At 62.3% G+C, this 56,822-nt stretch carries 53 protein-coding genes, 1 tRNA gene and 1 pseudogene; 41 read left to right on the forward strand and 14 right to left on the reverse strand.

Annotation, left to right across the window (positions count from 1 at the left end; translation table 11 throughout):
• From glyA to ACBR42_RS06600, 4 genes and pseudogenes are all read right to left on the reverse strand, one after another.
• Nucleotides 1–172, reverse strand: a pseudogene (gene glyA / locus ACBR42_RS06585) (serine hydroxymethyltransferase); the annotation flags it as partial.
• 219 nt (nucleotides 173–391) lie between these two features.
• The gene (locus ACBR42_RS06590; protein WP_110548289.1) at nucleotides 392–1,591 is read right to left on the reverse strand and encodes a glycine betaine/L-proline ABC transporter ATP-binding protein; all 1,200 of its coding nucleotides are present in this window, start codon (nucleotides 1,589–1,591) and stop codon (nucleotides 392–394) included.
• On the reverse strand, nucleotides 1,591–2,439 hold the full coding sequence (gene choW, locus ACBR42_RS06595; RefSeq protein ID WP_371207535.1) for a choline ABC transporter permease subunit: 849 nt from the start codon (nucleotides 2,437–2,439) through the stop codon (nucleotides 1,591–1,593). Before choW ends, ACBR42_RS06590 begins: the two co-directional genes overlap by 1 nt.
• 15 nt (nucleotides 2,440–2,454) lie before the next feature.
• Nucleotides 2,455–3,384, reverse strand: a complete 930-nt coding sequence (locus tag ACBR42_RS06600; protein WP_371207536.1) for a glycine betaine ABC transporter substrate-binding protein — start codon at nucleotides 3,382–3,384, stop codon at nucleotides 2,455–2,457.
• 734 nt (nucleotides 3,385–4,118) lie between these two features.
• Between ACBR42_RS06600 and ACBR42_RS06605 the strand changes: the two genes are divergently transcribed.
• The 21 genes from ACBR42_RS06605 to ACBR42_RS06705 all read left to right on the forward strand — a co-directional run bounded on the left by ACBR42_RS06605 (nucleotide 4,119) and on the right by ACBR42_RS06705 (nucleotide 28,381).
• The gene (locus ACBR42_RS06605) at nucleotides 4,119–5,372 is read left to right on the forward strand and encodes a sarcosine oxidase subunit beta family protein (protein ID WP_102324261.1); all 1,254 of its coding nucleotides are present in this window, start codon (nucleotides 4,119–4,121) and stop codon (nucleotides 5,370–5,372) included.
• Nucleotides 5,373–5,382: 10 nt separating this feature from the next.
• A complete protein-coding gene (locus ACBR42_RS06610; RefSeq protein WP_102323940.1) occupies nucleotides 5,383–5,688 on the forward strand; it encodes a sarcosine oxidase subunit delta in 306 nt (101 codons plus the stop codon).
• Nucleotides 5,685–8,690 carry a sarcosine oxidase subunit alpha family protein gene (locus ACBR42_RS06615; RefSeq protein ID WP_110548290.1) on the forward strand — a complete coding sequence of 1,002 codons (3,006 nt, stop codon included), beginning with the start codon at nucleotides 5,685–5,687 and terminating at the stop codon, nucleotides 8,688–8,690. Before ACBR42_RS06610 ends, ACBR42_RS06615 begins: the two co-directional genes overlap by 4 nt.
• Nucleotides 8,691–8,694: 4 nt before the next feature.
• Nucleotides 8,695–9,216, forward strand: a complete 522-nt coding sequence (locus tag ACBR42_RS06620; protein ID WP_371207537.1) for a sarcosine oxidase subunit gamma — start codon at nucleotides 8,695–8,697, stop codon at nucleotides 9,214–9,216.
• Nucleotides 9,217–9,246: 30 nt separating this feature from the next.
• Nucleotides 9,247–10,605 carry an L-serine ammonia-lyase gene (locus ACBR42_RS06625; RefSeq protein ID WP_110548291.1) on the forward strand — a complete coding sequence of 453 codons (1,359 nt, stop codon included), beginning with the start codon at nucleotides 9,247–9,249 and terminating at the stop codon, nucleotides 10,603–10,605.
• A gap of 123 nt (nucleotides 10,606–10,728) precedes the next feature.
• A complete protein-coding gene (locus ACBR42_RS06630; protein ID WP_110548292.1) occupies nucleotides 10,729–11,985 on the forward strand; it encodes an SRPBCC family protein in 1,257 nt (418 codons plus the stop codon).
• Between the two features lie 17 nt (nucleotides 11,986–12,002).
• Nucleotides 12,003–13,094: an FAD-binding oxidoreductase gene (locus tag ACBR42_RS06635; protein ID WP_371207538.1), complete on the forward strand. Its 1,092-nt coding sequence runs from the start codon at nucleotides 12,003–12,005 to the stop codon at nucleotides 13,092–13,094.
• A gap of 2 nt (nucleotides 13,095–13,096) precedes the next feature.
• Complete coding sequence (locus ACBR42_RS06640) at nucleotides 13,097–14,116, forward strand: GlxA family transcriptional regulator (RefSeq protein WP_102324260.1); 1,020 nt, start codon at nucleotides 13,097–13,099, stop codon at nucleotides 14,114–14,116.
• Nucleotides 14,113–16,158 (forward strand): FAD-dependent oxidoreductase, encoded by a 2,046-nt coding sequence (locus tag ACBR42_RS06645; RefSeq protein ID WP_371207539.1) that lies wholly within the window; start codon nucleotides 14,113–14,115, stop codon nucleotides 16,156–16,158. Before ACBR42_RS06640 ends, ACBR42_RS06645 begins: the two co-directional genes overlap by 4 nt.
• A gap of 5 nt (nucleotides 16,159–16,163) precedes the next feature.
• Nucleotides 16,164–18,053, forward strand: a complete 1,890-nt coding sequence (locus ACBR42_RS06650; protein ID WP_371207540.1) for a DUF3483 domain-containing protein — start codon at nucleotides 16,164–16,166, stop codon at nucleotides 18,051–18,053.
• Nucleotides 18,050–19,285 carry an electron transfer flavoprotein subunit alpha/FixB family protein gene (locus ACBR42_RS06655; protein WP_371207541.1) on the forward strand — a complete coding sequence of 412 codons (1,236 nt, stop codon included), beginning with the start codon at nucleotides 18,050–18,052 and terminating at the stop codon, nucleotides 19,283–19,285. The genes ACBR42_RS06650 and ACBR42_RS06655 overlap by 4 nt, the downstream gene beginning before the upstream one ends.
• A gap of 1 nt (nucleotide 19,286) precedes the next feature.
• Nucleotides 19,287–20,030, forward strand: a complete 744-nt coding sequence (locus ACBR42_RS06660; RefSeq protein ID WP_371207542.1) for an electron transfer flavoprotein subunit beta — start codon at nucleotides 19,287–19,289, stop codon at nucleotides 20,028–20,030.
• A 47-nt stretch (nucleotides 20,031–20,077) separates the two neighbouring features.
• Nucleotides 20,078–21,193, forward strand: coding sequence for an S-(hydroxymethyl)glutathione dehydrogenase/class III alcohol dehydrogenase (locus ACBR42_RS06665; RefSeq protein ID WP_102323930.1), 1,116 nt, complete (start codon nucleotides 20,078–20,080; stop codon nucleotides 21,191–21,193).
• Nucleotides 21,194–21,199: 6 nt separating this feature from the next.
• On the forward strand, nucleotides 21,200–21,703 hold the full coding sequence (locus tag ACBR42_RS06670; RefSeq protein ID WP_110547902.1) for a prolyl-tRNA synthetase associated domain-containing protein: 504 nt from the start codon (nucleotides 21,200–21,202) through the stop codon (nucleotides 21,701–21,703).
• 258 nt (nucleotides 21,704–21,961) lie between these two features.
• Nucleotides 21,962–23,050: a GlxA family transcriptional regulator gene (locus tag ACBR42_RS06675; protein ID WP_102323928.1), complete on the forward strand. Its 1,089-nt coding sequence runs from the start codon at nucleotides 21,962–21,964 to the stop codon at nucleotides 23,048–23,050.
• 3 nt (nucleotides 23,051–23,053) lie between these two features.
• Nucleotides 23,054–23,926: a formyltetrahydrofolate deformylase gene (gene purU, locus ACBR42_RS06680; protein WP_371207543.1), complete on the forward strand. Its 873-nt coding sequence runs from the start codon at nucleotides 23,054–23,056 to the stop codon at nucleotides 23,924–23,926.
• A gap of 99 nt (nucleotides 23,927–24,025) precedes the next feature.
• Nucleotides 24,026–25,789, forward strand: coding sequence for an aconitase X (locus ACBR42_RS06685; protein ID WP_371207544.1), 1,764 nt, complete (start codon nucleotides 24,026–24,028; stop codon nucleotides 25,787–25,789).
• 250 nt (nucleotides 25,790–26,039) lie between these two features.
• Nucleotides 26,040–26,828: an SDR family NAD(P)-dependent oxidoreductase gene (locus tag ACBR42_RS06690; RefSeq protein WP_102323926.1), complete on the forward strand. Its 789-nt coding sequence runs from the start codon at nucleotides 26,040–26,042 to the stop codon at nucleotides 26,826–26,828.
• A 106-nt stretch (nucleotides 26,829–26,934) separates the two neighbouring features.
• The gene (locus ACBR42_RS06695; RefSeq protein WP_371207545.1) at nucleotides 26,935–27,750 is read left to right on the forward strand and encodes a universal stress protein; all 816 of its coding nucleotides are present in this window, start codon (nucleotides 26,935–26,937) and stop codon (nucleotides 27,748–27,750) included.
• A 38-nt stretch (nucleotides 27,751–27,788) separates the two neighbouring features.
• Nucleotides 27,789–28,196: a fluoride efflux transporter CrcB gene (gene crcB / locus ACBR42_RS06700; protein WP_102324258.1), complete on the forward strand. Its 408-nt coding sequence runs from the start codon at nucleotides 27,789–27,791 to the stop codon at nucleotides 28,194–28,196.
• A gap of 11 nt (nucleotides 28,197–28,207) precedes the next feature.
• Nucleotides 28,208–28,381, forward strand: a complete 174-nt coding sequence (locus tag ACBR42_RS06705; RefSeq protein WP_371207546.1) for a hypothetical protein — start codon at nucleotides 28,208–28,210, stop codon at nucleotides 28,379–28,381.
• 583 nt (nucleotides 28,382–28,964) lie between these two features.
• On the opposite strand, the gene ACBR42_RS06710 is transcribed toward ACBR42_RS06705, so the two are convergent.
• Complete coding sequence (locus ACBR42_RS06710; RefSeq protein ID WP_371207547.1) at nucleotides 28,965–29,423, reverse strand: Rrf2 family transcriptional regulator; 459 nt, start codon at nucleotides 29,421–29,423, stop codon at nucleotides 28,965–28,967.
• 79 nt (nucleotides 29,424–29,502) lie between these two features.
• Between ACBR42_RS06710 and hmpA the strand changes: the two genes are divergently transcribed.
• A complete protein-coding gene (gene hmpA, locus ACBR42_RS06715; RefSeq protein ID WP_371207548.1) occupies nucleotides 29,503–30,708 on the forward strand; it encodes an NO-inducible flavohemoprotein in 1,206 nt (401 codons plus the stop codon).
• Between the two features lie 51 nt (nucleotides 30,709–30,759).
• Here hmpA and ACBR42_RS06720 read toward each other — a convergent pair whose 3' ends face one another.
• The 3 genes from ACBR42_RS06720 to ACBR42_RS06730 form a co-directional block, all read right to left on the reverse strand.
• On the reverse strand, nucleotides 30,760–30,921 hold the full coding sequence (locus tag ACBR42_RS06720; RefSeq protein WP_162900494.1) for a hypothetical protein: 162 nt from the start codon (nucleotides 30,919–30,921) through the stop codon (nucleotides 30,760–30,762).
• Between the two features lie 69 nt (nucleotides 30,922–30,990).
• Nucleotides 30,991–32,166 (reverse strand): transglycosylase SLT domain-containing protein, encoded by a 1,176-nt coding sequence (locus ACBR42_RS06725; protein ID WP_371207549.1) that lies wholly within the window; start codon nucleotides 32,164–32,166, stop codon nucleotides 30,991–30,993.
• A gap of 102 nt (nucleotides 32,167–32,268) precedes the next feature.
• Complete coding sequence (locus ACBR42_RS06730) at nucleotides 32,269–32,613, reverse strand: hypothetical protein (protein ID WP_102323920.1); 345 nt, start codon at nucleotides 32,611–32,613, stop codon at nucleotides 32,269–32,271.
• A 264-nt stretch (nucleotides 32,614–32,877) separates the two neighbouring features.
• Between ACBR42_RS06730 and ACBR42_RS06735 the strand changes: the two genes are divergently transcribed.
• From ACBR42_RS06735 to ACBR42_RS06750, 4 genes are read left to right on the forward strand one after another with little or no spacing between them, the layout of a single operon-like run.
• Nucleotides 32,878–34,515: an MFS transporter gene (locus tag ACBR42_RS06735; protein ID WP_102323919.1), complete on the forward strand. Its 1,638-nt coding sequence runs from the start codon at nucleotides 32,878–32,880 to the stop codon at nucleotides 34,513–34,515.
• A 16-nt stretch (nucleotides 34,516–34,531) separates the two neighbouring features.
• On the forward strand, nucleotides 34,532–35,608 hold the full coding sequence (locus ACBR42_RS06740) for an HlyD family secretion protein (RefSeq protein ID WP_371207550.1): 1,077 nt from the start codon (nucleotides 34,532–34,534) through the stop codon (nucleotides 35,606–35,608).
• Nucleotides 35,609–35,612: 4 nt separating this feature from the next.
• Nucleotides 35,613–37,136: an efflux transporter outer membrane subunit gene (locus tag ACBR42_RS06745; protein ID WP_102324257.1), complete on the forward strand. Its 1,524-nt coding sequence runs from the start codon at nucleotides 35,613–35,615 to the stop codon at nucleotides 37,134–37,136.
• A 10-nt stretch (nucleotides 37,137–37,146) separates the two neighbouring features.
• Entirely contained in the window at nucleotides 37,147–37,878 is a 732-nt protein-coding gene (locus ACBR42_RS06750) for a hypothetical protein (protein ID WP_371207551.1), read from the forward strand.
• A gap of 43 nt (nucleotides 37,879–37,921) precedes the next feature.
• Here ACBR42_RS06750 and ACBR42_RS06755 read toward each other — a convergent pair whose 3' ends face one another.
• Nucleotides 37,922–38,107 carry a hypothetical protein gene (locus ACBR42_RS06755; protein ID WP_102323916.1) on the reverse strand — a complete coding sequence of 62 codons (186 nt, stop codon included), beginning with the start codon at nucleotides 38,105–38,107 and terminating at the stop codon, nucleotides 37,922–37,924.
• Nucleotides 38,108–38,357: 250 nt separating this feature from the next.
• On the opposite strand from ACBR42_RS06755, the gene ACBR42_RS06760 reads away from it, so the two are divergent.
• From ACBR42_RS06760 to ACBR42_RS06815, 12 genes are read left to right on the forward strand one after another with little or no spacing between them, the layout of a single operon-like run.
• On the forward strand, nucleotides 38,358–39,011 hold the full coding sequence (locus ACBR42_RS06760) for a cytochrome c3 family protein (RefSeq protein ID WP_371207552.1): 654 nt from the start codon (nucleotides 38,358–38,360) through the stop codon (nucleotides 39,009–39,011).
• Nucleotides 38,999–41,890, forward strand: coding sequence for a 4Fe-4S dicluster domain-containing protein (locus tag ACBR42_RS06765; protein ID WP_371207553.1), 2,892 nt, complete (start codon nucleotides 38,999–39,001; stop codon nucleotides 41,888–41,890). The genes ACBR42_RS06760 and ACBR42_RS06765 overlap by 13 nt, the downstream gene beginning before the upstream one ends.
• Nucleotides 41,887–43,230 (forward strand): NrfD/PsrC family molybdoenzyme membrane anchor subunit, encoded by a 1,344-nt coding sequence (nrfD, locus tag ACBR42_RS06770; RefSeq protein ID WP_371207554.1) that lies wholly within the window; start codon nucleotides 41,887–41,889, stop codon nucleotides 43,228–43,230. Before ACBR42_RS06765 ends, nrfD begins: the two co-directional genes overlap by 4 nt.
• Nucleotides 43,231–43,232: 2 nt before the next feature.
• Complete coding sequence (locus ACBR42_RS06775) at nucleotides 43,233–43,715, forward strand: DUF3341 domain-containing protein (protein ID WP_371207656.1); 483 nt, start codon at nucleotides 43,233–43,235, stop codon at nucleotides 43,713–43,715.
• Nucleotides 43,712–44,215, forward strand: coding sequence for a cytochrome c (locus ACBR42_RS06780; RefSeq protein WP_371207555.1), 504 nt, complete (start codon nucleotides 43,712–43,714; stop codon nucleotides 44,213–44,215). The genes ACBR42_RS06775 and ACBR42_RS06780 overlap by 4 nt, the downstream gene beginning before the upstream one ends.
• Nucleotides 44,212–45,261: a hypothetical protein gene (locus ACBR42_RS06785; RefSeq protein ID WP_371207556.1), complete on the forward strand. Its 1,050-nt coding sequence runs from the start codon at nucleotides 44,212–44,214 to the stop codon at nucleotides 45,259–45,261. The genes ACBR42_RS06780 and ACBR42_RS06785 overlap by 4 nt, the downstream gene beginning before the upstream one ends.
• On the forward strand, nucleotides 45,254–45,622 hold the full coding sequence (locus ACBR42_RS06790) for a hypothetical protein (protein ID WP_371207557.1): 369 nt from the start codon (nucleotides 45,254–45,256) through the stop codon (nucleotides 45,620–45,622). Before ACBR42_RS06785 ends, ACBR42_RS06790 begins: the two co-directional genes overlap by 8 nt.
• Nucleotides 45,619–46,434 (forward strand): SCO family protein, encoded by an 816-nt coding sequence (locus ACBR42_RS06795; RefSeq protein ID WP_371207558.1) that lies wholly within the window; start codon nucleotides 45,619–45,621, stop codon nucleotides 46,432–46,434. The genes ACBR42_RS06790 and ACBR42_RS06795 overlap by 4 nt, the downstream gene beginning before the upstream one ends.
• On the forward strand, nucleotides 46,431–47,429 hold the full coding sequence (coxB, locus tag ACBR42_RS06800) for a cytochrome c oxidase subunit II (RefSeq protein WP_118963376.1): 999 nt from the start codon (nucleotides 46,431–46,433) through the stop codon (nucleotides 47,427–47,429). The genes ACBR42_RS06795 and coxB overlap by 4 nt, the downstream gene beginning before the upstream one ends.
• A 6-nt stretch (nucleotides 47,430–47,435) precedes the next feature.
• Nucleotides 47,436–49,076, forward strand: a complete 1,641-nt coding sequence (locus tag ACBR42_RS06805) for a cbb3-type cytochrome c oxidase subunit I (RefSeq protein WP_371207559.1) — start codon at nucleotides 47,436–47,438, stop codon at nucleotides 49,074–49,076.
• A complete protein-coding gene (locus tag ACBR42_RS06810; protein WP_371207560.1) occupies nucleotides 49,069–49,701 on the forward strand; it encodes a heme-copper oxidase subunit III in 633 nt (210 codons plus the stop codon). Before ACBR42_RS06805 ends, ACBR42_RS06810 begins: the two co-directional genes overlap by 8 nt.
• On the forward strand, nucleotides 49,701–50,015 hold the full coding sequence (locus tag ACBR42_RS06815) for a hypothetical protein (RefSeq protein WP_257997547.1): 315 nt from the start codon (nucleotides 49,701–49,703) through the stop codon (nucleotides 50,013–50,015). The genes ACBR42_RS06810 and ACBR42_RS06815 overlap by 1 nt, the downstream gene beginning before the upstream one ends.
• Nucleotides 50,016–50,232: 217 nt before the next feature.
• Here ACBR42_RS06815 and sodC read toward each other — a convergent pair whose 3' ends face one another.
• Nucleotides 50,233–50,763: a superoxide dismutase[Cu-Zn] gene (sodC, locus tag ACBR42_RS06820; RefSeq protein WP_102323907.1), complete on the reverse strand. Its 531-nt coding sequence runs from the start codon at nucleotides 50,761–50,763 to the stop codon at nucleotides 50,233–50,235.
• A 255-nt stretch (nucleotides 50,764–51,018) separates the two neighbouring features.
• On the opposite strand from sodC, the gene ACBR42_RS06825 reads away from it, so the two are divergent.
• Complete coding sequence (locus tag ACBR42_RS06825) at nucleotides 51,019–51,270, forward strand: hypothetical protein (protein ID WP_371207561.1); 252 nt, start codon at nucleotides 51,019–51,021, stop codon at nucleotides 51,268–51,270.
• Between the two features lie 383 nt (nucleotides 51,271–51,653).
• Here the strand turns inward: ACBR42_RS06825 and ACBR42_RS06830 are convergent.
• Nucleotides 51,654–51,728 (reverse strand) — tRNA-Val (locus tag ACBR42_RS06830).
• A 178-nt stretch (nucleotides 51,729–51,906) separates the two neighbouring features.
• On the opposite strand from ACBR42_RS06830, the gene ACBR42_RS06835 reads away from it, so the two are divergent.
• The gene (locus ACBR42_RS06835) at nucleotides 51,907–52,770 is read left to right on the forward strand and encodes an N-formylglutamate amidohydrolase (RefSeq protein WP_371207562.1); all 864 of its coding nucleotides are present in this window, start codon (nucleotides 51,907–51,909) and stop codon (nucleotides 52,768–52,770) included.
• Between the two features lie 35 nt (nucleotides 52,771–52,805).
• On the opposite strand, the gene ACBR42_RS06840 is transcribed toward ACBR42_RS06835, so the two are convergent.
• From ACBR42_RS06840 to ACBR42_RS06850, 3 genes are all read right to left on the reverse strand, one after another.
• Nucleotides 52,806–53,168 (reverse strand): YidB family protein, encoded by a 363-nt coding sequence (locus ACBR42_RS06840; protein WP_102323837.1) that lies wholly within the window; start codon nucleotides 53,166–53,168, stop codon nucleotides 52,806–52,808.
• A gap of 214 nt (nucleotides 53,169–53,382) precedes the next feature.
• Nucleotides 53,383–54,072, reverse strand: coding sequence for an NUDIX domain-containing protein (locus ACBR42_RS06845; RefSeq protein ID WP_371207563.1), 690 nt, complete (start codon nucleotides 54,070–54,072; stop codon nucleotides 53,383–53,385).
• Nucleotides 54,073–54,475: 403 nt separating this feature from the next.
• Nucleotides 54,476–55,063: an HAD family hydrolase gene (locus ACBR42_RS06850; protein WP_371207564.1), complete on the reverse strand. Its 588-nt coding sequence runs from the start codon at nucleotides 55,061–55,063 to the stop codon at nucleotides 54,476–54,478.
• Between the two features lie 273 nt (nucleotides 55,064–55,336).
• On the opposite strand from ACBR42_RS06850, the gene ACBR42_RS06855 reads away from it, so the two are divergent.
• Nucleotides 55,337–56,797, forward strand: coding sequence for an FAD-dependent monooxygenase (locus ACBR42_RS06855; protein WP_371207565.1), 1,461 nt, complete (start codon nucleotides 55,337–55,339; stop codon nucleotides 56,795–56,797).
• The last annotated feature ends 25 nt before the right edge of the window (nucleotides 56,798–56,822 follow it).

Raw genomic sequence — 56,822 nt, forward strand, 5'->3', positions numbered from 1 at the left:
CCTGCGCCGCCATCACCGCGGCCGACACCATGTTCTCGCTCGCAATCAGTTCAATACCGTCGCGCTGGCGTTCCAGTTCCGCGCCAATGATCGCAGCAACATCCGGGTCCGCTTCCGTCAGCGGGGCATGGAAGTACTGGCGCAGACCTGCCTGATCAATAGTGTCCAACATGATCGAATCTCCAGAAAATGCAGAACCGCCATAAATAGTGTAAAATGGCATGAGGGCGGACGGCTCCGCGTTATAAGGTGCTTATACAGGGGAAGGGGTATCCCCGGACAGTGCTTTTGGAAAGTGGCGTCATTTTATTTTCAGATTACGACAGATACCTGCGTAATATAAAATAAAACACGCCTTACATTCTTTTCTTACGCTTGTACGGGCGTTCTGTCAGCCACCCATTATTTGCGTCATGCCCCGAATGATATCGCCATGGTCGCACAGGCCAACAACTTCGCCTTCCCGGTGGATCAGGACCGGCATGTTGCTGCGCTGGCGCAACAGGGCAACGGCATGCAGCGATGTTCCCGTGGGTACGCACTGCACCAGACCCGGCCCGATTTCACAGGTATGGGTATCGGGCACGGTCATGTGGCGCTGGATGGCATGCACCCTGCCACCGATATGCCTGACCTGATCGGCGACAAAATCGAACCTGTACAGGCCCGCTTCGTCAATGGGGGTAAACCCGTCATCCGTTTTGCCCGGCAGATCAAGCCCGCGCATGACCGATGCCGCGTCCAGAACCGGCAGCGGATTCATATGGCGTACGAATTCGCCCACGTAATCATTGACCGGGCGGAACAGGATGTCATGCGGCGTGCCGGTCTGGATAATGCGGCCTTCGCGCATGATCGTAATCTGGTTGCCGATCTTCAGCGCCTCGTCGATGTCGTGGCTGACGAAGATGATGGTTTTCTTCAACTGCTTCTGGATGTGAAGCAGTTCATCCTGAAGCTTGCGCCGGATGAGGGGATCAAGCGCGGAAAAAGGTTCATCCATAAGCAGGATATCGGCATCCGTGGCGAAGGCGCGGGCCAGGCCGACGCGCTGCTGCATGCCGCCCGACAGTTCGCTTATGCGCGAATTGGCCCAGCGTGAAAGCCCGACCAGTTCCAGCTTTTCGTCCACCATCTTGCGGCGCATGGACGGGGTGATGCCACGCAGTTCCAGTCCTAACCCGGCATTGTCACGCACGGTGCGCCATGGCAGCAGGCCAAAATTCTGGAACACCATGGCAATGCGGGTCTTGCGGATTTCACGCAGCGTATCGTCATCGCAGTTGGACAGATCGACATAGGCCACGCCATTACCGATCTGCACTTCCCCCCGCACCGCCTTGTTCAGACCATTCGCGGCCCGCAGCAACGTGGATTTTCCGGAGCCGGACAGCCCCATCAATATGCTGATCTCGCCACGTTCAATGGCAAGGTTCGCATCCGCTACGCCCACGGTAACCTGTGTTGTGCGGGCGATTTCTTCGCGCGTTCCACCTTCATCCAGCATGGCCAGCGCGCGGTTGATGGCGGCCTTGCTGTTCTGGCGGTGGAAGAGGATGTCAACGTGGCTGAAGGCAAGGGCGGTAGTCATCAGGACGTTCCTTTTGCGCGACACAGGCGATCGAGCATGATGGCGAGCAGAACAATCGCAAAGCCGGATTCAAAGCCCGTATCGACCTGCACGGTATTGAGCGCGCGCACAACCGGCACCCCCAACCCCCCGGCACCGACCAGTGCGGCGATCACGACCATGGACAGGCTGAGCATGATGCACTGTGTAAGCCCCGCGCGGATCATGGGCAGTGCGGCGGGAATCTCGATCTTCCACAGAAGCTGCCGTGGCGTGCTGCCAAAGGATTCTCCCGCTTCCAGCAGGGTGCGCGGGACCGAGGCAATGCCCATTTCCGTCATCCGGATCGGGGCGGGAATGGCGAAAACGATGGTGGAGATCATGCCCGGAACCGTACCCAGACCGAACAGGATAAGGGTGGGGATCAGATAGACAAAGGTGGGCAGCGTCTGCATGAGATCGAGCACGGGATGCAGAAGGCGGCCCAGCCAGAGGCGATGGGCTGCGGCAATACCCAGCGGGACGCCGACCAGCAGGCAGATGATGGTGGAAAAGAGCACAAGCGACAGCGTGCCCATCGTTTCCTGCCAGTAGCCCTGATTGATGATGAACAGCAGCCCCAGCCCGACCAGTGCCGTAAGCCATCCCGACCGCCGGGCGACGTACGATCCCACCGTAAAGACAACCAGCAGCAGCAGGGGCGGGAAGCCAAGCAGGAAATCCGTCAGCCCATCGGCAAGGGAGCCGACCACGTCGCTTACGCCGTTAAAGAAAAACATGAAGTGCTTGCGCACGAAATCGACAAGCTGCGCCATGACGGCGCCCACCGGCAGCTTGTGCGATGTGATCCAGGTTTCCATATGTTTCATGATGACAGGTCGTCCTTAATGAATGCCCAGATAGGTGCGGGCCGCGGCCAGTCCCGGCTGTCCGTCAAAAGTGGTCACATCTGTCAGCCATGTGGCCAGAACATCCGGATTGGCGCGCAGCCACTGCCGGGCTTCCTCCCGCGGGGGGACGTGATCGTCCTGGATCGCCTTCATCATGATGTTTTCACCCGGCACCGAAAACCGGATCTGTTTCAGCAGCCGGTAGGCATTGGGGCATGCGGCCTCATAGCCGGTGCGGACAACGGTATTGACATGGGCACCCGCGCCAAAGACCTTTTCCCCACCGGTCAGGTAGGTAATCCTGAAGTCCATGTTCATCGGGTGCGGTTCCCATGCCAGAAAGACGATGGGGCGATGGCTTTCGACCGATCGCGCAACCTGGCTGAGCATGCCCTGTTCGCTGCTTTCAACCAGCCGGAAATGCTGCAGTCCGAACATGTTTTCATTGATCATGCGCAGGACATGATCATTCGTGTCATTGCCTGATTCCAGCCCGTAGATGACATGGTGCAGCCTGGCGCCCCATGCCGCGATGTCCTTGAAGTCCCGCAACCCTTCGGCCGCGACATAATCGGGTACCGCAAGGCCCAGATGGCCATTGGGCAGGTTGACCGCGATCTGCTGCACGCTGCCGTTTTTCAGGTATGGCGCGATCACGGATACGCCCGTGGGGTCCCAGTTGCTCAGAAACCCGTCGATATGACCGTCCTGCATGCTGAGATAGGCGAGGCTGAGCGTAACCATGGGGGTGGATGCAGTGTAACCGAGCGCATCGAATACCTCCGCCCCTACGGCGGTAACGGCGGATGCATCGGTCCAGCCGACATCGGCCAGCCTGACCGCGCGGCACGAAGCGGGGTCCGCCGCATGGGCAAGGACGGGCGCTCCCAATGCAAGGAATAGAAAAGGAGACAGGCGATGCATGACGGGCGGAATATCCTTTGTGGAAAAACCGGACGGTAATTCATTCTGCATAAGAACCGATTGCAGATGCAAGGCCGAAAAACGGACTGAAATCATATAATTCAAAATATTGAATATGTGACCTGTTTTAGAACTACATGGCTTTAACATGCATGAAAATGTCGGAAACGAACAAACGGGCGTAACGGTTTTGGTGTCAGATAGCTGGTTTCCTGAAAAAACAGTTTAATCAGCCATCCATTGTCATGAAGAAACGACATGCGGTGTCGCGTGGAGGCAGTCGAGGCGGGCGGAACTTTACGCGGTTTTGACTGCGCATCTTCCTGTTGCGATGGTAACGGATACGTCTGCCGGACAGGATGCTGATTTTCCCTGGCTGACAATCTTTAGAAAACAGCCCGCCGTAACGCCTGATCCATAACGCGCCGCAGGGTTTGTATGGATGCGGCGTGGCCTGAACATTTATGCACAGGATCATTTAGGTCGATACGACATGCGTGATGGTGCGCCGTGTCGTAAGGGCTACAGTCGTGCATCGTGGGATATTTCATAACCAACTGAATTAAATAAAAATTATGCGCAGTCGTGCATGCTGTGACGGGTTTTCAGATTCGTTTCGATAAAAAAACCAGCATGTCGCTATTATTCAAGTTTTCCGTCTTATCCATACCAGCGGGAAACAGGCGGCGGGTGCATGCTCGGCGTCATATCGTCTCGCAGCATGTAGGATGAACATGCAGAAATTTTCGGCACTTTCACTAGCGCGCCAGGCAATTGGCGGTCATCTTGGCTGGAAGCCCCAGTGGCGGTCGGTTGCGCCCAAACCGGCCTACGATATCGTTATCGTAGGCGGTGGCGGCCACGGTCTGGGCACGGCCTATTACCTGGCCAGGCAGCACGGACTGCGTAATATCGCCGTGATCGAACGGGGATGGCTCGCGGGGGGGAACACCGCACGTAATACGACCATCATCCGGTCGAATTACCTGTTTGATGAAAGTTCTTCCTATTACGAACATTCGCTTAAACTGTGGGAAAACCTCTCGCAGGAGCTTAATTACAACGTCATGTTCAGTCAGCGCGGCTGTCTTATGGTCGCGCATACGGTCCATGATGTGCAGAGCTTCAAGCGCCATGTTCATGCCAATCGCCTGAACGGGATCGACAATGAATGGCTGACGGCGGAAGAAGCCAAGGAATTCTGCCCGCCGCTGAATATTTCCCCCAATATCCGCTACCCTGTTCTTGGCGCGTCATTGCAGCGCCGCGCAGGCACCGCGCGTCATGACGCGGTCGCGTGGGGCTTTGCCCGCGCGGCAAGCGACCTTGGTGTCGATATCATCGAAAACTGTGAGGTGACGGGCATCATGCGCGCACCCACGGGTGAAGTGACCGGCATAAACACCACGCGCGGCGATATCCGCACGGGCAAGATCGGCGTATCGGTTGCGGGTCACAGCTCGGTCGTGCTGGGCATGGCGGGAATACGCCTGCCATTGCAGAGCAACCCGCTGCAGGCGCTGGTGTCCGAACCGGTCAAGCCCGCGTTTCCCACCATCGTAATGTCCAACACCATCCATGCCTATATCAGCCAGTCGGACAAGGGTGAGATGGTGATCGGGGCAGGGACGGATTCCTACGTATCCTATACCCAGCGCGGCGGGCTGCACATTCCCGCCCATACGCTGGAAGCCATCTGCGAACTGTTCCCCATGTTCCGCCGCCTGCGCATGCTGCGGTCATGGGGCGGCATTACCGATAATACGCCCGACCGTTCGCCCATTACGGCCAAGACATCGATCCCTGGCCTGTATGTCAATTGCGGCTGGGGTACGGGTGGGTTCAAGGCCACGCCGGGGGCCGCCAACCTGTTTGCCTGGACAATTGCCAGGAATGAACCGCACCCGATCAATGCGCCTTTCACGATAGAGCGTTTCCGTGACGGGGTCATGATCGACGAGGCCGCGGCAGCGGCCGTCGCCCACTAAGGAGGTCAGCATGCTTCTGATCCGTTGTCCCTATTGCGGTGATCGTGCCGAAATCGAATATGCCAATGCTGGCGAAGCCCATATCGTCCGCCCTGCCGACCCGATGGCGGTCAGTGATGAGGAATGGGCCCAGTACCTCTACATGCGTGACAATCCCAAGGGACTGATTGCCGAACGGTGGCGTCATTCCCATGGATGCGGACGGTTTTTCAATGCCATCCGTGATACCCGAACGGATCGTTTTGTGATGACTTACGAAATGGGCCAGCCACGCCCCACCATCGACAGCGAAGCGGCGGCGGAGGCGGCACGATGACAAAGCAGTACCGTATTCCCGGCCGTGGCCGCGTCAATACTGCGCGGCGCGTGACCTTTACTTTCGACGGCCGTGAATTCCAGGGTTACGAAGGTGATACGCTGGCATCGGCGCTGCTGGCCAACGGGCAGCACCTGATGGGGCGTTCGTTCAAGTACCATCGCCCGCGCGGCGTGGTTTCCGCCGGGTCGGATGAACCCAATGCGTTGGTCGCCGTAGGCTCCGGCCCTGCGCTGCAGACCCCCAACCTGCGCGCAACACAGGTCGAGATCCATGACGGCCTTGTCGCCATCAGCCAGAACCGCTTTCCGTGCCTGAAATTCGATCTGGGCGCGGTCAACACGCTGGCTGCCCCGCTGCTGCCTGCCGGCTTCTACTACAAGACCTTCATGTGGCCGCGCAGCTTCTGGGACAAGGTGTACGAGCCGATCATCCGTGCCTCAGCCGGGCTGGGTGTAGCACCCACCGCGCCGGACCCGGACCAGTATGCTTTCCGTTATGAACACTGCGATGTGCTGGTGGTGGGCGCCGGGCCTGCCGGTCTTGCCGCGGCACTGGCGGCGGGCCGGGCTGGCGCGCGTGTCATCGTGGCTGATGAAACGGCGGAAGCCGGTGGCTGGCTGCTGTCGGACACGACATCGCGCATTGATGGCAAGACGGGCGCCGCCTGGGCGCGTGAAGTCGTTGATGAACTGAACGCCATGCCCAATGTGCGGCTTCTGACCCGTTGCACGGCGTTCAATTACGGCCCGCATAACATGGTCGCGCTGAATGAGCGCCTGACCGATCATCTGGCGCATCCGGCCGTCGGCCAGCCAAAAGAACGGCTGTGGCAGGTCCGGGCGAAGGAAGTCGTGCTGGCGGCGGGCGCGCTGGAACGCCCGCTGGTATTCGATGGCAATGACCGTCCCGGTGTCATGCTGGCGACTGCCGCGCGTACCTATCTGAACCGCTACGGCGTGGCCTGCGGCAGGCGGGCGATCGTGGTCACGGCGGATGACGCCGCCTACCGCGTGGCGCTGGACCTGAAGGACGCGGGTGTAACGGTCGCGGCCATTGCCGACCTGCGGCCCGCGCCGGATGGCGCGCTGGTGGCGGCTGCCATCCGTGCGGGCATTACCGTGCTTCCCAACACCACCATCCAGCGCGCGCATGGTCTCAACCGTGTGTGCAGCGTGGAACTGGCGCAACTGCTTCCCGATGGTTCGGTGGGCAAGGGGCACCAGTGGCGGGCCGATCTGGTGCTGATGTCGGGCGGATTTACGCCCAGCGTCCACATGTTCTCCCAGTCGCGTGGCAAGCTGGTGTTTGATGAGGAACTGGGCGTTTACGTGCCCGGCCAGTCGGCTGAACGCGAACGTTCCGCCGGTGCGTGCCGTGGCGTCTATCGTCTGGACAGGGTGCTGGAAGACGGCGCGCGGGCAGGGGCCGAAGCCGCTGCCGCCACCGGGTTCGACGGATCGGCCCCGCAATGGCAGACGGGCGATCTGGACGAACCGGGCCGGGGTGGTTTCGCTGGTGCGCTGCCGCGACGCGGCAAGGGCCTGCGTGCCATGGCTTTCGTCGATTACCAGAACGACGTGACGGCCAAGGACGTAAAGCTTGCCGTGCGCGAGGGCTTCCGCTCCATCGAACATATCAAGCGTTACACCACGACCGGCATGGCGACCGATCAGGGCAAGTCATCCAATGTGAATGCGCTGGGCATTGCATCCGAAGCGTTGGGCCGCCCGGTGGAAAAGGTTGGCCTGACCACCTTCCGCCCGCCGTTTACGCCGGTCACGTTTGGCGCTTTTGCCGGTCATGCGCGCGAATTCCTGTTCGATCCGGTGCGGCGCACGGCAGCGGATGGCTGGGCGCGGGATCGTGGCGCGGTGTTCGAGGATGTCGGCCTGTGGCAGCGCGCGCGGTATTTCCCGATCAACGGGGAAGACATGGAAGCGGCTGTCCGGCGCGAATGTCTGGCCACGCGCAGTGCGGTGGGCATTTTCGATGCCTCCACGCTGGGCAAGATCGAGGTGGTCGGCCCCGATGCCGCCACGTTCATGAACCGCATGTATGTCAATGGCTGGACCAAGCTTGCGGTCGGCCGGTGCCGGTATGGCCTGCTGTGCCGTGAAAACGGGTTCGTGTATGACGATGGCGTTGTGGGCCGGGTTGCCGCGGACCGCTTCCACGTCACCACCACCACGGGTGGGGCCGCCGGCGTTCTGAACATGATGGAGGACTATCTCCAGACCGAATGGCCGGATCTGGATGTGTGGCTGACCTCGACTTCGGAAGAATGGTCGGTCATTGCGGTACAGGGGCCGCTGGCGCGCAAGGTGCTGGCGCCGCTGGTCGATGGTCTGGACATCTCCGCCGAGGCCCTGCCGCATATGAGCATGGCCGAAGGCAGCATCTGCGGTGTGCCGATGCGACTGTTCCGCGTCAGCTTCACCGGTGAACTCGGCTTCGAGGTCAACGTGCCCAGCAGGCATGGTCGCAGGATCTGGGATGCGATCTGGGCCGCGGGCGAGCCGCACGGCATGACGCCGTATGGCACCGAAACGATGCACGTGCTGCGTGCGGAAAAGGGCTACATCGTCGTCGGTCAGGAAACCGATGGCACGGCAACGCCTGATGATGTCGGATGTGGCTGGGCGGTCAGCAAGGTCAAGAAGGACTTTGTCGGCAAGCGGTCGCTGGCGCTGCCCGCGCTCAAGGCCCCTGACCGGCTGCAGCTTGTCGGCCTGCTGACGCTGGACCCGTCCGAGGTGCTGGAAGAAGGCACGCAGCTTGTGGCCCGTCCCGATGAGGCCGTGCCCATGCACAAGCTGGGTCATGTCACGTCATCCTATTTCAGTGCGACGCTGGGTCATTCCATCGCGCTGGCGATGGTGGCCGGTGGCCGCGCCCGTATGGGCGAGACGCTGTATGTGCCTGTGGAAGGCCGGTCGATCCCGGTCAAGGTTACCAATCCCGTGTTTTATGATGTCGAGGGAGCCCGCCTGAATGTCTGATGTCATGACAGCGTCTCAAGCCCGTTTTGATGTGGCGGCGGGACCGGATCTGCGCCGCTGGGTGCTGCAGGGGCGCGATGCCGGACTTGCGGCGGGGGCTGCGGCGTTTGGCCTGTCCGGTGTGCCGGACATGCTCCGTACGGCGCAGGTGGCTGGCGGTACTGCCGCCCGCCTCGGCCCGCACGAACTGGTCTTTTTTGCCGAGCCGGACGGGGCGGACGCCATTTACTCCGCCCTGCAGGCCGGGTTGAAGGACATCCCTTCCAGCCTTGTTGAAATCAGCGACCGGCAGGTTGCCATCGATATCAGCGGGCCGGACGTGGAACTGGTTCTGTCCAGCCTCTCCCCGATGGATTTCAACATCCGCGCCTTTCCCGTCGGCATGGCTACGCGCACGCTGCTGGCCAAGGCGGATGGCATGGTCTGGCGCACGGGGCCGCAATCGTTCCGGCTGGAGGTGTGGCGTTCGTTCGTCCCCTACATGACGGAATATCTGCAGAAAGTAGCCTGCGATGTCAGGTTCTGACGACGCAGCGAGCAGCGAAACAGGGACGGCATGATCAGCCTTTTTGAGTTGTTCAAGATCGGTATCGGCCCATCGTCCTCCCACACGGTCGGGCCGATGCGCGCGGCGCATGACTTCGCGGTCGCGCTGCGCGCCTGTCCCGATGTGGCGCGGATAGAGGTCACCCTGCTGGGATCACTGGCCTGGACCGGCGTGGGACATGCGACGGACAAGGCCGTCATTCTGGGGTTGATGGGGTATCTGCCCGATACCGTCGATCCAGACATGGCCGATGAACTGGTCGCCCATGTCAGGGCGGCCCACAGGCTGTCGCTGCCGGATCGGACCCTGTCCTTCGATCCGGCCGGTGACATCATATTCGACCGCGTGACGGTGCCACCCGTCCATCCCAATACGGTGCAGTTCATCGCCTATGATGCGGCCGGCGAACAGGTTGCGTGCCAGCGGATCTGTTCGATCGGTGGTGGCTTTATCGTGGCCGAGGCCCATGCCCATGATGCGGTGGTGGCCACGGCGGACGTGCCTTTCGAGATTACATCGGCGCGTGACCTGCTGGAGATCACGCGCCGTACCGGCCTGACGATTGCCGAAATCGTGCTGGCCAATGAACGCGCCCTGCGCCCGGAACATGAAATCACCGCCGGGATTGATCGGATCATTGCAACCATGATGGGTTGCGTTGACCGGGGCATGCACCAGCAGGGGGTCCTGCCGGGGCGTCTGGCGGTGCGACGGCGGGCGGCGGCCATTTATGACCGGCTGAAAGGGGACCGTTTCCGCAACGTGCGCGCGGCGCACGAAGTCATGGACTGGGTCAGCCTTTACGCCATTGCCGTGAATGAGGAAAACGCGGCAGGGGGCCGTATCGTAACCGCGCCTACGAACGGGGCGGCGGGCGTGGTGCCCGCCGTGCTGCGGTATTACCGTGACTTCTGCCCCGGCGCCACGCCGGAGCGGGAATATGACTTCCTGCTGACCGCAACGGCGGTTGGTGGCCTGTTCAAACGCAACGCCTCCATTTCCGGCGCGGAAGTTGGTTGCCAGGGGGAAGTCGGGGTTGCGTGTTCCATGGCCGCGGCGGGCCTTGCGGCGGCTCTGGGTGGCAATGTCCAGCAGATCGAAAACGCCGCCGAAATCGGCATGGAACATCATCTGGGCATGACATGCGACCCGGTTGGCGGCCTGGTGCAGATACCCTGTATCGAACGCAACGCCTTTGGCGCGGTCAAGGCGATCAATGCGGCGTCGCTTGCCATGCGGGGGGACGGCACGCATTTCGTGTCGCTCGATCAGGTGATCGTCACCATGCGCGAGACGGGTGCGGATATGAGCAGCCGCTACAAGGAAACCTCGCAGGGGGGGCTGGCTGTCGGATTTCCTGAATGTTAGCGCCGTATACAAGAAAGTCGTTCTGATATAATAATATGTCGCATATACGCATAAGATGTTATTGTGTTGGAACGATACTGGTAATCGCATAACGCGTATTTCTAAGGAAAGGTCCACCGTGCGATGGCCAAGGATAGCGTGGTTTCAGTCAGCGAACTGATCGCCCGGCGCAAGCCGGGGTTTTCGCTGGAAGCGCCGTTTTATACCAGTCCCGAAATCTTCCGGATGGATATGGAGGCGATTTTCGGCCGTCACTGGATCTATGTCGGTGTTGAACCCGACGTAGCCGAGGAAGGTGACGCGATGGTGGTCAATATCGGCAATTCCTCCGTCATCATCGTGCGTGATGATGAAGGCGCCGTCAGGGCCTACCACAATGTCTGCCGCCATCGCGGCGCGCGCATGATCCCTGAAGGCAAGACAATCATCGGCAATATTGTCTGCCCCTACCATTCATGGACCTACGGGCTGGACGGCGGGCTGAAATTCGCGGAACACATGACCCCCGATTTCGACCGGGGCTGCCACGGGCTGAAGCCGGTCCACCTGCGTTCGGTGGGGGGGCTGCTGTTCATCTGTCTGGCCGAAGATGCGCCCGACGATATCGACGCGATGGCCGAAATCATGGAGCCGTATCTGGCCCCCCATGACATCCGCAACACCCGCGTTGCCCATCAGGCTGACCTGATTGAAAACGGCAACTGGAAGCTGGTGATGGAAAACAACCGCGAGTGCTATCACTGCGGCCCGAACCATCCCGAACTGACCATCCCGCTGTTTGCCTACGGTTTCGGTTTCGCGCCGGAATCCCTTGATGAGGAAGGGCGCAGGGAAGCCGAACGCTATAACCAGCTTAGTGAATCGTCGCGCGCGAAATGGGAAGCTGCGGGCCTGCCATCGCGTGAGGTCGAGCATCTGAGCGACCGGGTCACCGGCTTTCGTACCGAACGCCTGCCGATCGACCGCGCGGGCGAAAGCCAGACGATGGACACCCGCGCCGCGTGCCGCATCCCGCTGGGGACGATAGGCGACATGGCGGCTGGTGGCCTGTCGTTCTGGACACAGCCCAATTCCTGGCATCACTTCATGGGCGATCATATCGTCACCTTCTCCGCCATTCCCATTGACGAGGGCCATACGCTGGTCCGTACGCGCTGGCTGGTGAACAAGGATGCGGTGGAAGGCGTCGATTACGACCTGACCCGCCTGACCGAAGTGTGGAACGCCACCAACCAGCAGGACGCTGACCTTGTCGCCATCGGCCAGCAGGGAGCTATGGACCCGGCCTATGAACCCGGTCCCTATTCGCCCCATACCGAAGGTCTGGTTGAGAAATTCGTGAACTGGTACCTCGACCGCCTCTCCCATAACGTGAAATGAACGGAGGCCGCGCATCCATGTCGGCTATTGTGACACATCCACCAGCCCAGGGGGTCCCGTTCTGGGATCCTGAACGTGATGAGGTTCTGGTCTGCCGTCAGGTACGCGATGAAACGCACGATGTCCGGACATTCGTGTTTACCGCCCCGCAGGCACGGCTGTTTTCCTACGCGCCCGGACAGTTCATGACGCTTACGGTCATGATCGACGGGCAGGAAATCAACCGCTGCTACACGATTTCCTCCAGCCCCACGCGGCCCAACACGCTGGAAATCACCATCAAGCGCGTGCCCGGTGGCGTGGTGTCGAACTGGCTGCATGACAACCTGCATCCGGGCATGGAAGTGCGCGCCCTTGGCCCGATGGGTGATTTCACCTGTGCGGGGTCCAGGGCGCGGAAAATGCTGTTCCTGTCCGGTGGCAGCGGCATTACGCCCATGATGTCCATGTCGCGTGCGTTAAGCGACATGGCGGCTGATGTGGATATCATGTTTGTCCATGCGGCCCGTAGCCCGCGCGACCGCATCTTCCGCCACGAACTGGCGGCACTGGAACAGGCGAACGCGCATCTGCGCACGGTGACGCTGTGCGAACATGATACGCCTGCCGACCGGTGGGATGGCTATCGTGGCAGGCTGTCGGCCAGCGCGCTGGAACTCGCCGTGCCCGACTGGCGTGAGCGTGAGGTATTCGTATGCGGTCCCGCGCCCTTTATGGATGCGGTCCGGAACATGCTGGGGCAGGGCGGTTTCGACATGGCCCGCCACCATGAGGAAAGCTTCGATTTCGGTACGCTGGTTGCCGACGAACCCGAAATCATCGAAGCCATCGAGGAACTGGAAGCGGCCCAGTTCAGCATTTCATTCACCAAAAGCCAGCGCGATATCCAGTGCGGTGCGGATACGCCGGTACTGTCCGCCGCGCGGGCGGCGGGCATGCGTCTGCCCGCATCGTGCGCCAAGGGCATGTGCGGGACGTGTAAATGCCGTCTGGTATCCGGCACGGTGGAAATGAAGCACGATGGCGGCATTCGCCAGCGTGAGATCGACCGCGGCATGATCCTGCTGTGCTGCGCGAAACCGACCAGCGATCTGGTTATCGAACGCTGATCATGAATCGTAAGCTGGATCTCGCCGGGCTGAGCCGTTTTGGTTTCCTGACACTCAACAGCTATTCGATGATCGCGGTCAGCAATGCGATCGAAGTCCTGCGCATGGCCAACCGCGTAACGCAGCAGGATGTCTATGAATGGGACATCCTGACCCAGAGCGGGGAGGCCGCGACCGCCAGCAACGGCCTCATGCTGCATCCCACCGTCGCGCCCGAGCGTACGCGGCCATATGATGTCATATTCGTGTGCGGCGGCATCAATGTCCGTGCGGCCAGTTCGGCATCGCTGCGTAACTTCCTGCGTGTGCAGGCCCGGGCGCATGTGGTGCTGGGGGCGTTGTGCACGGGCACCTTCACACTGGCGGAAGCGGGGCTGCTGCGCGGCTACAAATGCGCCATCCATTGGGAAAACCTGTCCGCGATCCGGGAGGAATTTCCGGAAATCGACATTACGGACGAAATGTTCGTAATCGACCGTGACCGTTTGACCTGCGCGGGCGGTTCCGTGCCGCTGGACATGATGCTGCGCATTGTTGAAGCCCGTTTCGGGCGTGAGCGGATGCAGGCGGTTGCCGCGCAGTTCATCCTTGATCGCAGCCGCACGGGAAACGAGGCCCAGCCCGTTTCCACGCTGGCGGATGCGCCGCCCGCCCTCATGCGGGCGATGCGCCTGATCGAACGCGATATTGACCGCCCCCTGCGGATCAGCGGCATCGCCGCCGATGTCGGGCTGTCCGTCCGCCAGCTTGAACGCCTTTTCCGTCGTCATGCCGACTGCACGCCTGCGGTGTATATCGTGGGTGTGCGCCTTGAGCGCGCGCGGCGGCTGCTACAGCAGACGGGCATGTCGATCACCAATGTCAGTCTGGCCTGCGGTTTCGTATCGCCAGCGCATTTCAGTACGGCCTATCGCAGCCGTTTCGGCTGCGCACCGCGTGATGAACGGCGGCTCCGTCCGTCCATGTCGCGCCTGAACGATTATCTTTCCCGACAACCAAGCAATGCTGGATTCCCTGAATGAACGCCAATGCAGAGGTGCTGTTCAAGCCACTACGCATCAAGGGCCTTGTAATTCGCAATCGCATCATGAGCACAAGCCACGCGCCGGGCTATGCCCGCGATGGCAGGCCGCAGGAGCGTTATCAGCTTTATCATGCCGAAAAGGCGAAGGGCGGCATTGGCCTGACCATGTTTGGCGGCTCGTCCTCGGTTGACTGCGACAGCCCGGCAACGCCGTGGAATCAGGTTGCGGTGGCGGATGACGGGATCATTCCGTATTTCCAGCAGTTCGCGGACCGTGTGCACCAGCATGGCGCGGCACTGATGATCCAGCTTACGCATATGGGCCGTCGCACGCGATGGGATACGGATGCGTGGCTGCCGGTCATCGCCCCGTCCGTCGTGCGCGAACCCGCATCGCGCTCGGTGCCCAAGGATATGGAAGTGGAGGATATCCGCCGCGTTATCCGCTCCTTCGCCGATGCCGCGCGGCGGTGCCGGCAGGGGGGGCTGGACGGGTTCGAGATTTCGGGTGCGCATGGGCATCTGCTGGACCAGTTCTGGTCGCCCGGGGTCAACCGCCGTACGGACGCCTATGGCGGATCGCTGGAAAACCGCATGCGCTTTGGCATCGAAATCCTGACCGCCATGCGTGAAGCCGTGGGTGATGATTACATCATGGGCATGCGCATGAGCGGCGACGAACTGCTGAAGGACGGCGTGTCGCACGAAGATGCGATCGCCATCGCCACCGAATATGCCCGCCGTGGCCTGATCGATTTCGTCAATGTCCTTGGCGGTCAGGCGCGCGATGACATGTCGCATGCCGTCAGCCTGCCGAACATGGCCTTTCCCGTGGCGCCCTTCCTGCATCTGGCCAGCGGCATCAAGCGTGAGGTCGACATCCCGGTTTTCCACGCCCAGCGCATTACCGATGTCGCAACCGCCGCGCGTGCGGTGGCCGAAGGGCATATCGACATGGTGGCGATGACGCGCGCCCATATTGCCGACCCGCATCTGGTCAACAAGCTGGCGCAGGGGCGTGAGGACGATATCCGCCAGTGCGTGGGGGCGGGGTACTGCATCGACCGCATTTACGTCGGCGGCGATGCCCTGTGCCTGCAGAATGCCGCCACGGGGCGCGAAGCGACCATGCCCCACGACATTCCCCGCGCGGACATCAGCCGCCGGGTGGTAATCGTGGGCGGCGGGGTGGCGGGGCTTGAGGCCGCGCGCGTCTGTGCGCTGCGCGGGCATCATGTCGTATTGTTCGAGCAGGAAGCCCAGACGGGCGGGCAGGTAACCATCGCCGCGCGGGCGGGCTGGCGTGAAGCGCTTTCGGGCATCGTGCGCTGGCTGGACGCGCAGGTGCGCAAGCTGGGGGTTGACCTGCGGCTGGGCACCCGCGCCACGCCCGAACTGATCGCGGCGGAAAAGCCGGACGTGGTGATCGTGGCCACCGGCGGCCACGCCTCGGTCGGGGACTGTCCGGGTTCCGATCTGGTGCATGATGCGCGCGCCGTGCTGGAAGGCACGGTGGAACCCACGGGCAGCGTGCTGCTGTATGATGACATGGGCCAGCATAACGCGGCATCCGTGGCGGAAGTTCTGGCCACGCGCGGCTGTCTGGTGGAAATGGCGACAGGCGACCGCCTGATCGCGCAGGAAGTGGGAACGACCAACCAGCCGGTGCATCTGCGTGAACTCTACCGCCTTGGCGTGGTGCTTTCGCCCAACATGGAACTGACGGAAGTTTACCGCGAGGATTCCCGTCTGGTCGCCGTGCTGCGCAACACCATGACGGATGTGGAGGAAGAGCGCGTCGTCGATCATGTGATTGTCGAATATGGCAACCTGCCGCGTGAGGATCTGTATTTCGCGCTCAAGGAAAATGCCGCAAATCGCGGCCAGACCGACCTGCCCGCCCTGCTGGAAGGCAGGCCCCAGCCCGTTTTTGCCGAAGGACAGGATGGTTACGCGCTGTTCCGTATCGGCGATGCGGTGGCCGGGCGCAATATCCATGCCGCCCTGTATGATGCGCTGCGCCTGTGCAAGGATCTGTAACACCCATGGCATGGCTTATGATCGGGCTGGTCTGGCTGCTGGCCATCGCGGTTGCGGTCGGGGCTGCGGGTTTCGTGCGCCTGTGGCGACGCGGCGCTCCCGCGCGGGTGGACTGGGTCGGTGGCCTGCTGGCGCTGCCCCGGCGGTATCTGGTGGATGTGCACCATGTGGTCGAACGTCGCCCCGGTGCCGGGCGCATGCATGTCCTTGCCGCCGGTGGCCTGCTGGGCAGTCTTGTGCTTGTGATGCTGGCCATGTTGCCACCGCTGGGATCAAGCCGGATTTACTGGGGGCTGGTTCTGGCATGTGCGCTGGCGGGCATGGCCGGGTCGGCGCTGGTGCGGGCGCGGCGGGTGCCGGTGCGGCCGTCCTTCCTGTCCGGCGGTCTGTTCAACTGGCTTGCCCCTGTCCTTGCCGCCATGACCGGGGCGATCGCCGTGCTTGCGGCCTGTCAGGTTGTCCTTGCCTACACGCCCGCGCGGCAGGGGGTAATGGCGTTCGCCACCATGCTGCTGGCGGTGGGTGGTTTCGGCCTGCTGGGCCTGTTCCTGTATGGCCCGATGCGCCATGCCTTCGCGGGTTCCACATGGCTGGTGGCCCATTCCCGTCCCGGCCGGTTCGGTGGCGGGCGCGATACCGCGCTGCAACCGCTCGATCTGACCCGGCCGGTGCTGGGGGCGGTGACGCCGGGCGATTTTGCCTGGAATATGCTGTCCAGCTTTGATGCCTGCATCCAGTGCGGGCGGTGCGAGCAGGCCTGTCCCGCCTTCGCCGCCGGGCAGAGGCTGAACCCCAAGGCGCTGATACAGGGCATGGTCAGCGCCATGCGTGACGATGGCGGCGCGTCCTATACCGGCAGTCCGGCCCCCAACGCCCCACCCGTGGCAGGGAATGGTGGCATGGACCATCCGGTTGTCGGAACGGACGCCATGATACACCCCGACACGTTATGGGCATGCACGACCTGCCGTGCCTGTGTCGAGGAATGCCCGATGATGATCGAACATGTCGATACGGTCATCGCCCTGCGGCGCGGTCAGACCCTTATGCATGGCGATGTCCGCCCCGGCGCGGCACAGGTGTTGCGGCGCATGCGTGACAGCGCCGAACCGGGTGGCCGCCCCCTGTCCGAACGTGCGGACATGCTGGCGATGGATATTCCCGTCCTGAAGGAAGGGGAGGAAACCGACATCCTGCTCTGGCTGGGGGAAGGGGCGTATGACCGGCGGTATGCCCGCACCCTGCAGGCACTGGTCCGGTTGATGCAGCAGGCGGGCCTGCGCTTTGCGATACTGGGTGAAGCCGAGAGCGATTGCGGCGATCTGGCCCGCAGGCTGGGCGATGAAGCGACATTCCAGATGCTGGCGGCGGACGTCATCACGACGCTGGGGCGGCGTAAATTCAGCACCATCGTCACCGCCGATCCGCATTGCTATAATATGCTGCGTAACGAATATCCGGCGCTTGGGGGCATATGGCGCGTCCGGCATCATACGGCCCTGCTGGATGATCTGGTCACACAGGGCAGGCTGGTGCTGGCGGCGCGCGACCTGCCGCCGGTCGCATGGCATGATCCATGTTATCTGGCGCGCTACAATGGGGAAACACAGGCCCCGCGCCGCCTGCTGCAGGCCGCCTGCACCCGGACCGTGGAAATGGAACGCCATGGCATGCAGGCCATGTGCTGCGGTGGTGGTGGGGGTAATCCGGTCAGCGATGTTGACGCGCAGGTGCGTATACCCGACCTGCGCATGGGGCAGGCGCGTGATGCGGGGGCGCGTATCGTTGCCGTTGGCTGTCCCGGCTGCACCGCCATGCTGGAAGGTGTGACGGGCGACCGGCCGGACGTGCGCGATATAGCCGAACTGGTTCTTGACGCCGTGGTGCGGGCATGACCCGGCTGCGGCCTGATCCCCGGGCATTGCGCCTGCGCCGGATGACGGCGGGGCAGGCCGGGCGCGTGCGCCTTGTCCCGGCAGCACTTGCAGACAGGGCTGGGCAGGTCTCGCCGTCCGGTCGCCTGCGTCGGGACCCTCGCGCGGAACGTCAGCGCCTGCTGGTGCCCGGTCTGGCCCGTGCGCGCCTTGTTCGTGACGGGCGGGCAGGCATGGGTGGCAACGCCACCCCCGTTCAGGAAGCACGTAGTCAGGTCATCCGCATTGATGACCCGCAATGTCTGGTCATGGTGGTGCCTGACCTGCCCGATGGCCGCCCTGGCCGTCTTGACCGGCAGGTGATGGGCGCGGCCCGCCTGTTGGCTGATGCGTGGAAGGGGGCTGTTGTCCTGTGCTGTCCTGCCAGTCTGGACAGTGCAGCCTATACTGATTTTGCTCAGGCAGGCGCGGACCGGGTGCTGCCGTTGCCGCTGGACCCCACCGACCCCGAACGCAGCGTCGCGGCAATCGGTGACGCAGTGGCCCGGTTTACGCCCCGGACGGTGCTGTTTGGCGAAAGCACCGATGGCGGCGACATGGCCCGGCGCGTGGCGGTTGCGACCGGACGCAGTTTCATGGGTGATGTGGAGGTTCTCAATCCCCGCAACGCCATCCGTCCCGCCATGGCCCGCCGGTCGGAACAGGTTGCATCCACCCTGCCGGGCATCATGGCCCTGTCGCCCGATCGGGTGGCGCCCTATGGCGGGAATGCGCACGAAGCCCGCGTGACGGGGATGGATGGTGATGACCGTCAGTCCCCGGTCCATGGCGGGGGGCGCATACGTGTCGCCCCGCCCCAGCCGGGCGATCCGGCGACGATGGCGCTGGCGGAAGCGCCCTTTGTTGTCTCCGCCGGGAATGGCGTAACGGATTTCGACATGTTCCGGCAGATGGTGAGCGCGCTGCATGCCTCCCCCGGTGGCAGTCGCATGGTCTGTGATGCAGGGCTCCTGCCACGGGAGATGCAGGTGGGCGCATCGGGCACGGTGCTGGATGCCATATGCTATGTCGCCATGGGCATATCCGGCGCGCCGCAGCACCTGCAGGGGCTGGGACGGGTCGAGCATGTCGTGGCGGTGAATACGGACCTGCACGCGGCCATGGTTGAACGCGCGGGGCTGGCGATCATCGCGGATGCCCAGCTTGTCATGCCAGCCCTGCTGGACGTGTTGCGCAACGGGACGGAAGAATAGGATGCGCACGATCATACTGCTGTCAGCGGGATACGATACGGTATCGGGCAGGCCCGCACCCGTTGCGGGGGAAATCGGCGCGATTGGCATGGCGCTGGCGTTAGGTGGCGAAGTGCTGGGCGTGCATGTCGGTCCTGCTGGCCCCACGATGCGTGAATATGCAGGCTACGGGCTGGAACGCATTGTCGCCCTTGGGGCAGGGCAGGCGGGAGTGGTGGAAGCCCTTGCGGCCTATATCCGTTCCGGCGCAGCGTTTGACGGCGCGCCGGTCGATCTTGTGCTGACCGGGCGACGCGGTTCGGGCGGCGAGGATAGCGGGCTGTTTCCCTACGCGCTGGCGCATGCGCTGGACTGGCCCATCATGCGCGATATCGTTGCCATTCAGGCGACACAGGGCGTGGTCGAGGTTGAACAGGCCCTGCCACGCGGGGTGCGGCGCAGGGCGCATGTAAAAGGTCCGTGCGTGTTGGGCGTGCATGAAATGGCGCCCTTCACCCCTGCATTTTCCTTCGCCGCCATGCGGCGGGGCGAGGTGCTGACATATGGCGAGACAGCCGACAGCTCCCCTGCCGACATGGCAGGGGCAGACATGCAGATCCGGCCCTACCGCGCCCGGCCACGCCTGATACAGGCTCAGGCATCGGGCACGGGGGGACGGGTCATGATTGATCCCACGCCGCAGGCAGCGGCGCAGGCGATCAGGGACCATCTGGTCATGCTGGGTGTCCTGCAAACCGATAGGTAGGCAGGTCGTGGCATGAATTTTTCATAAAAGACCGGGAGTTTAAGGTTATGGACGTAAGGGCAGCCGTTGCATTTGAAGCGGGCAAACCGCTGGAAATCGAGACCGTACAGCTTGAAGGCCCGCGCGAGGGCGAGGTTCTGGTGGAAATCAAGGCCACCGGGCTGTGCCATACGGACAAGTTCACCCTGTCCGGCGCGGACCCCGAAGGGCTGTTCCCGGCCATTCTGGGCCATGAGGGCGCAGGCGTGGTGGTGGAAGTTGGCGCGGGCGTGAAGCACCTGCGGCCCGGCGATCATGTCATCCCGCTCTACACCCCGGAATGCCGGGAGTGTAAGTCGTGCCTGTCGCGTAAGACCAACCTGTGCACGGCCATCCGCAGCACGCAGGGCAAGGGCCTGATGCCCGATGGCACGTCGCGCTTTTCGTTCAGGGGGCAGCCGATCCATCACTACATGGGCTGCTCGACCTTTGCGAACTACACGGTCCTGCCGGAAATCGCGCTGGCCAAAATCCGTCCCGACGCGCCGTTCGACAAGGTCTGCTACATCGGCTGCGGCGTCACCACGGGTATTGGCGCGGTGCTGTTCACGGCCAAGGTGGAAGCCGGTGCGTCCGTTGTGGTGTTCGGGCTGGGTGGTATCGGCCTCAACGTGATCCAGGGTGCGAAGATGGTCGGTGCTGACAGGATCATCGGCGTGGACATCAACCCCGCACGCGAAGCGATGGCGCGCAAGTTCGGCATGACCGATTTCGTCAACCCGAACGATCTGGGGCCGGATGGCGATATCGTGGGCCATCTGGTGGAACTGACCGGTGGCGGGGCGGACTACTCGTTCGAATGTGTGGGTAATCCGACCCTCATGCGGCAGGCGCTGGAATGCGCGCATCGGGGCTGGGGCGTGTCCACCATCATCGGTGTTGCGGGTGCGGGGCAGGAAATCAGCACGCGCCCCTTCCAGCTCGTGACCGGACGGCGGTGGATCGGATCGGCCTTCGGTGGCGCGCGCGGGCGTACGGACGTGCCCAGGATCGTTGACTGGTATATGGAAAACCGCATCAACATCGACGACCTGATTACCCACACCCTGCCACTGGAGCGCATCAACGAAGGCTTCGACATGATGGCCCGTGGCGAGAGCATCCGTACCGTCGTGGAGTTCTGAGCCGTGATGGAAACCGGCCAACGGCTGCTTGACCTGCTGGCCGAACTCGACATCCAGCCCGAAATCCTGTCCCATCCGCCGGTGCGCACCGTTGAGGACGCGGAGGCCTACTGGGGGGATATACGTGGCCAGCACACCAAGAACCTGTTCCTGAAGGATGCAAAGGGGGCGATGTTCCTGCTGACGGTCCCGGCGGACAGGAAGGTTGATCTCAAGAAGCTGCCGCAACTGCTGGACTGCAAGCGGCTGTCCTTTGGCAGTGCGGAGCGGATGATGGAAAGGCTGCAGACCATACCGGGGTCACTCGGCCCGCTCAGCATGATTGCGGATACGGATCATCAGGTGCGTTTCGCCATTGATGCCGCACTTCTGCAGGGTGATTACATCACCATGCACCCGATGGATAATACGCAGACATTTTCCATCAGTCCTGATGACCTGCGTAAATTTCTCCACGCCCTCGGGGTGGAACCGCTGGTCGTCACCTTTACCGATGCGGAGACGGTCTGACCGTCTCCCCTGTAACATGGCGCAGGCTGTCCACATGGATGGTCCGGAAAGGGGGACAGGACCATCCTGTCCCCCTGTGTGCATCTGGCGTGGATGCGCATGGCCACACGCCGGACAGATTATATTTAATGCCGTAATGAAATAAATTTCTGTCGCATAAGGAAAAGTCCGGGGCGATACTGTCTCATACTCTCATGAATACGCCATCGGGGTAATCGGTCGGTCATTGCCGTGCGGCCAAGCTGTGCAGGGGTAAGCATGATGCGTTTTCAGTCCGATAGTGCCAGGCCAACCCCACGTCTGCGGGTCGGCATCATACTGGCCGAAAATTTCACGCTTTCCGCTTTTTCGCTGTTTGTCGATTACCTGCGTCTTGCAGGGGACAAGGACGATAACAGCCGTCCCATCCTGTGTAACTGGACGATCATGAACAGTCGCCCCGATCCGGTGCGTTCAAGCTGCGACATCCCGATCAGCCGCCATAGCGAGTTCCGCGATCCTTCCGAATTCGACTGTATCGCGGTTGTCGGCGGCCTGCTGCATGGCAGGCGGCAGGTGGATGACAGCACGCTGCAGTACCTGCGCCGCGCCGCCAGCGCGGGTGTCACGCTGATCGGGCTATGCACCGGCGTTTTTGTCCTGTGCCGTGCGCGAGTGATGGAAGGCCGTGCATGCTGCCTGAGCTGGTATCACCGGCAGGACTTCATGGAGGAGTTTCCCGAACATGAAGTCGTCAGTGACCGGATGTACCTGGTCGAAGGCGATCGCATTACCTGTTCGGGCGGCGGCGGGACCGCGGACATGGTGCTGTACCTGATCGAACAGTATCTGGGCCGTCAGGTCGCCAAGAAGGCAAGTCATATCCTGCTTCTGGACCGTCCGACGCGAAGCAATGCGCCATTACTGCAACCCTATCCCCCCATTATTGATGAAATAAATCATATTACTGATTCCCGTATCCGTCGCGCGGTGCTGGAAATGGAACAGAATATGAATGAACCGGTTTCGATCAGTCGGCTGGCATCCTATCTGGGCATATCCTCGCGCCAGCTTGAACGCCTGTTCCAGACGACGCTGGGCATGAAACCGACGGATTTCTACCGCCTGATCCGCCTGCGTTACGCGCGCTCCCTGCTGCAGCAGGGGGAACTGTCGGTCACGGAAATCGCGGTCGAGACGGGGTTTTCAGACTGTGCGCATTTTTCCCGGCATTTCAAGTCCATGTTCGGCCAGAGCCCGAGCGAGGTCAGGGGCGCGAAGCGTCTGGTGCCCGACGGTGGCATATCCTTCATGCCCGAACGTTCGCTGACGGAACGTGTCGGCGTGCGTCTGTTTGAGGAGTTGTAACGGGTGTCTCCATCACAGGAAACGACTGCGTGGGTCCTGATTGTCACCTGCGACAGTGTTCCCGGCATTGTTGCTGCATTTTCCCGCACGCTGTTTGAAACCGGCGGCAATATCATTGAAATGAATCAGTACAATGACGTTGCCAATGGCCAGTTTTTCATGCGCATCTATTTCACCCATCCCGGTGGGATGCCCGATGATGGACTGCATGCTGAACTGGCGGCGGTTGCGGGTCGTTTCAGGGCCATGTGGTCGCTGCGTAATACGGCGGTACGGCAGAAAGTGCTGATCATGGTCTCCCGCTTCGATCACTGTCTGGCGGACCTGCTTTATCGCTGGCGTATTGGCGAACTGCATATGGACCCCGTCGCCATCGTATCGAACCACCCGGTCGAGGCCTGCGGGCAGGTGGATATGGGCACCATCCCCTTCCATCATCTGTCGATTACGCCACAGACCAAGGCCATGCAGGAAGACTGCCTGCGCGAACTGATCGGGCAGACCGGCGCGGAACTGGTCGTTCTTGCACGGTATATGCAGATACTGTCTGATGAGCTTTCGCGTGAACTTGCGGGGCGCTGCATCAATATCCATCATTCTTTCCTGCCCGGCTTCAAGGGCGCGCGGCCCTATCATCAGGCGCATCGGCGGGGGGTAAAGCTGATTGGCGCGACCGCTCATTACGTTACGGCCGATCTGGATGAAGGGCCGATCATCGAACAGTCCGTGGAACGCATCAGCCATTCGGATACGGCGGAAGACCTGATCCGCAAGGGGCGTGATATCGAAAGCCGCGCCCTGTCGCGTGCCGTGCATTACCATCTGGACGGGCGGGTCATCATGCACGGCATGCGCACGGTGGTATTTGGCGATTAGGGGCGCGGATCAAACACGTTTCCTTGTCAAAACATTTGTCCTGACATACAGATTGACCGCCGCAGGCGCATCCGTGCGGCAGATCAGCGGGGACAGGGCATGACCGGATCGCAGGCCGCCGAAATGAAAGCCGGACGCACGCTGGCAGGCCGCATGCTGGTGCAGGGCAGGGCGCAGGCCCCGCTGCTTTATGCCGATGTGGGGTTGAGTTTCTGGGGTGCGGTCGATCCCTTCACGGGGATGGTGGTTGACAGTCACCACCCGTTAAGGGGGGCCTGTCTTGCGGGCAGGATACTGGCCATTCCCAAGGGGCGGGGGTCATGCACCGGCAGCAGCGTCATGCTGGAACTGATACTGAACGGGCATGCGCCAGCGGGCCTGATACTGGCGGAACCTGACGAAATTCTGGTGTTGGGTGTGGTTGTGGCCAATTTCATGTTTGGCCGCTCCCTGCCTGTGATCAGCGTCGGTCACGATGCCTTTGCCACTCTTGAACATGCGCGGTCCGCCTGTATGGCGGATGGTTGCGTCATGCTGGGTGAAGATGTCCGTATTGCCGATCCGAAACCGGCACAACGGCAGGCCGGGCATACGGTTTCCTTAAGCGCATATGACCGTAGCGTGCTGGATGGCGCGCATGGGAAAGCCGCGCAGGCCGCCATGAATATCGTGCTGGAAATGGCAGCGCTACAGAACGCGGACAGGCTGATTGACATCGGGCAGGCGCATATAGATGGCTGTATCTACACTGGCCCCGCAAGCCTGCGTTTTGCACGGCAGTTTGTAGAATGGGGTGCGAAGGTCCGGGTCCCGACCACGCTCAATTCCATTTCCGTCGATCAGCGGCACTGGCGTGCGCAGGGCGTCGATCCTTCATTGGGCGACCCGGCGGCAGCACTGGGTAATGCGTATGTGGAAATGGGTGCGCAGCCCAGCTTTACCTGCGCGCCCTATCTGCTGGATGGCGCGCCGGTGCGTGGTGAACAGATTGTATGGGCGGAATCCAATGCCGTCGCGTTCGCCAATAGTGTGCTGGGCGCGCGCACGCTGAAATATCCGGATTATCTGGACCTGTGCGTTGCACTGACGGGGCGCGCGCCTTTTGTCGGTACGCATTGCGATAGCGGACGGCACGGGACCGTACATATTGCGGTGCAGCCGCCCGATAATGCCGATGAATCCTTCTTCGCGCTGCTAGGCTATCATATTGGCCTGTTGAGCAGCACCGAAATCCCGGTGGTAAGCGGGTTGCAGGACATGGCGCCGGATCGGGACGCGCTCAAGGCCTTCAGCGCGGCGTTCGCCACGACTTCCGCCGCGCCGATGTTTCATATCGTTGGTGTTACACCCGAAGCCCCCACAGCGCAGGCCGCCCTTGGCCATAAACCGGCGCGGCGTAAATATGGGGTGCGGCCGGGCGATCTGGTCCGGTCGTGGCAGGAACTCGACAGTGCCGCGGAAACGGCCATACAGCTTGTATCGCTTGGTAATCCGCATCTCTCCCTTGAGGAGTGCGGGCATCTGGCTGCCCTGTGCAACGACAGGGTCAGGCATGACGGGACCGAATTCATTCTGACCATGGGACGCGAGATCCATGACCGGGCCAGCGCGGCCGGTTACATCAAGGTACTGGAAGCATTCGGCGCGCAGATCATAACCGATACATGCTGGTGCATGATCGGGGAGCCGGTCATTCCCCGCAACGCCCGGACATTGATGACCAATTCCGGTAAATATGCCCATTACGCGCCGGGTCTGGTCGGCAGGCAGGTGCGTTTCGGCAGTCTGGCCGCCTGTGTTGATGCGGCTGAGACCGGAACAGCCCTGAAGAAACTGCCCGTATGGCTGATGCCGCCCGGATGATACATGGCGTAAAGATACTGATATGGTGACGTTTTCGTCTTTTTGCTTTCGGGCGTCGTCAAAAGAAAGTTTTTGGTGAAGCTTTTTTCAAAAAGCTTCGGAAGCTGTCACCCCAGAATTTTCCGCCGACATCTGGCGTCTCCATGCGTTTATCCCATCAGGCGGGCAGGGCGTGCGCCCGGCCGGCCGGGTTGCGCGGCGGCCCCTTTTTGTACGATGCTGCCTGCCTGAACGGATATGGGAAAACGAGATGCGCATTGATCTGACAGGTCGTAAGGCCATTGTAACAGGTTCGACAGGCGGTATCGGACTGGCCATTGCAAAGGGGCTTGCCGCCAGCGGGGCACAGGTCGTGGTGAATGGGCGGCGGCCCGAAGCGGTTGAACGGGCCGTGGCTGCGCTGTCCGGCCTTGGTTCTGGCGGTGCGGTCGGCTTTACGGAAGATCTGGGCACGGCTGCCGGGTGTGCGGCACTGGTCAAGGCCCATCCGGATTGCGATATCCTGATCAACAATCTGGGGATATTCGAGCCCAAGGATTTTTTCGACACCCCCGATGAAGACTGGAGCCGGTTTTTCGAGGTCAACGTCATGTCCGGGGTGCGGCTCTCGCGTGCCTACCTGCCAGGCATGAAGGCGCGGGGCTGGGGGCGTGTCGTGTTCATATCGTCGGAATCCGCGTTCAATATCCCGGTGGAGATGATCCATTACGGCTTCAGCAAGACAGCACAGGTTTCCGTCGCGCGCGGTCTGGCCGAACGGATGGCCGGAACCGGGGTTACGGTGAATTCCGTGTTGCCGGGGCCGACCCTGTCCGAAGGACTGGCGGAGATGCTCAGGCCCGAGCAGGAAAAAACCGGCAAACCGCTGGAAGAAGTGGCAGCAGAATTCGTCATGGCGCATCGGCCCAGTTCGATCATCCGCCGTGCCGCCACGGTGGAGGAAGTGGCGAATATGGTGGTCTATCTTTCGTCCCCACAGGCATCGGCCACGACCGGGGCATCCGTGCGCGTGGATGGGGGCGTGCTGAGCACGATCTGAACGGCGTGAAACGGGCCGGGACGGCAGGGAATGGTACACAGCCGTGCATCCGTTCCCCGGCTGCGTTAGGCCCTGCCAGACCGGTATGGCAGGAAGGGGAACGACAATGAAAACGGCACTGGTCATCCTTAACCGCCCGCAGGATGTGATCGGCCTTCTGGCTGCCGGGCTGTCGGTTCTTCGTGCTGTTGGGGGCATGATGATGAGTGTTCTGGCCGCGCGTGAACCGCCCGAGGACACCATCGTGCCGACCGAGGAAATGCTGACCGACACGGATCGCGCCCGTATCCGTGCGCAGCAGCGTGAATGGGCCGACGGGCTGCATGACCGCTATCACGACTGGCTGGCAAAGTGCCGCGCGGATGGTACGCTGGGGGAGATGGAAACCAACTGGCTCGATCCCGAAATATCGGTTGAGCGGATGATCCGTGCCTATGCCAGTGAGACCGACCTGATCGTAATCGGTTTTCCCCAGTCGCATGACAGTGACCAGAAACGCCGCGCCGTGCGGGCCGCGATATTTGATTCCGCCCGGCCCGTGCTGTTCATCCCGCCTGGCTGGGATGGCCCCGTGGGGCGTAATGTCCTGCTGGCATGGAAGGATACGGCCTCCTGCCGCAGGACATTCCTTTCAGTGCGGCCTATCCTTGATGCGGCGCGGGATGTGGAAATCGTGGGTGATGGCGCGGGGGCCGCCGTGGATAAACTGCTGCCGGGGCTACAGGTCACGCCTGTCATGGCGGATGATGGCGGTGCCCCGGTGGAATTCGCCGCAGCCCTCCTGCGGCTGTGTCGTGACAACGGACGCGATATGCTGGTTATGGGGGGATACGCGCATGGCAGGCTTTATAACCACATTATTGGAAGCGTTACGCAGATCATGCTCGAAAGTCCCGAAATCCCGATTTTCCTGCAGCACTGATCGGGTCATGTGGAACCGTATTAAACAAGAGAATGTTCATGGATTTCGATAGATTGCCCGCAACCCTGTGGATTGCGGCGGGCGGTGCGCTGGGCACGGTCGGGCGCTACTGGGTCGGTATCTGGATGGCGCGATGGAGCCAGAGCCTGCCATGGGGCACAATCGCGATCAATGTGACCGGATCTTTCGCCATCGCGTTTTTCGCCACGCTGACAACAGCGGCGGGGCGCTACCCGGTATCGGATGTGGGACGCCTGTTCTTCATGGTTGGCATCTGTGGCGGGTATACTACGTTTTCATCATTCACGTTACAGACGCTTGACCTGCTGCGTGGTGGTGCGCCGGGTCGTGCCCTGCTGAATATCGGCATTTCCGTGGTTTTAGGCATGCTTGCGGTATCAGCGGGTTATCTGGTCGCCGAACGCCTTAACCAGACAACCGTATAGGAGTGCCGCGCATGCTCTGGACACCTGACGAGGCCGAAAAGCATACGCACAAAGCTACGACCCCGGTCCTGCGCAATCTGTGGGCGAAGGTCGCCAATGAATGTCTGGACCGTACAGGTGATGAAGGCCGCGCGATCCGCGAGGCAAACGCCGTCGTCGCCCGTCATGCACAGGCGGATGACTGATTACGGAACGACATCTGCAAACGGAAGCCCGTTACTGTCCGGGCTTCCATCCGCATCTTACTGTCATACGAAAAATATCAGCGCGGTTGAAATCGCGAATGCCGTTGCCAGCAGGGCGGGGCCGATGATGTCCCATCTGTCAAGACGTCCGGCCTGTGAAGTGCCAGTATTACGCTGGCGGCGCGAATACATCCACATTGCAAGGCTCCTGTAGCCATATTCCCGGTTGGGTCGTGTGTGTCAGCAATGACTGTACGGATCGGGCTTCATATGAAGATCAGCGACAGCCATAATGCCAGTGTCAACAGAAGAACCCCAATGCCCAGTATGGTCATGATATTGGGATTTGAGCGGTATCCAGTTCCCATAACCATGGCAACCTCCAGTTCGGCAGGAAGATCCTTCCGATACCACGCCATATGGGTGGGCGCAGGGTGGCCGGAAAGGGGCTGCTACCGCGTGAAGGCCCAAAAAGAAGCACGCCCGATCACAAAACAGGCATCACCTACTGGTCCTGTTACCGCCCGGTTTCCGTGGCAGGTTGCTGAACGAAGCAGGGCAGGAAACCGGTTTGGGCAGGGCGTCAGGTCGCCGCCTGCGTATCGCCGGGACGGGTCAGGCGTTGCCGTTCCGCCGGGGTGATGACATCAGCCAGCATATGGCTGTCCAGCACGGCCATGAAGGAGCCCATCGCCTGTCCCAGCACGCCGCGCAGGCGGCACGCATCGGCCAGAATGCAGGGTGCGTCCTTGCCCGGTTCCATCTGCATGCAACTGACCAGCGCCATGTCGTCCTCGGTAAAGCGTACGACATCCCCGATCCTTATGGTGGATGCCGGGCGGGCAAGACGCAGCCCGCCGCCACGCCCGCGCACGGTTTCGATGAAACCGCCAAGGCCAAGCCGGTGGATGATCTTCATCAGGTGATTTTCCGAAATACCGTAGGTTGTCGCGATTTCACGGATGGATGAAAGCCGTTCGGTATGGACGGCCAGATACATCAATGTTCTCAGCGCATAGTCGGTATGTAGGGTCAGTCGCATGCTTAAAGATATACAGACTTGACATCTTTTTTCCAGCGGACTTTAAAGATGCACGAAACATACATCTTAGGAGTCAGAGATGGCCGCTCCCCTGGACGACAAGACCCGCGCGATCATCACGGCCTGCGTGCCGGCACTGGAAGGTCACGGGCTGGCAATCACGACCGAAATGTACCGGCGCCTTCTGGCCAACCCGGCCATTCGTGACCTGTTCAACATTTCCCACCAGAAGGATGGGGAGCAGCCCCGCGCGCTTGCGCTGGCGGTTCTGGCCTATGCGCGGCATATCAATGATCCGGGCGTACTGGGCGCGATGGTCGAACGCATTGCTGAAAAGCATGTCGGCCTGAATATCCTGCCCGAACATTACCCGTATGTGGCCGAGGCCCTGCTGGGGGCGATCGGGCATGTTCTGGGCGATGCCGCCACGCCGGAAATTCTGGATGCGTGGGGCAAGGCCTACTGGTTCCTCGCCGATATCCTGATCGGGCGTGAAAAGGAGATTTATGAGGCGCATGAGGCAGCGCCCGGCGGCTGGATCGGCTGGCGGCCCTTCCGCGTCGCCCGTCGCGTGCGTGAAAGCGAGACTGTTACGTCCTTTGAACTTGTCCCCACCGATGGCCAGCCTGTCATGCGTCATCAGCCCGGTCAGTATCTCAGCTTCCGCCTTGACGTGCCGGGGCATGGATCGCAGCGGCGCAATTACAGCATTTCCTCCGCCCCTGATGACAGCGTCTATCGCATCAGCGTGCGCCGGATCGAAGGCGGTGTCGTATCGGACTGGCTGCATGCCAGCGTGGATGAAGGCACCGAACTTCTGGTTTCGGCCCCGGCGGGTGATTTCGTGCTGGAGCAGGCGCCTGCAATTACCCTGCTGAGTGCGGGTGTGGGTCTTACGCCGCTTATGTCGATGCTGGATACGCTGATGGGGGCAGGCAATGCGCCCGCCCTGCATTATATTCACGCCACCCGCACCCCGCAGACCGAGGCATTCGGCAGCCACGTGCGCACTCTCGCGGCAGGCGGGCGTATCCGTCATGATGTGTTCTACAGCCGTGAAACCCCGGCGGACGACGTGGTGGATGCGGGCACGACGCAGCATGCCGGTCACCTTACCCCCGAGTGGCTGAAGGCGCAGGTCCAGCCCGGCAGTGTCTATTACATCTGTGGTCCCGATGCGTTCATGCGCAGCATGGTCGCCACGCTGAAGGAAGTCGGGGTACCCGAAAAGGCGATCCGGTTTGAATTCTTCGGTTCCGCAGCGGATGCCGAACTGGCGGCGTAAGGGACGCCGCCATCCGTTGCCGCCCCCTGTCGTCAGGCAGGGGGCGTTTTTTTACCAGTGCCCCCTTGGTCCACCCCGGTAGGGGCCGGGTCCGTTGTGGCCGCCACGGTAATAACCATCATGCCAGCCGCGATGGTGATAGCGTGGTCCGTAACAGCCTGCGACGGAGAGCGCCAGAACAAGCGTGGTCAGTATCCTTAGGGTTCTGTTCATCGCAACCTCCTGCGGGATGCAGGTAGGAACGCCACGGGACAGGAAAGGTTTTGCGGGCGGTGGCGGGGTTCAGGTCCGGTCCGGCACGGCGAAGCAGGCCATGGCATGGGCATGCAGCGTTGCGCAGGCCGTACTGGCATCGGCGGGCGCGAAACCGATCAGGCGCGCGCGGTACAGCGTGCCCCCGCTTGCCGGAACCGGCATGACCACGGCGGAAAGCTGACCGCCATTGATGCCAATCATGCGCCGCGTGGTATCCAGTGCGCTGCGGGCCTCGTTACTGGTGGAAAACGCACCCACCTGAACCGCCCAGCTTCCGTGGGCCGCGGCGGTGTAGCTGACCGGCTGGACAAAGGCCGGTCGCGCGGGCAGGCCCGGTTCACCCACGGGCTGCGCGCCATCGGGTATGACAGCATCGCGCGATACCGTATCATCCGCGACCGAGGCGACCTGCCGGGTTTCCGCGCTATCGGCATGCGGGGTGTCCTGATCCATCAGGCACGGCGAAGCGGGGTCATAGGCGGCATCGGCATTGCGCAGGCATCCATCCGCCGTGCGTGACAGGGCAGCGGCCTGCGCTGGCATGACCTGCGCGCCACCACCACCGGCATAGGCGGCATTGGCATTGATGCCATCAGCACTGGCCAGCATGACCGGGGCCGCCATAGGGGCCGACGGGGCAACGCCACCACCCAGATTGGGCGTGATCGCCGCGACGTACTGCACGGTTTCATCGGGCAGTGGCGTGCCGTTCTGCCGCCATGAATCCACGCGCTCCGGCCCGGCGTTGTAGGCGGCCAGAAAATCCGGTGCGCCAAACCGGTCATACATCAGCCGGATATAGGCAGTCCCGGCCATGATGTTGTCGTGGGGTTCGTAAGGGTCGCCGCCCAGCCCGTACTGGGCCTGCATGTCGGCATAGGTTTCGGGCATTAGCTGCATAAGGCCCATCGCCCCGGCATCCGATGTGGTGAGCTGGCCACCCAGATACTCCTTACCGCCGGATTCCTGCTGCATGACGGCGCGTATCCATGAATCCGGCACGCTGAAGCGGGTTGCGGCTTCCTGTATATAAGGGCCCCACGGATCATCAGCCGTGCCCGGCGCGTGGTAGATGCGCTGTCCTGCCGTGGCGAGGGGACCGCGCACCGTCTGCGGTGTTGTGGTACACGCCGCCATGGCCAGCGTTAACGCGACAGACAGCCCGAACCGGCATCGTGCGATGGCATCCGTGCCCACGGCCATGATCTTCTACCTTTGCCCTGTAATATGTCCCCTCATATCAATCCCGGCCCCTGCGCCGCAATCAACTTTGTGCAGGGACGGGCAGGGAAGGCCGGTTTTCGATCAGGGCAGGAAACCCGCGCCCATCACATCGTCAATCAGGTTGTCAAGGAAAGTGCGGTGGCGTCCGCTTCCCCCGTCGGAAGGGGACTGCTCCCCGGCCTGCGCCTCTGCGGGCGGCGGCGGGTTCTGGCCTGACGCCAGACGCCACAGATAGTCGGAGCGCGTGCGTTCCTCTTCCATGGAAACGGCGGCCCTGCGCAGGTTCTCCAGCGCCGTTTTCGCAGCCGGGTTGCCATGTTTCACAAGGGGAAGCAGGGCTTCAGCCGCGTCGCTGACACGGGCCTGACTTTCCTCGATCTGGGCGCGGACGTTGAAATAGGCTTCCGCGATGGCTTTTGTGTCCATGACCTCTCTCCGCATGCATCTGGAACATGAACGTAGCGCAACGCCGGTCCGGACGCCAATCAATGCAGGTGTGAAGGGGAAGCGGGGAAGGAAGGGGGCGGTATGGGCCGTGGCGTCTCCGACGCATCGTGAACCGGATACGGTCACGGTCCGTGCTATCGTGACAGTTGCGGGCTGTGCCGGTTTTTCATTCCGCAAATCGAAATCGTCATCTGCCGGAAATGGGGGTTGTCGCGGCGCGGGGCGTGGGGATCAAGTGCGCACATGAACAACCTTGCTACTGCACAGGCGGCTGACGGGCCTGTCATTCATGCCTCCCCGCCACGGCCTTCGTATATTCCGCCGTTCGGGCTGCGGACGGTCATCGGCTGCCTTGGCATGCTGCTGGCTGTGCATGTGGCGGGTTTTAATGAACACGTAACCGAAATCGGCCTGTCCGATATCCGTGGGGCGATGCATATCGGCCACGACGAGGGCACGTGGGTCATCGCCATCTATGAAGCGTTCAATATTGCCGCCATGGCTTTCACGCCGTGGTTTTACATGACGTTTTCCATCTACCGTTTTTCCATTTTCATGACGGCGATGCTCGCGCTGCTGTCCATCCCGGCGCCCTTCATGCCCGATGTGACGTCACTGTGCATCCTGCGTGCGTTCCAGGGACTGGCGGGCGGGTGCCTGCCGCCGGTGCTGATGACCGTCATGCTGAAATACCTGCCACCACAGATCCGGGTGTTCGGCATCGGCGGCTATGCCATGAGCGCCACCTTCGGCCCTAATCTCGGCCTGCCGCTGGAAGCGTTCTGGTTCGAGCATGTGGGCTGGCACTGGCTGTACTGGGAAATCATACCCACGGCCGCCGCCGCCATCGCCATGATGGCTTACGGCCTGCCGCGCGATCCCATGCATTTTGAACGGTTCGAGAAGTTCAACTGGTTCGGCATCCTTGTGGGCCTGCCTGCCATCTGCTCGCTGGTCATCGTGCTGTATCAGGGCGACCGGCTGGACTGGTTCCGTTCCCCAATCATCACGGATCTGGCGTTGTGGGGTGGTGCGGCCTTCGTCGTCTTTGTCATTAACGAGGCGTTTCACCCCAGCCCCTATTTCCGCATCCAGTACTGGCGGTCGCGCAACATTCAGGCGTCGCTGCTCTCGCTGGTGGGGATTCTCGCCATCTGCGCGATGATGGGGGATATTCCGGCGGTCTATCTTGAGGGCGTGCGCGGTTACCGTCCCATACAGGCCGCGCCCGTGGCGCTGGTGGTGGCGCTGCCGCAGCTTATCATGCTGCCGCTGATCGCGGCCATCTGCAACCGGCGCACAGTGGATTGCCGCTATGTGCTGGCGGGGGGCATGCTGTGCCTGGCGGCGGCGGCGTGGCTGGGCACGTGGCTTACGGTGGACTGGGTGCGCGACAATTTCTACGTGCTGCAGGTGCTGCAGGTCTTTGGCCAGCCCATGACCGTCATCCCCACGCTCATGCTGGCGACCATGGCCATGGGGCCCGCGGACGGGCCGTTCATTTCCGGCATGGTGAACATGCTCAAGGGGCTGGCCAATGCGGTGGCCTATGCCCTGTTCGCCGCGCTGACCCGGCGGCGGGAACAGTACCATTCCACCATGCTGCTGGACCATAACGGCACGCACGGCCTTGCGCTGCAGGGCATGGGCAACCCCATCGGGCAGCAGCTGTCCGCAACATCGCCCGACAGTGCGCATGTGGCGCGCAACACGCTGCAGGTTTTCCATACCTACGTGCATGAACAGGCGCTCGTACTGGCGCTGAACGACATCTATTACATCCTCATCTGGGTCTGTCTTGGCTACGCCGTCATGAATCTCATCCTGCCGCACCGGGTCTATCCGCCGCGTGCGCCGTCCCCCGATACTCCAGCCCGCTAAACCGGAATTACCGATCATGATTTACAAGAAACCGCTGCTTTACGCCGGTTGCGCCGCAGGTGTGCTCGCCCTTGTCGCCTGGGGTGGCACGCGGCTGGTCAATGGCGATGGTGTCAACCAGTACACGAACGATGCCTATGTCACGGCGGATTTCCCCACCGTGGCCCCCAAGGTTTCGGGACGTATCGACCGGGTGATCGCGCAGGACAACCAGCAGGTCCACACCGGCGAGGAACTGGCCCATATCGAGGATGACGACTACCGCGCGGCACTGGAGGTCGCACGCGGCAACCGGCAGGCGGCGCAGGGCGATGTTGCCAATCTGGAAGCGGAAATCGCACGGCAGGATTCCGTAATCGCGCAGGCCCGCGCCGCCGTGCTGGCCGATCAGGCGGCACTGGTGTTCGCGCGCCAGAACGCGACGCGGTACCGCAACCTGTCGTCAGGCGGGGCAGGCACCATCGAGCAGAAACAGGCATCCGATGCCCATGAGAAGGAGGCCGAAGCCGCCATATCACGCGATCAGGCCGGCGTGGCCGCCGCCATCCGTCAGGTTGCCGTCCTTCAGGGCCAGCTTGAACGCGCCCGTGGCGTGCTGCTGCGCGCGCAGGGGGATGAAAAACAGGCCGAACTGAACCTGTCCTACTGCACCATTCCCGCCCCCATGGATGGCGTTGTGGGCGAACGCGGGGTGCGCGTGGGTAACTACGTCCATCCGGGCACGGGCATCCTTGCCGTCGTTCCAACGCATGAAGCCTACGTGCTGGCCAATTTTCAGGAAACCCAACTGACGAAGGTGCAGACCGGGCAGCGCGCGACCATATGGGTCGATACGTTTCCCGGCCATCCGCTAAAGGCGCATGTGGACTCCCTTGCGCCCGCGACCGGCGTGGCCTTTGCCCCCATCCAGCCCGATAACGCAACCGGCAACTTTACGAAGGTGGTCCAGCGCATCCCCGTCAAGCTGACCTTCGACCCCGGCCAGCCACTTGCGCAGCGGGTGCGTGTCGGCATGTCGGTCGAAGCGAATATCGATACATCTTCCACGCCGGAAGGCCCGCATGCCAGTGACGCGCGCTATGTCTGGCAGTAACGCGGTGAAGCGCCTCCTCCTTCCGGGGCTGTCGATGCTGGCGCTGGCGGCATGCACCGTTGGTCCGGACTATCACAAGCCGCAGGTCAGGGCGCCCGAGGCATGGCGCGCGACCCAGCCGCCAGCCGAAAGCCAGGTGACGGGCGCCACCGCCGATCCGCAGTGGTGGAAACTGTTCAACGATCCCGTCCTGACCCGGCTGGAAAACGAGGTCGCAGCTTCCAACCTCGACCTGCGGGCGGCGAGCCTGCGTCTCATGCAAAGTCAGGCGGAGCGGCGGATCGCCAGCGCCGCGCAGTTTCCGCATGCACAGGCCAATGCGTCCTACGGTCGTGAACGCGCCAGCACCAATGGCGTGCTGGGCCTGCTGGGCACGATGGAGCGTGAGGGAGCGGGTTCCATCGCATCGGGCACGCAGGGCTTTGGTCCCACCGCGCTGCCCGGCAGCATTGGCAATCCGTCCTTCAACCTGCCGCAATATGGCATGAACGCGTCATGGGAAGTGGATTTCTGGGGCCATGTGCGCCGTCAGGTGGAAGCCGCCACCGCCGCCATGCACGAAACCGAGGAAATGCGGCGGGACATGCTCGTCTCCCTCATGGCCGAGACGGCGCAGGATTACATCGACCTGCGTGCCGCGCAGACCCAGCTTGGCATCCTTGAACATAATATCGAGATCTCCACCAATAGCGTCAGGCTGACGACCCTGCGTTTCCAGCAGGGGGCTGCGACCCGGCTGGATGTGGCCGAGGCCACGGGACAGCTTCATACATTCACATCCCGTCTGGCCCCGCTGCGCGCGCAGGTGACGCACAGGCTCAATGCCCTGAGCTTCCTTGTGGCGCGTGAACCCGGCGCGCTGGATGCCGAACTGGGCAAGGCGGGGGATATTCCGGCCGTTCCCGCCGTGGTGCCTGTCGGCCTGCCATCGGAACTGGCTGAACGCCGCCCCGATATCCGCATGGCGGCGGATCACCTGCATGCCGCAACCGCCAGTATTGGCGTGGCAATCGCCGATTTCTTTCCGCGCGTGACCCTGTCGGGCAGTCTGGATGTGCAGGCGCTCCAGTTCAGCGGGCTGGGGTCGTGGGCATCGCGGCAGTACGGTTTTGGCCCCACGGCGACCCTGCCCCTTTTTGAAGGGGGACGCCTGACGGGGCAGTTGCACCTGCGTCGCGCGCAGCAGAAGGAAGCGGCGACGATGTTCCAGCGCACCGTGCTGAAGGCATGGCAGGAAATCGACGATGCGATGGCCGATTTCACGGCGGCCCAGCGGCAGCGTGATGAACTGGCCCTTGCCGTGCAGGAAAACGAGATCGCGGTCGAGACGGCGAAGGCACAGTACACGCAGGGCTCATCCGACTTCCTGAACGTGCTGACATTGCAGAACGCATTGCTGTCATCCCAGAGCGCACTGGTGGACGCCACGGCGCATGTGGCAGGATCGGTAACGCATCTCTACCGCGCGGTAGGGGGCGGATGGGAAGATATCTATCCGCAGAAACAGAAGACGAAAAAGCGGGCATGAGGGACAGGGCATGATAACGATCCGGCGCGCGGATACACTGGGCAGCGCCCGTTCGGATGGCCTGACGCTGCGGTGTCATTTCGCATTTGCGGATTACCGCGATCCGGCCTGCATGCACGAAGGACGCCTGCGCGCCATCAATACGGGTACGCTGCCACCCGGCGGGTCCTACCATCTGGGGCCGGAAGCCAGCGTTGATATCCTGACCTGGTTGGGCAGCGGGCGTGTCACGGCCCATGCCGATGACTTCGCGCCCGAAGATGTACGTGCAGGCGGCCTGCATCTGGCCAGCACGGGCAGGGGATGCCGGACACTGGAATGGAAGGCGGGCGCAGATGGCGCGTCCTTCATCCAGTTCTGGCTCATGGCCGATACGGAGGGCACGACCCCCGCGCAGGAAACCCGCGCCGCGCTGGCGCAGTTCGAGGATGGGGGGTTTACGATCCTTGCATCCGGCTTTCCCGAAGATGACCCGGAGGAAAGCGAAAGTGTATCGGATGGTGCCCCCGTTACCCTGAGTGCGCGCGCACGCCTGCTGCACGCCGCCATTGCAGCGGGGGAGGGCGCGGCCTACCAGACCAGCGCCGGACGCGACCTGTATCTTGTGGTGGTGTCAGGCACAGTAAGTATTGACGCCAGCATACTGCACGCGGGCGATGGCGCCGCTGTAACCGATGCCACGGACCTGACCGTAATTGCACACGAAGCAGCGGTCGTGCTGCTGACGGATGTTGCGGCGTAAATGGGCCTGCGCGTCCCTGTGACCTGACCTGCCGCCAGGGCAGCTAGAATTTGGGCAGGGGAATATGGGGCGAGAACAGGCACCCGATAACAATTCCGCCCAGAAAAAGAATGACCATCAAGGTGGTCAGCATGCCGTTCCTTCGTTCCAGAGGCGTGGCGAAAGGGGGCTTGATGCTTCGGTCCGCCAGGGGAGGGGGTTCGCCATCCGTCCTGAAATTCCTGCTCATGGCCGTATTCCTGTTGCTGGATTGCGCTGCCTGAACGTTACCCCCGCGCCGTAAGTTTCGTAGTGGAACAATAAAGGCATCAATAAAGAAGTGAAAACGTCGGCACACGACGGAGAATTATTATTCACTGCGTTGTGAAGGGATCGTTTTTTACGTCCACGGCGTTCTGCCTGCGCAATGGTCGGGGCAACCTGATATCATGCGGTAACCGGAAGTATAAAGCGTAATATAAAAAACGGGATGCAAACGGATGGCAGCGCTGTTCACGCCCCGCGCCAATGTCATCATGACTGCATCCCTGCTTGCCATCGCCTGCGCGGTCACAAGCGGCTGCCTGCTGTGGTTCGCGTGGCCGTATACCGATTATGCACGGCAGGTGGGGTGGACGATCGAACAGCCGGTTCCCTTCAGTCACCAGCATCATGTCGCGGGGCTGGGCATTGACTGCCGGTTCTGCCACAGCAGCGTCGAACGCAGCGCGCAGGCCAGCATGCCCCCGACCTTTACCTGCATGACATGTCATTCACAGATATGGACGGATGCAGCGGTACTGGCGGGCATTCGTGACAGCTTCCTCAGGAATACACCGATGACCTGGCAGCGCGTGACCGATGTTCCCGATTATGTCTATTTCAACCACGGCATCCACGTCACGAAGGGTGTGGGCTGTGAAAGCTGCCATGGCAATGTCGCCACCATGGCGCTGACATACAAGGCAAAGAGCCTGACAATGCAGTTCTGTCTGGACTGCCATCGCGATCCCGGCCCCAGCCTGCGTCCCGCTGAAAACATATTCGATACCGACTGGCATCGCGTCCCGTCCACGCCCGGACCCGCGGCGCTGCTGGCGCGTTATCACGTAGGCGGGCGTAATCTTACGGGATGTTCGATATGTCACCGCTAGGCCGGTTTTCCGGTGCGCAGGCGGCGCGGCGGCTCATGGCTCTGCCGGATAGCGAACTGGCACGCCGGTTTCCCCAGCTTGAAGCCGCCCTGTCGCATCCACTGGACCGGCGGCGGACGCTGCGGCTGCTTGCACTGGCGCTGGCTGGCGGGGGAATGGCCGGGTGCGGTCCGGGCACGCCTGACCGGGGCTTCGTTTCCGCCGTAAGGGCTGCCGAAGGCGTGGTGCCGGGTATCCCCAACATCTACGCCACCGCCCATGTGCGCGATGGCTATGCCGAGGGCATTCTGGTGACGCACCAGATGGGCCGGCCCATCAAGGTTGAAGGCAATCCCGCCCATCCCGCCAGCCTTGGTGCGACCGATGTCATGGCGCAGGCCCTCATCCATGATTTTTACGATCCCGACCGCGCTACCGGCCCGCTGCATCGGGGCATGCCGGTATCGTGGCAGGATCTGGCGGATGCGATGCATGCAATGCGCGCTGCCGTCACGGCCCCGCGTTCCGATGGGGGCCAGCCGGGCCGCAGGCTGCGTATCCTGACGGGCACGGTCACGTCGCCTGCGCTGGGCCGGACCATAGATCAGCTACTGGCTGCCTGTCCGGGTGCGGTGTGGCACCGGTGGGATGCGATCGGGCGGGAGAATGTCAGCCGGGGGACCAGTCTCGCCTACGGGCAGCCGACCGCGGTTACTGCTGATCTGACGCAGGCGGATGTGCTGCTTGCGCTGGACAGCGACCTGCTGGACAGCGCGCCGGGGCATCTGGCCCATGCGCGCGCCTTTGCCGCGCGGCGCAATCCGGTGCGGGGTGTCATGAGCCGGGTATATGCGGTGGAATCCACGCCATCGCTGACCGGCGTGGCGGCGGACCACCGCTTTAGCGTGTCGCCTGCCGTGCTGAACGAGGTCATTGGCCGGTTATCCGCCCGTATCCTGCAAAACGAAGCGCCATCGGGTGGCCCGGACTGGCTGGGTGCCGTAGCCGCGGACCTGCGTGCCAGTCGGGGGCGGGCCGTCATCCATCTCGGTCCCGACCACGCGCCGGAGGTCCACGCCGTGGTACACGCCATGAACGAGGCCCTTGGCGGGCGCGGTCGGGTGTTCGATGTGATCGCAACGCCCGAATATCAGCCTGCTGTCCCACAGGGCACGCTGTCGGATCTGATCGCGGATATGGAAAGCGGGGGCGTGGACGCGCTGCTGATCGTGGATGTCAATCCGGTCTATCAGGCTCCGCGTTTTGCTGCCGCGCTTGGCCATGTGGCGCACAGCATCACCCTTGCGGACCGCCCGCATGAAACGGCGCTGGCCGCGCGCTGGCATGTCCCGCTGGCGCATGGGATGGAGGACTGGGGCGATGCGCGTGGGCATGACGGCACGGTCGCCATCGTGCAACCACAGGCCATGCCGCTTTATGGCGGGATGAACCTGCTCAGCGCCCTGCATGCCTGCATGGGCCAGCCGTTGCGCCCCGCATCCGATCTGCTGCGTGCGACGTGGCGCGAGCATCTGCCGTCGGCACGGGACTGGCATGATGCCCTGGCGTCGGGCGTCATCGCGCGGACCCGATCCCCGTCCGTCAGTGCGGCGTTGCAGCCCGCGGCCGTACGGGTGGCGTCTCCCGCCTCATTTCCCCGCACGCCCGCGCAGCCCGTCCTGCTGCTGCGGCCCGACCCCCATCTGTGGGACGGGCGGGGGGCCAATAATCCATGGTTGCAGGAACTGCCGCGCCCATTGAGCAAAGTGGTGTGGGACAACCCGCTTCTGGTCCCGCCGGACCTTGCGCGCGACCTGCACCTGCGCAACGGCGATGTGGTGGATCTGTCGCAGGGGGAACACCATGCGCGGCTGCCCGTATGGATACAGCCGGGACAGGCGGCGGGATGCGTGGTTGGCTTTCTGGGCTGGGGGCGCATTCATGCGGGGGAGACGGGCAATCACGTCGGCACCGACCTGTATCCGTTCCGTGACGCGACCGGCCCCGTGCGGGTTGACGTGACGAAGGTTCCCTCCGTTCCGGTGGCGTGTACGGAACATCACGCCACGATCATCAACGCCGCACCATCGGACATCGCCCGTCATGGCACGCTGGAGCAGTACAGGGCCAACCCGGCATTCCTGAAGGATACGGAGGCGGGGCAGGAGGATACGCTGTACCGCAGGCCCCCGGATGCAGCCGTGGCATGGGGCATGGGCATCGACCTGAATGCCTGCATCGGCTGCAATGCCTGTGTCGTCGCCTGTCAGGTGGAAAACAACGTGCCGGTGGTTGGACGCGATGCGGTGCTGCATCAGCGGGAAATGCACTGGCTGAGGATTGACCGCATCTACGAAGGAACGGAGGCCGCGCCCGATACGTTCTTCCAGCCGATGCTGTGCATGCATTGCGAGCAGGCCCCGTGCGAGACCGTCTGTCCGGTGGGGGCGACGACACATGATTCCGAAGGCCTGAATGTCATGGTCTATAATCGGTGTATCGGGACCAAGTTCTGCTCCAACAACTGCCCCTACAAGGTCCGGCGGTTCAATTACTTTGCCTTTGCCCAGCGCGAAAACCGCCCCGCCCCCAGCCGCAATCCCGATGTATCGGTCCGCACGCGCGGGGTCATGGAAAAATGCACGTTCTGCGTGCAGCGTATAGCGCAGGCCCGGATCGTGGCGGACCGTGATGGCGTGCCCGAACAGGTGGTCACCGCCTGTCAGGCCGCCTGTCCCACGCAGGCCATAAGCTTTGGCGACATCAACGATCCCATGGCGGACGTAACGCGACGCAAGGCCAGCCCGCTGGATTATGCCGCCCTGCCTGAACAGGGCACGCATCCGCGCGTGACATATGAAGGGCGCATCCGCAACCCGAACCCGGATATCGGGTCATGACCGGACGCATCGTCCATCCTGGCGAGACCCCGTGGTCCATGACGGAACGGGTATGCGTCACCACCCTGCGCCCCGATGCGGGGCTGTGGACGCCGCTGTGGTGGTGGCTGTGCCTTGGCATGGCGCTGGCGCTGCTGGCGGGGGGCGTGGTGTCGGTTGCGTGGCTGTTTTACGCGGGGCTGGGGATATGGGGCATCGACTGGCCCGTGGCGTGGGGTTTCGATATCCTCAATTACGTGTGGTGGATTGCCATTGCATCGGGCGGTACGTTCATTTCCGCCCTGTTTTTCCTGCTGCGCGCGCCATGGCGGACATCGCTCAACCGGCTGGCCGAAAGCCTGACGCTGTGCGCGGCACTGTGTGCGGCCATATTCCCCATCCTGCATCTGGGACGGCCGCAGTTTTTCTACTGGCTGTTTCCCTATCCCAACACGATGGGGCTGTGGGCGCAGTTCCGCAGTCCGCTGGTATGGGATTTCTTCGCCATTCTGGCCTACGTGCTGTGTTCCGTCCTGTTCTGGTATTTCGGGCTGCTGCCTGACCTTGCCACCCTGCGCGAACGCGCGCAGCGCCGGTGGCAGCGCGTGTTCTATGGCGTGCTGGCGCTGGGGTTCCGTGGGTCGGCCCGGCAGTGGCGGCATTACCAGCCGGTCTACGGCGTCATGGCGGCCCTGATGGCCCCGCTGGTGGTGTCGGTGCACAGTATTGTAGGCATGGACTTTGCCGGTGGGGCCGCAACCGGGTGGCATTCCACGCAGTTCCCGCCATTTTTTGTATTCGGCGCGGGACTGTCGGGGTTCGCCATCGTGCTGCTGGCTGTCATTCCCCTGCGTCCGGCCCTTGGGCTGCAACCCTATATCACCGACTGGCATATTGATGTGCTGGGCAGGCTGCTGCTGACCGCCAGCCTGTGCGTGGCATATGCCTATGTCATGGATGTCTTTTCGACATTCTACGGCCCCGATCAGGCCGACCGGACCATGTTCGCTTTCCGGCTGCATGGACTTTATGCGCCCGTCTACTGGGGCACCATCATGCTGAATATCGTGTTCCCGCAACTGCTGTGGTGGCGCGGGGTGCGGATGAACCAGCCGGTGGTATGGGCAATCTGTCTGGGCGTGCTGGTCGGCATGTGGCTCGAACGTTTCCAGATCATCGTAAGCAGCCTTGCACGCACGCAGCTACAGTCCGCCTGGGGTCAGTATACGCCCACGCTGTGGGAATGGAGCCTTCTGGCGGGCACGATCGGGCTGTTCCTGACCGCTTTCCTGCTGCTTGTCCGCTTCATCCCCATGCTGGCCATGGCGGAGATGCGGGCAGTGCTGGAGGACAGGCCCTGATTATCGCCGCCTTCGCCACGGAGGCGACCCTGAACGACGCCGCCACCACATTGCGGCGGGAGGGGGCATGCGTGGTCGAAACCTATACCGGCATGCAGCCCGGGGATAACGGCGGCGGCTCCATCCTGCCTGTACTGATGCTGGGTGGGGGTGTTGCGGGGGGCATGGGTGGTTTTGGCATGCAGGTCTATGCCACGACCATAAGCTATCCGCTTGATATTGGCGGCAGGCCCAACCTGTCATGGCCGTCCTATATCCCCGCCACCTTTGAACTGGCGGTACTGGGCGCGGTGCTGGCGGGAATTATCGGCTACTTCGTAACCGTGCGCCTTCCACGCCTGTATGACCCGGTGGATGAAAGTGCCGCCATGCGCGATGTGATGAAGGGGGCGCATGTCCTGGTCGTGCGTTCAGGCGACCGTGACAGGGCGCGCCAGATGCTGTCGCGCTACGAGGTGCTGGGCATTGAGGAAATCGGGCCATGAACGCGGTGCGGCCCGTGTACATCATGGCCATTTCCCTGCCGCTTCTGGCCGGTGGGTGCGATGACATGTCGAAGCAGGACCGGGAAAACCCGTACGCCAGCCGTAACAGCGCACCGGCGGATATTGCGCAGGGAACCGTGCCCTATCACGACGCGCCGCATCCCGTGCCCCCGCTTACGGCGGGCCTGCTGCAACGCGGGCGCAGCGAATATCATGCCTTCTGCGCCCCATGCCATGCCGAAACGGGCAATGGTGACGGCATGGTGGTGCAGCGCGGCTTTCCCGCCCCCCTGCCGCTGGTCACGCCGGATGGCCATGCCCTGCCGTCGCGCCACGTCTATGATGTCATTACCGTGGGGCAGGGGATCATGTACGGCTTTGCCCAGCGGATCGCGCCGGAGGACCGATGGGCCATCGTCGCCTATCTTCACGCCCTTGCGCGCAGCCAGCACGCCACCCGCGCCGATATGACGCCCGAACAGCAGGCGAGCGCGCAATGAATTACGCGCTTCGTATCGCCGCCGGTGTCGCGGCTGTTGCGCTGGTGGCTGTGGTGGCAGCGGAGATCCGGGTGCCGCAGGCGGTTTTCCCGGCGTGGCTGGCGGTATGCGCCGCATGGATCGGATGGCCGCTGGGCAGTATGGCGCTTGTGCTGGTGCATGCGCTGACGGGGGGACGATGGGGGGATATCCTGCGTCCCGCCCTGCGCGCCGGGATTGCCACATTGCCGCTGGGCATACCCGCGCTGGCGGGTGTGCTGTGGGGCGCGCGCCACCTGTATCCGTGGGTGCAGCCCGGCGGCGGGGCGCGGATCACCAACGGTTTTTACCTGAACGTGCCCTTCGCCATGGGGCGGGTGGTGGCCTACGTGCTGGTGTGGGGATGGCTTGGGACTGTCTGCCTGCGCGGGCGTGATGTGGGGCGTACTGCGCCTGTCGGGCTGATCGCGCTGGCGTTTACCTCCGGCTTTGCCGCGATTGATCTGACCGAATCCCTTGATCCGCATTTCAGTTCCAGCGCGTACGGGCTGATCGCCGCCGCCGGTTCGGTGCTGCTGGCCTTCGCGGTGGGTGTGCTGATGGAAGGGATGTGGACGCGGGGGCAGGACCTGCGCGACCTTGCACGCCTGCTGCTGGGGCTGACGGTGCTGTGGGCGTATCTGGATTTCATGCAGTTCCTGATTGTGTGGCAGTCGAACCTGCCGGTGGAGGCCGCGTGGTACGCGCCCCGGCTGCGGGGCGCATGGGGGGGCGTGGCGCTGACTATCGTGGCGCTGCATTTCCTGCTGCCCTTTGCCGTGCTGGTGCTGTCGCCACTTCAGGCCCGGCGGCCTGTCATCATGCTGGCGGCGGGGCTGCTGACAGGCATGGAAATACTGCGCAACCTCTGGCTGGTCCTGCCCACATGGACACAGCCCGTCCCGCTGGCGGGGGTGGGACTGTCGCTTCTCTTCTTCGGTGGTGGCAGCGCGCTGCTGGTCCTGCGCCACAGGAACCGCGAAAGCGTCCTGTCATGTTCCGTACAGCCGGGAGACGCCCATGTCTGAACATCCTGCATCAGCGCAACCGCACCATGAAACCCGCGACATTTCCCTGCGTGCGGCGGTCATGGGGGGCGTGGTCATCGGCATGGTGGTGGGCGGGCTGGTGATACTGGCGGACGTGCTGTTCCCGCAGCAATCACTCGACCGGCTGCTCCGGCCGCCCTTTCCCGTCATTGCGGAACCGGCCCTGCAATCCGACCCGCCGGCGGACATGGCGGCGTTCCACACGCGGGAAATGGCCATCATGAACAGTTTCGGCTGGACCGACCGGCCACGCGGCATCGGGCATATCCCCATCGATCAGGCCATGCAGGAGACCCTGCGCGATGGTATTCCCGACTGGCCCCAAGGTGATGCGCCATGAACACGGTGGGGGCAATGGCGGCACGATGGCGCAGCGTGATGCGGGCGGCCATGCTGGCATGCCCGGTCATTATTGCGTGGGGTGGAACCGGTGTCGCGGCGGATGAGGCGATGCAGGCACTGGCCTTTACCCCCCGGCAGGGTGTCGCCCTGCCACTGGATGCCCGCTTTGCCGATACCACGGGACAGGTGCGGCCGCTGGGGGCGTTCCTTGGTGGCAGGCCCGCCATTGTATCAATGGGGTATTACGCCTGTCCCAACATGTGCGGACTGGAACGCGCGGACCTGCTGCATGCGCTGGCGCGTAGCGGGCTGCACAGCCCGGCCGACTATACCCTGCTGGTTGTCAGCATCGACCCGTCTGAAACGCCGGTGCAGGCGCGTCAGGCGCGTGATGACGATCTGGCCCATTTTCCCGCATCCACGGCGGGGGCAGAATGGCATTTCCTGACCGGGGACGCCGCCAGCATCGGGCGTCTGTCGCGCGCCGTGGGGTTCCATGCGCGCTTTGATCCCCGGCTGGGGCAGTATCTCCATCCCATGGGGCTGGTGTTCGTGACCCCTGCGGGCGTGGTGTCCGGCTATGTGCTGGGGGTGGGCTACCAGCCCGGCGATGTGCGCCAGGCGGTGGCCCATGCTGCGCGGGGCGAGCGCGTTGCGGCATCGCCGGTCCTGCTGCTGTGTTTCCATTACGACGAAACGACGGGGCGTTACACGCTGGCGGTGGAAAAGCTGTTACGGATCGGCGGTGGGCTGACCGTACTGATGCTGGGGACGATGCTGTTCATGGCGCACAGGCGGGGCCTGCGATGAGCTGGCTGCCTGAAGCCTCGGGGCATGCCACGCGGGTTGATGTCCTGCTCGCGGGGCTGCTGCTTATCAGTCTGGCGGTGCTGGGGCTGGTGTTCGGGCTGATGGTTCTCAACATCATCCGCTTCCGGGTTGGCAGCGGGGTGCCGGTTTCGCATGAAGCCGTGGTCCATAAAAGCTGGGGGTTTGAAATCGGCTGGACCGTGGCGACGCTGGTGATTTTCTTCGCCCTGTTCATATGGGCGGCACGGCTGTACGTGGTGGGGTTCCAGCCACCATCGGGTGCGATCCAGATCTATGTGACCGGCAGGCAGTGGATGTGGAAGGTGCAGTATCCCGGCGGCCAGCGGGAGATCAATGCGCTGCATGTCCCGCTGGGACGACCGGTGCAGCTACTGATGACATCGGAAGACGTCATCCATGATTTCTCGATCCCCGTGCTGCGGATCAAGCACGATGTCCTGCCTGGACGGTACCAGAGCCTGTGGTTCATTGCCACGCGTCCCGGTTCCTTCCGTTTTTACTGCACGCAGTTCTGTGGCATCGGGCATTCGCGCATGACGGGCACGCTGGTGGTGCTGGACAGCACCGAATACGCCGACTGGCTGGATCATACCCCAGCCAGTGGCAGTCTGGCCACGGCGGGGGAAATGCTGTTCATCCATAATGGATGCAGCGGCTGCCACGTATCGGGGCGTTACGCGCCCGATGCGCAGGACACCAGCCGCGCACCGTCCATGGTCGGGCTGTATGGCAGCCTGGTCCCCGGCCCCGACGGGCGGCCCGTGCGGGTGGATGGCGGCTTCCTGCATGACGCCATCCTTCATGTCGGGCCTGCGCGCACACCGCAGGCAAATTATACCACCACGATGCCGTCCTTCCGTGGCGTGCTGGGGGAAGATGATCTGGCGGCACTGGTGGCCTATATCCAGACACTGTCGCCATCCGTGCCTGCGGGCATGGGGGCTGCGGCCGTTACCGCGCGTGACGGGGGGTGAATGTCCATGGCACCGATGGCAGACAGCGCGAACGGTTACCTGTGGCAGGACGGCACCCTGCGGTCATGGCTGCTGACGACCGACCATAAACGGATCGCACTTCTTTACATGGCGTCCATCACCGCGTTTTTCATACTCGGCGGCGTAGGGGCGGCCCTGATCCGGTTACAACTGCTCGTGCCTGCCGGGGCCATCCTGTCCGATGAGACCTACAGCCGCATGTTCACCCTGCATGGCGTTGTCATGGTCTGGCTGTTTCTGGTGCCTTCCATTCCCGTCACGCTGGGCAATTTCCTCGTGCCGCTGATGCTGGGCGCGCGGGATCTGGCCTTTCCAAGGCTGAACCTGCTGAGCTGGTACCTGTTCGTCATGGCCGGGATGCTGGTGGTTTACGGGCTGTTCCGGGGCGGACTGGAAACGGGGTGGACGTTCTATACGCCGCTATCGACCTATTATACGCAGGGCCATGTGCTGCCGGTGGTGGCGGGGGTGTTCCTCAGCGGTTTTTCCTCCATCGCGACGGGTGTGAATTTCATCATAAGCATCCATCAACTGCGTGCGCCGGGCATGACGTGGTACCGTCTGCCGCTGATGCTATGGGCGCTGTATGCCACCAGTGTCATTTTCGTGCTGGCGACGCCGGTACTCAGCATTACGCTGGTGCTGCTGGCGTTCGAGCATTTTTTCCATGTGGGCGTGTTCGATCCCGCGCTGGGGGGGGACCCGCTGCTGTTCCAGCACCTGTTCTGGTTCTACTCCCATCCGGCGGTCTACATCATGATCCTGCCCGGTATGGGGGTGATAAGCGAGGTGGTCAGCACTTTCTGCCACAAGCCGGTCTTTGGTTACAGGTTCGTGGCCTGGTCTTCCATTTCCATTGCCTCGATCGGGTTTCTGGTCTGGGGGCACCATATGTTCGTGGCGGGCACATCGCTTTACGCCGCCGTGGTGTTTTCCATGCTGAGTTTCCTTGTATCGGTTCCCTCGGCCATCAAGGTTTTCAACTGGCTGGGGACGATGCATGGCGGGGCGATCAGGCTGGATGCCCCCATGCTGTACGCCATGGGCTTTATCGGCCTGTTTACGGTGGGGGGGCTGACCGGGCTGTTTCTGGCATCGCTGGCCAGTGACGTACACCTGACACAGACATATTTCGTGGTGGCCCATTTCCACTACATCATGGTGGGGGGCATGGTTTCGGCCTATTTTGCCGGACTGCATTACTGGTGGCCCAAGATAACGGGACGGATGTATCCCGAAATGTGGGGACGGACTGCGGCTGGGCTGCTGTTCTTCGGGTTCAACCTGACGTTCTTTCCGCAGTTCCTGCTTGGGTATGAGGGGATGCCACGGCGGTACGCAACCTATCCGGCGCAGTTTCAGGTGCTTAATGTACTGTCATCTGCGGGTGCCAGTATCCTTGCGCTGGCCTATATCCTGCCGCTGGTCTATTTCGCATGGTCATTGCTGCGTGGCGCGCGCGCGAGCGACAATCCGTGGCAGGCAACCGGACTGGAATGGCGCACATCCTCGCCCCCGCCCACGGAAAACTTTGCGCATGTCCCCGTCGTAAATCATGACGCATATGATTACGCCGCGCTGGATCAGGCGAACCGGGCCGCCAGTCAGGAGCCGCCCCATGCCTGACGACCTTGCCCCCTATGACACGCCGCAACACCGTGACGAAACGGCGGTGGCGGGAATGTGGCTGTTCCTTGCCAGTGAAGTCCTGCTGTTTGGGGGGCTGTTTCTGGTCGTTCTGGTCTATTCGCACACCCGTAGGGCGGGATGGATCATGGGTGTGCGGCATACCAACCTTATCATAGGCAGCATCAACACGCTGCTGCTGCTGACCGGCAGCGCCATGTACACTCTTGCGGTCGTAGCCGCGCGGGCGGGACGCGCGCGCCGCATCATTGCCCCCGCACTGGGGGCCGCCGGGCTGGGGGTCGCCTTTCTTGGGCTGAAAATCTGGGAATGGCATCTCGAATTTAGCGAACACCTGTTTCCCGGTGCGGGTTTTTCCATTTCGGGGCCGGATGCGGGTGGCGCGCAATTGTTCTACAGCTTCTATTTCCTGTCCACCGCGCTGCATGGGTTGCACATGCTGGTGGGGATTGGACTGATCCTGTGGGTCTGTTACCGCACGGCCCGGCGCAGGGGGCAGCCCGTACCCGTCATACCGGTGGAGGTGGTTGGACTGTACTGGAGCTTTGTAGATCTGGTCTGGATACTGCTGTTTCCCGTCCTCTATCTGGTCGGGCGGGTGTGATGGTTCGCGTTATGGCCTGCTGGGGCGCGCTCATGGCGCTTTTCATGGGAGAGCTGGCTATCGCCACGACCGGTTTCGGGCCGGGCATATGTGCAGTGGCGGTGCTGATGGGGCTGGTTATCGTCTTCGGCTTCATGCGTATTACGCTGGCGCCCCCACTGGCTGCGATTTTTGCACTGGGCAGCCTGTTCTGGCTGGCGATACTGCTGTCCCTTGGCAGTCTGGACAGTTTTACCAGAACAAATTTTTCCGTGGGTGATACACTTTCGTCGCGCACCCAGAATGCCGTGACCGCACGGGACAGGACGCCGTGATGCAGGATCGTGCGGACGACACCCTGAAGCGCGACCGGAACACCGGCGCGGGCCGTTTCAAAATCAGCCCAACGCATCGGCTTCCGGACGGGCAGATAAAATCTGTCCACCAGTATGAAGCAGCACCATTTTCGCATCCCGCCGGAAACGGGCAGGGACACAGGCCGCCCCGCAGCGGGGCAGGGCGGCTTCGACGTATCAAGCGATCAGGCCGTAATCAGCGGATGACCCCACAGACGACACGGTCGCCCGCGCCACCAATCGGCTGCGTCCTGTAATCGTCGGGGTTGGCGTGAATGACCAGCGCCGCGCCATCGGCATCCAGCAGGGCAGGGCGGCCATCCTTGCCATTAAGCGAAACCAGCGTGGAATAGAGCTCCACCGTCGCCGTCCCGTCCTGATTGACAAAAAGGTTGGGCAGGTCGCCCGCATCATTGGCGTTGGGGTTCAGCAGGCCATGCACGACCGGCGTGGTTGCATGCACATGCGCACCGGCGCTGGTGAATTTCGGCGGGCCGCAATCGCCTTTCTCATGGAAATGGATGCCGTGCCAGCCCGGGGTCAGCCCCTTGGCCATGATGCGCAGGATAACGCCCTTGGGTGCTTCCGCGATGTTGGCTGTCCCCCGGTCGGTTCCGTCCGTTCCGACCAGATGGGCCGTTGCCGTATCGGCGGCATGGGCCATTGCAGGTAGAACGGCCAGACCGATGGCAAGGGCGGCAGATAGTTTAAGGCGGGAGACAGGCATAAGGCATTTCCTTTTCCGGTTCAGGGTGCATCGGGAAAGCGGCGCACCATGCCTGCAAACGCCTGGAATGCTGGCACGATGCACCGCGTGATGCCCCCGTATGATGGCAGCTTGCCGTAATTACGAGTGCGTCGCAATTACCGAAGAAGTGAGTGCCGCGTCCCGTGCATCACAGTGTAAGAAAAGCGTGCTGCCTGCGGTGAAACTCCTGTCCCGTACCGTCCGTTGCACGGGCATCCTTTATGGAGAAGCGCCATGCTCAGGATGCAGGTAAAAGATAACCCGGATATCCCCGTGCCGTCTGATGCGCCATCATCCGTGCCGCCGACACCGATATCCGATCCCGGCCCGGACCCCGACGAGGACCCCGATGACGACCCGCTGGGCGATCCCGACAGTCCGGACCCCGACTGGGATGAGGATGAACCGATAGATCCCGACAAGGACGGCCTGATAGACCCGCTGGAACCCGATGAGGAGGATGAAGGGCCGGTTTCAGACTGGTAAGGGCGTCCGGGACAGCAGATAACAGCATGGAATAACGGACACCCGCCGCCGGCGCGATGGGGGAGACATGCTGGCTGGGATTTTCCTCTGGCAGCGACAGGAATGTGAAAATTGATCCCAGAACTGTCCTGTGGTTCCGCTTCGTTGTGAACGTCTTGTCGCAGCGGCATGGTGCCGCGACAGTGTGACCAGCACCAACCGGATGGGTGCCGCAGCGTGTGGATTATATGGGGAATGGGGCGCGGGTACAAGCCAAAAACACTGTACGGATTTTGCACAGATCATGGCGGTAAACCATGAACGATAGCGGACGATAGTGAACTTTCCCGTTTCGGGAATTATCACACACAACGCTGGTTTTTGGCGGAATACCCGGAGCCGAGTGGTGGGCGCAACAGGGATTGAACCTGTGACCCCTACCATGTCAAGATAGTGCTCTACCGCTGAGCTATGCGCCCAATCGGCTCCGGTGAGATGGCTTTTACTCACCATTTCAGGGGGATGCAACCCCCCTTTTGAAAAAAATCGCATTGACCCGAAAGCCGCCGCCTGTCCCTATGTCGGGATGTGTCATCATGCCTGCCTGTCCACGCGCATAACGCGGCCTGCCAGCCCGGCTGGGGCGCAGGATCTGCCGTGACGGCCCCTGTCGACCCGCCACTGCGCATCCTTGCGCCGCAGGGCAGGGCAGCCCCCGTCATCGTCGCGTCCCCACATTCGGGGCGTGATTACACGGCTGAATTCCTGCGCATGTCACGGCTGGATGCACATGCGCTGCGGCGCAGCGAGGACTGTTACGTGGAACGGTTGTGCGAAGGGTCGATGGGGCAGGGGGCGACCATGCTGCACGCCACGTTTCCGCGTGCCTATTGCGACGTCAACCGCGAAGCGTGGGAACTGGACCCCACCATGTTCCGCGATCCGCTGCCCCACTGGTGCAATACGACCAGCAGCAAGGTGCGCGCCGGATTTGGTACGATTGCCCGCATCGTCTCCCGCGACGGGCCGATCTATCCCCGTCCGTTACCGTTCAGCGAGGCTGAAACGCGCATCCGTACCTGCTGGCAACCCTATCATGATACGCTGTCGCGTCTGGTGCAGGCATGCCGGGACCAGCATGGCTGCTGCATCCTGCTTGATGCCCATTCCATGCCGACGCCGCAGGGGCGGGGCGAGATGCCTGATTTCGTGCTGGGCAATGCCTGGGGCACGTCCTGCACGGCGGAACTGACGGCGCTGGTGGAAGATGTGCTGAGCGGGCATGGTTACACGGTAGCCCGCAACGTGCCGTTTGCCGGTGGCTATGTGACCCGTCATTATGGTCGGCCACGTCGGGGCGTGCAGGCCCTGCAGCTTGAAATCAGCCGTGGCCTGTACATGGATCAGGATTCGCTGGAACCCCATGCGGGCTTCGTATCGCTACAGGCCGTGCTGACCGACCTGTTCGCCGCCATTGCGCAATACGGCGACCTGCTGGCCCGGCAGGTGGCGGCGGAATAGGAACGGGCCGGAACCGTGACCGGCCCGATCATGGCTTACGCCGTTTTCGGGGGGACGCTGCCCTGCGGGGTCTGGGCGTTGACGGCTTCTGGCAGCAGGTGGGCCAGAACCGGCAGGATGGTTGCGGCGGGCAGGCCGGTCTTGTCCACCATGGCCTGTACCTGCTGGTTGTTCAGCAGCGTGCGCAGTTCATCGGTGGAAATGGGCAGGTTGTGGCCATCGCCAACCCATGAACGGACCTTGTCGCCCAGTCCGGCCTGTTCCGCCTGTGCCAGCATGGTATTGAGGGTATCGGGCGTAAGCAACTGCGACAGATAGGAATGAACCTGCTGCGACAGGCCGGTGGCACCCGCCAGTTCGCTCAGCTTGCCCATCACGTCGTTGAAGATACCGCTCATGCTGCTTCCTTCCGGTCTGTTATGTCGTGGCTGTGATTATACGACACGACATACAGTTATAGGACTTATCTATAAAAAAGGATAAAAAAAAGCGGTGCATGCGCACCGCTGAGTTTAGGGAGGAAACGTCCAAGAAGCAGTTGCACAAGGCAGGTCTGCTTCCCACCCTTATGATTGACCTCACGGGGTTGTGTCAACAAAAAAAGCGGCGCGGTTATTTATGACGTGCCTGATACATATGCCATGACAGCAGGGTCTTGGCGTCCGTCATGCCGATACGGGGCAGGTCAGCCAAGTTGACGACGTGCAGGCGGATATATTCGTGCTCGCAGGCAAGGCCGGTCTGGCGTTCGGCAAGGCTGCGGGCCAGCGCCTCCCCTATATGCAGTTCGGTATAATACAGGCCGATGGCTTCGTCACAGCCGCCGGGGGAAAGCCAGACATCCGTCAGTCTGATCAGGTCCTTTTCCCGCACGCGCAGATCCGCGCCCACTTCTTCCGACAGTTCACGCAGCGCGGTACTGACAAATGCGCCACCATCCAGCATGCCCGCGGGCAGGGCCAGAAGGTCGGGCCGGGCGATGGGTACGCGTGCTTCGCGTGTCAGGATGGTGCGATCGGGATGGCCGGGGCATTTCAGCACGATCAGCACGGAGACGGAATCACCACGCAGCAGGGCGAGGCCGGGGACAGGCTCGCCATGATGCAGGGCATCGGCCTGCACCAGAATAAAGCCCATGCGGGTCGTGCTGAAGGCCACCGCATCGCGCACCAGCACATGGCGCAGGGTGAAGCGGGCGCGCATGCCGTCATACCAGCGGCGGAAATGCGGGGCTGTCAGCACGCGCGCCTGCAATGCCGCGTCGATGCCGGGGGCAAAGGAAATATCGGTTAACGGGTCCATGCGGTTCCTGCCTTGCCTGCCTGCCAGTTCGCCCTGTTGTTCATGCGGCATCCGGGGCGGCCATAAATAACGGGCGATCCTCTCCATCCCTTGTGCGGCCATGCGCCGGTTTAATCAACCGCGTGGCGGGGGCTGGTCACATGGGAAAGCTGCCCCCGCGATCATCGCGGCCAGACGCATGACAGGACTGAAAAGTCGCTGCAACGTCATGGGCATCGCCACACCCACGGGTCATTTCATGGCATGGATTGCCGCTTTGCCCGATGCGCGGCTGACACGCCGTCAATGCGTGAGCGTAGTCCAGAAACAGTCATCGCGTTTTTCTCGAACGCAGACAGGACGGCAGCATTGCTGTTCATGGGCAGGGGAGCAGGTCCAAAGGATTAATGGCAATACGTGTCCGTCATGGCGGGGGAATTATCTGTGCAACATCTATACACCGCATCCCTGCGGCATGGGCGGCATCCAGACCGGATTGCGTATCTTCAAAAACAAAACAGCGTGTCGGCGCTGTATTGAGGAGCTGCGCTGCCTTCAGAAATAGATCCGGCGCAGGCTTGGGGTGAGCAACATCCTCGATCGTGACGATCCTGTCGAAAAGATCGAACAGGTGTGTCGCCTTCAGGCAGGCCTCGACAATGGGCCGGGCACCGCCGGATGCGACCGCCAGTTGGCGGGTTCCGTGGTTTGATCGCGCGATCTGGGCCACGGTCGCGATTTCCTTAAGGTCGGCAATGTTGGTGAAAAATTCCCGGCGCATAACTTCGATGGCTCTGGCGCGGCTGGGGATGTGAACTTTGAAATCCCCTTCAAACGCGTCCATCAGAACATGATCGGACATGCCCGCGCGGGCCATGAACCATTCCCGCGGCATCTGTTTCCCGGTTTCCTGAAACCCTTTGGTCCATGCCAGCGCATAAATGGGCGGTGTATTCAAAAGGGTGCCGTCACAGTCAAAAATCAGCGTATCGATGTCCGAAAGATCAATCATGGCCGTAATCCTGCCCTCAGCGATTGCATGATTTATACGGCGGGATTCATGGGGCCGACATCACGTTCCGGGCATTTCGCGCTGCCTCCGAACCGGCTGTCCCGATTACCGAAGGCACCCCATGCGGGTTCCGGTCATTGAAAAGCCAATCAAGCTGTCAGAAGCCGTTCCATACGCTTTGGGGCACAGGAAACAGTCCCGACATATCTGACGTTAACGGGGTGGTGCGTATCCGTATTTTTCGGCTTGCCTCCTCTTTTTCGGATCAAAATCATGTCGGAGCCTGTTCTTGTTACCGGCGCGGGGCCTGTCGGGCTGACCATGGCCATTGCACTGGCCCGGTATGGCGTGCCTGTCCGGGTTATAGACCGGCTGCCGACACGGACCACCCGGTCCCGCGCGCTGGCCATCTGGCCCCGAACCCTCGAACTGCTTGACGCGGCGGGCTGCGCGGATGCTTTCGTGGCTGCGGGACTGCATGCGCACGCTGTCAGCCTGCATACTGGCAATACGACACTCGCCCGGATTCCGTTCGGGACGATTGCCTCATCCTTCAATTACCTGTTGATGATTCCGCAGTCTGAAACCGAGCGGTTGCTGGAAGAACATCTCGGCACTTTTGGCGTCACGGTCGAACGCGCAACGGAACTGACCGATTTCGTGGACCGGGGAGCACGTGTTACCTGCACGCTTACGCATGCACAGGGCGGGATTGAAGTGCTGGAGGCAGCGTGGCTCATCGGCTGCGACGGGGCGCATTCTTTTGTGCGCGGCAGGCTTGGCCTTGTATTTGAAGGCGACACCCTGCCTACGGGTTTTGTCATCGCGGATGCCCATGTAGCCGGGTCTGCGATCCCGCCTGACGAGCCGGCGATTTTCTGGCACTCCGACGGGGCTGTCATGTTCTTTCCGATTTCGCATGACCGTTCCCGTATCATAGCCGATTCAGGTCCGGTTCCGTTGCATAGGCCCGATCTTGAGGAAATGCAGGCCATTGTTGACCGGCGGGGACCGGACGGGACCATCCTGTCAGATCCGGTGTGGCTGTCGGATTTCAGGGTTAATGAACGCATGGTCCGGGATTACCGCAGGGGCCGCGTGTTTTTGGCGGGTGACGCAGCCCATGTCCATAGTCCCGCCGGTGGTCAGGGCATGAATACGGGCATGCAGGATGCCTTCAATCTTGGCTGGAAGCTGGCGCTTGTCGAGCAGCGGCTGGCGCGGCGATCCCTGCTGGACAGCTACAGTATCGAACGCAGCGGCGTTGCACGGCAGATCCTGTCGGATTCCGGTCGCATGACCCATGTTGTTCTGCTCAGAGGTCATATGGCGCAGAAGATACGCAACTTTATTGTGAAACAGGGTTTCCGCATTCCGGCAATCCGTCGCGGCATGGCCAACAGGTTTGCCGGGATCACGACAGGGTATCCTGACAGCCCCCTCAACGCGGGGTCGTCGCGGGGACTGCATGGCCCCGAACCGGGACAGAGATGGGTTTTCGGACATGACGGCGCGGGGGGCGGTATTCCCCGCTTTGTGCTTGCATCCACGGATAATGCCGGAGCGCGGGCCATGATCGCGCGTCACTCATCCTTGCTGGCTCCCCGTGTGTGTCAGCCGCCGGATGAAAACGGTATCTGGCTCATACGTCCCGATGGCTACATCGCGGCGGTCGCCAGAAGCACGAACTGGACGATAATCGATATGGCCCTGACTGGCATAACCGCCGATTGAGGCAATCTCCCGATGAAGCCGGGCA

This window comes from Komagataeibacter sp. SM21, assembly GCF_041402665.1.
Classification (GTDB): Bacteria; Pseudomonadota; Alphaproteobacteria; order Acetobacterales; family Acetobacteraceae; genus Komagataeibacter; species Komagataeibacter saccharivorans.

Coding starts and splice junctions, on each gene's coding strand:
- ACBR42_RS06590 (WP_110548289.1), bottom strand. CDS start 1,591: ATGACTACCGCCCTTGCCTTCAGCCACGTTGACATCCTCTTCCACCGC.
- choW (WP_371207535.1), bottom strand. CDS start 2,439: ATGAAACATATGGAAACCTGGATCACATCGCACAAGCTGCCGGTGGGC.
- ACBR42_RS06600 (WP_371207536.1), bottom strand. CDS start 3,384: ATGCATCGCCTGTCTCCTTTTCTATTCCTTGCATTGGGAGCGCCCGTC.
- ACBR42_RS06605 (WP_102324261.1), top strand. CDS start 4,119: ATGCAGAAATTTTCGGCACTTTCACTAGCGCGCCAGGCAATTGGCGGT.
- ACBR42_RS06610 (WP_102323940.1), top strand. CDS start 5,383: ATGCTTCTGATCCGTTGTCCCTATTGCGGTGATCGTGCCGAAATCGAA.
- ACBR42_RS06615 (WP_110548290.1), top strand. CDS start 5,685: ATGACAAAGCAGTACCGTATTCCCGGCCGTGGCCGCGTCAATACTGCG.
- ACBR42_RS06620 (WP_371207537.1), top strand. CDS start 8,695: ATGACAGCGTCTCAAGCCCGTTTTGATGTGGCGGCGGGACCGGATCTG.
- ACBR42_RS06625 (WP_110548291.1), top strand. CDS start 9,247: ATGATCAGCCTTTTTGAGTTGTTCAAGATCGGTATCGGCCCATCGTCC.
- ACBR42_RS06630 (WP_110548292.1), top strand. CDS start 10,729: ATGGCCAAGGATAGCGTGGTTTCAGTCAGCGAACTGATCGCCCGGCGC.
- ACBR42_RS06635 (WP_371207538.1), top strand. CDS start 12,003: ATGTCGGCTATTGTGACACATCCACCAGCCCAGGGGGTCCCGTTCTGG.
- ACBR42_RS06640 (WP_102324260.1), top strand. CDS start 13,097: ATGAATCGTAAGCTGGATCTCGCCGGGCTGAGCCGTTTTGGTTTCCTG.
- ACBR42_RS06645 (WP_371207539.1), top strand. CDS start 14,113: ATGAACGCCAATGCAGAGGTGCTGTTCAAGCCACTACGCATCAAGGGC.
- ACBR42_RS06650 (WP_371207540.1), top strand. CDS start 16,164: ATGGCATGGCTTATGATCGGGCTGGTCTGGCTGCTGGCCATCGCGGTT.
- ACBR42_RS06655 (WP_371207541.1), top strand. CDS start 18,050: ATGACCCGGCTGCGGCCTGATCCCCGGGCATTGCGCCTGCGCCGGATG.
- ACBR42_RS06660 (WP_371207542.1), top strand. CDS start 19,287: ATGCGCACGATCATACTGCTGTCAGCGGGATACGATACGGTATCGGGC.
- ACBR42_RS06665 (WP_102323930.1), top strand. CDS start 20,078: ATGGACGTAAGGGCAGCCGTTGCATTTGAAGCGGGCAAACCGCTGGAA.
- ACBR42_RS06670 (WP_110547902.1), top strand. CDS start 21,200: ATGGAAACCGGCCAACGGCTGCTTGACCTGCTGGCCGAACTCGACATC.
- ACBR42_RS06675 (WP_102323928.1), top strand. CDS start 21,962: ATGATGCGTTTTCAGTCCGATAGTGCCAGGCCAACCCCACGTCTGCGG.
- ACBR42_RS06685 (WP_371207544.1), top strand. CDS start 24,026: ATGACCGGATCGCAGGCCGCCGAAATGAAAGCCGGACGCACGCTGGCA.
- ACBR42_RS06690 (WP_102323926.1), top strand. CDS start 26,040: ATGCGCATTGATCTGACAGGTCGTAAGGCCATTGTAACAGGTTCGACA.
- ACBR42_RS06695 (WP_371207545.1), top strand. CDS start 26,935: ATGAAAACGGCACTGGTCATCCTTAACCGCCCGCAGGATGTGATCGGC.
- crcB (WP_102324258.1), top strand. CDS start 27,789: ATGGATTTCGATAGATTGCCCGCAACCCTGTGGATTGCGGCGGGCGGT.
- ACBR42_RS06705 (WP_371207546.1), top strand. CDS start 28,208: ATGCTCTGGACACCTGACGAGGCCGAAAAGCATACGCACAAAGCTACG.
- ACBR42_RS06710 (WP_371207547.1), bottom strand. CDS start 29,423: ATGCGACTGACCCTACATACCGACTATGCGCTGAGAACATTGATGTAT.
- hmpA (WP_371207548.1), top strand. CDS start 29,503: ATGGCCGCTCCCCTGGACGACAAGACCCGCGCGATCATCACGGCCTGC.
- ACBR42_RS06720 (WP_162900494.1), bottom strand. CDS start 30,921: ATGAACAGAACCCTAAGGATACTGACCACGCTTGTTCTGGCGCTCTCC.
- ACBR42_RS06725 (WP_371207549.1), bottom strand. CDS start 32,166: ATGGCCGTGGGCACGGATGCCATCGCACGATGCCGGTTCGGGCTGTCT.
- ACBR42_RS06730 (WP_102323920.1), bottom strand. CDS start 32,613: ATGGACACAAAAGCCATCGCGGAAGCCTATTTCAACGTCCGCGCCCAG.
- ACBR42_RS06735 (WP_102323919.1), top strand. CDS start 32,878: ATGAACAACCTTGCTACTGCACAGGCGGCTGACGGGCCTGTCATTCAT.
- ACBR42_RS06740 (WP_371207550.1), top strand. CDS start 34,532: ATGATTTACAAGAAACCGCTGCTTTACGCCGGTTGCGCCGCAGGTGTG.
- ACBR42_RS06750 (WP_371207551.1), top strand. CDS start 37,147: ATGATAACGATCCGGCGCGCGGATACACTGGGCAGCGCCCGTTCGGAT.
- ACBR42_RS06755 (WP_102323916.1), bottom strand. CDS start 38,107: ATGAGCAGGAATTTCAGGACGGATGGCGAACCCCCTCCCCTGGCGGAC.
- ACBR42_RS06760 (WP_371207552.1), top strand. CDS start 38,358: ATGGCAGCGCTGTTCACGCCCCGCGCCAATGTCATCATGACTGCATCC.
- ACBR42_RS06765 (WP_371207553.1), top strand. CDS start 38,999: ATGTCACCGCTAGGCCGGTTTTCCGGTGCGCAGGCGGCGCGGCGGCTC.
- nrfD (WP_371207554.1), top strand. CDS start 41,887: ATGACCGGACGCATCGTCCATCCTGGCGAGACCCCGTGGTCCATGACG.
- ACBR42_RS06780 (WP_371207555.1), top strand. CDS start 43,712: ATGAACGCGGTGCGGCCCGTGTACATCATGGCCATTTCCCTGCCGCTT.
- ACBR42_RS06785 (WP_371207556.1), top strand. CDS start 44,212: ATGAATTACGCGCTTCGTATCGCCGCCGGTGTCGCGGCTGTTGCGCTG.
- ACBR42_RS06790 (WP_371207557.1), top strand. CDS start 45,254: ATGTCTGAACATCCTGCATCAGCGCAACCGCACCATGAAACCCGCGAC.
- ACBR42_RS06795 (WP_371207558.1), top strand. CDS start 45,619: ATGAACACGGTGGGGGCAATGGCGGCACGATGGCGCAGCGTGATGCGG.
- coxB (WP_118963376.1), top strand. CDS start 46,431: ATGAGCTGGCTGCCTGAAGCCTCGGGGCATGCCACGCGGGTTGATGTC.
- ACBR42_RS06805 (WP_371207559.1), top strand. CDS start 47,436: ATGGCACCGATGGCAGACAGCGCGAACGGTTACCTGTGGCAGGACGGC.
- ACBR42_RS06810 (WP_371207560.1), top strand. CDS start 49,069: ATGCCTGACGACCTTGCCCCCTATGACACGCCGCAACACCGTGACGAA.
- ACBR42_RS06815 (WP_257997547.1), top strand. CDS start 49,701: ATGGTTCGCGTTATGGCCTGCTGGGGCGCGCTCATGGCGCTTTTCATG.
- sodC (WP_102323907.1), bottom strand. CDS start 50,763: ATGCCTGTCTCCCGCCTTAAACTATCTGCCGCCCTTGCCATCGGTCTG.
- ACBR42_RS06825 (WP_371207561.1), top strand. CDS start 51,019: ATGCTCAGGATGCAGGTAAAAGATAACCCGGATATCCCCGTGCCGTCT.
- ACBR42_RS06840 (WP_102323837.1), bottom strand. CDS start 53,168: ATGAGCGGTATCTTCAACGACGTGATGGGCAAGCTGAGCGAACTGGCG.
- ACBR42_RS06845 (WP_371207563.1), bottom strand. CDS start 54,072: ATGGACCCGTTAACCGATATTTCCTTTGCCCCCGGCATCGACGCGGCA.
- ACBR42_RS06850 (WP_371207564.1), bottom strand. CDS start 55,063: ATGATTGATCTTTCGGACATCGATACGCTGATTTTTGACTGTGACGGC.
- ACBR42_RS06855 (WP_371207565.1), top strand. CDS start 55,337: ATGTCGGAGCCTGTTCTTGTTACCGGCGCGGGGCCTGTCGGGCTGACC.